Origin of the sequence: Bradyrhizobium manausense (assembly GCF_018130615.1) — a bacterium.
GTDB classification, from domain to species: Bacteria; Pseudomonadota; Alphaproteobacteria; order Rhizobiales; family Xanthobacteraceae; genus Bradyrhizobium; species Bradyrhizobium manausense_A.
The window spans coordinates 282639-337913 of the sequence record NZ_JAFCKB010000007.1; the positions used below are offsets into that span (position 1 = coordinate 282639).

Consider the following 55275-nt stretch of genomic DNA (forward strand, 5'->3'; position numbering starts at 1 on the left):
GTGAGTGCGCCGACCTTGCCGTTGAACACGACATGGGTGGGAGTGAGCTTCTTCATCACCTCTTCGGTGTCGGTGAAGGCTTCGCCCGGCGAGTCATAGGACTTGAAATTGCCCTTCTCGTCGCGCGGCACGTACATGTCCTGCTCGCCGATGTAATAGACCTTGTCGTATTTCAGCGCGTGGCCCTTGCCGTCGTTGAGGCCGTCACGCGGCAGCACCATCACAGCGCCGTTCATGCCGGAGACGACGTGCCAGGGGATCATCGGACCGCCGGGCGCGCAGTGATAGACGAACACGCCGGTCCGGGTCGCCTTCCAGCGCAGCACGACCTGCTCGCCGGGATTGACCAGGGTGAGCGCGCCGCCGCCGAGCGCACCGGTTGCGGAATGGAAGTCGATGTTGTGCGGCATGGTGTTGGTCGCGGGATTGACCAGCGTCAGCTCGACGTAGTCGCCCTCATGCGCGACCATCAGCGGACCCGGCATCGAGCCGTTGAACGTCATGGCCTGGAAGGTGGTGCCCTTCTCGTCGATGACGACCTTCTTCTCCTGAATCGTGAGCTTGAACTCGAGGATCTTGGGACCCTGCTTCGTCGCTTGCTCGTGCGCATGCACGAAGGGCGGAGCGACCAGCTCCACCTTCTGGCGCGGCAGCTTGAGATCTTCGGCAGCGAAGGCGGGTGTTGCCAGCATCAGGGCGGTCGCTGCTGCGCTGATCAATGCGGCTCTGCGGGTGAACATCGGAAGCATCCTTCATGTGAAAGGGTTTTGATGACGGATGCAGTGTGCGCCTATCCTGGCAAGCGTGTTTGCGCTGCGACAAGGTTTTGCCGGATTCGCCTCCGGTAAAATCCTTAAGAGGTTTGCCGAAGAGCCACCGCGTGAAGGGCGCAACGGCAGAGCACGCGACACAAGTCGCGCCAATAGCCGCGTCAGCGGCAAGTCATTCGCATGTTCAGTGATGTTCGATCGTGAATGATCTAAATGCGTCGATCAGAGAAGCTCGATCGCGATCCAGACCGTCGCCCAGACTGCGAGCGAGAGTGCAGCAAGCACGACGGCCGCAATGGCCAGCACGCGTACGAGCTGGCCCGCGCCGGTGGCCGGCGCGACGGGGACGGGACGAAAATCGTCGAAGCGGGGGATATGGCCGCGAATACCGACAAGCCAGAGAACGAGATCGAGCGCGAACGACGCCATGGCCTATCTCCCAAGGGACGATAAGGGACGATGGTTGACACCATGGGCCCAATCCGGCGCTCAGACATTGAGCAAGCGCAAGGTCGTCAGGCAGAAAACGGGTAATCCAATGCCATCCAGAGTCGGCCGCGACTGCCAGCGGCATAAATTTACGAATGGGTAAGACATGAGGATCGATCTCGCGGCCAATTACGGCGAGGAGCGTCTGCCGCGCTACACGAGCTATCCCACTGCGCCGCATTTTTCACCGGCGATCGGCGCCGATACCTACGCACGCTGGCTGTCCGAGCTTCCCGGCGATGCCAGTGCGTCACTCTATCTGCACGTGCCGTTCTGCCGCGAGATGTGCTGGTATTGCGGCTGCCACACCCAGATCGTCCGTCGCGACGGACTGATCGCGGCCTATCAGCAAACGCTTTGCAGCGAGATTGCAGAGGTCGCCGAGACCATCGGTCGCCGTATCAAGGTCGAGCACATCCATTTTGGCGGCGGCACGCCGACGATCATGGCGCCGGAAGCCTTTGCCGAGTTGATGGCGGCGATGCGTCACGCCTTCTTCGTGCTGCCCTCGGCCGAAATCGCCGTCGAGATCGACCCACGGACATTGACCGCAGAGATGGTCGAGGCCATGCGGCTCTCCGGCGTCAATCGCGCGAGCCTGGGGGTGCAGAGCTTCGATCCCGTCGTGCAGCGCGCGATCAACCGCGTGCAGAGTTACGAGCAGACCGCCTCCGTCGTCGACAGGCTCAGGCGTGCCGGGATCATGGGACTGAATTTCGATCTGATCTACGGCCTTCCGCACCAGACCATCGCGTCCTGTCTGGATACGGTGCGGCGTTCGCTCGAGCTCGCGCCGGCCCGTTTCTCGGTGTTCGGCTACGCGCATGTGCCGAGCTTCAAGAAGCACCAGCGCATGATCAATGAGGCGCACCTGCCGGACGGCCTTGCGCGCCACGACCAGGCTTGCGCCATCGCCAACGCGCTGAAGGAGGCCGGCTATGTGCAGATCGGCCTCGACCATTTTGCGCGTCCCGATGATGCCATGGCCGTGGCCTTCGATCAGGGGACGCTGCGGCGCAACTTTCAGGGCTACACCACCGATCAGGGCGAGGTGTTGCTCGGCTTCGGTGCCAGCGCGATCGGGCATCTGCCGCAAGGCTACGTCCAGAACGACGTGCAGATCGGCGCTTATCAGCACAGCATCACGAACGGCCGCCTCGCCACAGCGAAGGGCTATAGGCTCACCGACGACGACCGTCTGCGCGCCGATATCATCGAGCGGATCATGTGCGAGTTCGGCGCCGATCTCGGCGACATCTGCGCGCGACATGGCGCCGAACCGGAGGCGATGCTGGCGTCGGCATCGCGGCTGAAGTCCCTGATCTCGGATGGTGTAGTGAAGCTGGATGGCGACCGTCTCGCGGTTGCGAACGACTCGCGCTTCCTGGTCCGCAGCGTTGCTGCCGCGTTCGATGCGCATCTCGATCCGGGGAAGCAGTTGCATAGTCGGGCGGTGTAGCCTCTCTCCGTCATTCCGGGGCGTGCGAAGCACGAGCCCGGAATCCATTTTTCCACGTGATCTGCTGCATGATGGATTCCGGGCTCGCGCCAAAGCGGCGCGCCCCGGAATGACGAGTTGAGGAACTGGCGACAGCTTGCGCTTCAACAAAGAAACTCCGGCCACCTCCGCTATTTTCGTTTCGGAACGGAGTTGTCCATGCCTTTCCGATCTGACGATGTGGTCGATGACATCATGCGTACGGCGCCGCACACGATCCGCGTGTTCCTCGCCTTCAAGATGGCCTGTGTCGGCTGTCCGATCGCAACCTTCCATACTGTGGACGATGCCTGCCGCGAGCATGGTATCGACCGCGACAAATTCCTGGCTGCGCTGAGCGATTGCGTGCCGGCATGAGGCGGATCGGAGTCTGCGCGGGGGCGCGCGGATTTCCGGGTGAGGGAGAGCTTTCGCCGCAAGCGAAAGTGCCCTCACCCCTGATTTTTGTGTTCACCTCTCCGCGCTTGCGGGGAGAGGTCGGATTGCATCGCATCGCAAGATGCAATCCCGGTGAGGGGGTACAGGCCTCGCTACGATCTCATACGTGGAAGGAAGCCGTCACCCCAACCCTCTCAGCGCGAGCGAAGCTCGTCGCGGCCCCGTAAGAACGGGGAGAGGGAGAGGATAAGTTACGCCGCGCCGCTGTCCGGGTTTCGTTCCGCCAGCACGACGATCCGGTGCGGCTCGCGCAGGATGATGCGCTGTCGGCCGCTCTCGACGAGCCCTTGGCTCTCCCAGCCGCTGAGGATGCGGCTCACCGTGTGCAGCGTGGTGCCGGTCATCTGCGCAATGTCCTGGCGGCTGATCGGGAAGTCGATCTCGATACCCTTTTCGAGCTTCTTGCCGGATTGGTTGGCGAGCCGCAGCAATGCATGCGCGACGCGTTGCTCGACCTGTTGGGTCGACATTTCCAGGATGCGGGTGTGACTCTCCTGCAGCCGCTTGCCGACGGTCTGCATCGTGTTGGCGGCGAGGGAGGGAAACCGCTCGATCAGCCGCGGCCAGGCCGAGGTCGGCCAGATCAGCACCACGCTGTCGTCGACGGCCATCGCGGTCGCCGGATATTGCGCCGTGCCGATCGCCATCGCGAGCCCGAAGGTCTCTCCGGGCGCGACGTAGCGCACCACGATCTGCTCGCCGGTCGGCGTGGTCTTGGCCGCACGGACGTGGCCGTGCAGCAGCAGGAAGAAGGACTTCGCGTCCGCGCCCTGCTCGAAAATGGCGGTGCTCTTGGGATAGCGCGCCGAACGGGCCTCGCGCAGGATCTCGTCGAGGTCGTCCGGCTTGACGCCGGCAAACAGCGGCAAATGCGCAACCAGCGATGTGTCGACCTTGGCCATTCTGCCTCCTTGACGCTCGGGAGTGTGATGGCACCTGCAATCGTCGGACAGTTTGCGATAGCGCAAAACGGGTCGGCCGGGCGGCAGTATTTTTCCAAGCAACAGTTGCGAATTCACAGGAGTTGCCCCGATGGCTGGTCCCCGATCCCGTAATTTTGCGGGCTGGCCGCTGTTTGCGAACAGTTTCCGGCCTTTCTTTCTGCTCGGCGCGATCCAGGCCGGCCTGTCGATCCTGGTCTGGCTGCCGATGTTCTATGGCGAGCTGTCGGTGACATCGGCCTTCGCGCCGCGGGACTGGCATGTTCACGAGATGCTCTACGGCTTTCTGCCCGCTGTCATCACCGGGTTCCTGTTCACGGCGATCCCGAACTGGACCGGTCGGCTGCCGATCCAGGGCACGTCGCTGGGGGCGCTGCTGATGGTCTGGCTCGCCGGACGCGCCGCGGTGGCACTGTCCGCCGAGATCGGCTGGGCGGTCGCGCTCGCCCTCGACGCCGCCTTCCTGGCGCTGGTCGTCGCGGCCGCAACCCGCGAGATCATCGCGGGCGGCAATTGGCGCAATTTGCCGGTGGTGGTGCTCGTGCTGATGCTGCTCGCCGGCAATGTCGCCTTCCATCTTGAAGCACATTACGAGGGCGCGGCCGATGTCGGCATTCGCGTCGGGATCGGCGTGGTCGTGCTGCTGATCTCGCTCATCGGCGGCCGCATCATCCCGAGCTTCACCCGCAACTGGCTGGTCAAGTTCAACGCCGGCCGCCTGCCGGTACCGTTCGGACGCTTCGACGGCGTGGTGATCGGATTGAGCGCGCTCGCGCTGATCGGCTGGATCGTGGCGCCGCTGAACCTGATCACCGGCGTCGTCATGGCGCTCGTCGGCCTGTTGCACCTGGTGCGGTTTGCGCGCTGGGCCGGTGACCGCACCACGCGCGAGCGGCTCTTGTTGATCCTTCACGTCGGTTACGCCTTCGTGCCATCAGGTTTCCTGCTGAATGCCCTGGCCGGCTTCGGCGTGCTGCCGCCAAGCGCCGGCATTCACGCCTGGATGACGGGCGCGGCTGGAATCATGACGCTCGCGGTCATGACGCGCGCGAGCCTCGGCCACACCGGACAGGCGCTGATGGCCTCACCCGCCACGCAAGGGATCTACGCTGCGATCATCGTCGCGGCGCTGGCGCGGGTCGCTGCCGTGGTGTTTCCGGCGCACAGCGATGTGCTGCTGCACATTGCGGCCTGCGGTTGGATCGTCGCGTTCCTCGGGTTTGCAGCCGCGTTCGGGCCATTGCTCGCCGGCAACCCGCGGCGCGCGCTCGCCATCATGGGCATGCCGGCTCCGGCACGCTGAAATTTCGTCCCGGCGTAACAAACGTCGTCGTCGATCCGAAACTATCTTTCGAGGTGCGCCGGCTGCTAGCCTGGCGTGGAAACGCGATCGAGGAATGGATCGAAAATGATCGGCGAAGTCGTTGTGATTGGCGGCCTGAATCTGCGTGATGATGTCCGGATCGAGGAATATGATCGGCTGGGCGAGCGCATGTACAACATTGTCAGCGGCCTTCCGGGCTTTCTGTCGGTCAAATCGTTCAAGGCCGACGACGGCGAGGAGCTGACCGTGTTTCGCTTTGCTTCGGAGGAGGCACTCGAAGCCTGGCGCACGCATCCGGAACATATCGAGGCGATGAAACGAGGGCATGCCGAATTCTATGCCAGCGGCCGCTTGCAGATCTGCAAGGTCATCCGCGAAGTCGGCCCGTTCGAGCACGCCTGATTTGAGTGTGAGCTAGGCTGCTGAGGCCGAGGGAGCGTCGACCGCCGTGGCCGGCGGACGAACGCCCCTGCGCCAGTCGGTGAGAGTGCAGCCGAAGCGGCCGCGGAACCAGCGGGCCATGGCGCTTTGGGCCGAGAAGCCGAGCTGTGCGGCAATATCCGCCAACGGCCGGCCGGGGTCCTCGATCAGCTGGATCACGAGATCGGCGCGCTGCGCATCAAGGATGGCCGAGAAGCTGGTGCCTGATGCGGCAAGGTGCCGGTGAATGGTGCGGCGGGTACAGGCGAGATGCTCGGCGACGCGTTCGACCGTGCAGTCTCCGGTCGCGAGCAGGCTTCGCACGATCTCGTCGACCTTTCCCTCCCAGCTCGCCGGCCGGGTCTCGATCGCCTCGATCCGCTTGCGCAGATAGCTCGCGATCAAGGGATGCGCGCTCGGAATCCGCCGCTCCATGTCATGCGCCGACAATAGAATCGCGTCCTCCGCCGCATTGAAGGCCACGCGGCAACCGAAGAAGTCGCGGTAGCGCTTGCGGTCGCGCGGCGGCGGGTAGTGCAGGTGCACCTCCTGCGGCCGCCAGTCGCTGCCGAACAGTGACTGGATGATGCGGTGGACGCTGCCCAGCGCCATGTCGATCGACTGGCGCGGCGCGGTCGGCCGTCGTCCCCGCAAATGCAATCGGACGGTCACGGTCTGCTTGTCCCTGACTACGTCGAGCTTCATGCCGTCATGGTGGACATGGATGAAGCGGGAGAATGCTTCGATCGCCTCGCCGACGGTTGCCTGTTCGCGCACGATCAGGCCGACCGCGCCGAAATTGGTCAGCCCTCCGCGCTCGGCCAGCCGCAAGCCGAAATCTTCGGCACCGGAGGCTTCTGCCGACAATTCGAGCAAGCGACGCACGCTTGCAACGGCGATGGGGGTATCGGGCTTGTCGAGCACGGCCGGCGGCAGCCTGGCCTTGCGCATCATCTGCTTGGGGTCGAGCCCGACCGTCCGGGCGACTTCCGGGTAACAGCTCAGGCCTGCGCTGCGAACGAGGTCGGTCATGCGACCAATTCCTGCCAGCCATTCCTGCAGATGTCTCGAAATGTAAAGTTTCTGTCCCGATCCGTCAAATCCGGGACCAGCGCGGAACATACATAGGGAAAAGCGACGCACCGGCGGGAATGCCGTGCTCATGACGGCGCAGCAGGGCGGTTGGCCCCGCGGCCGTCTCGTATCATTTGACCAAGACATTGCTGGATCGGGATTATGCCGGGGAACGTGTTTTCCAAGGGCGAGGTATTCGTCATCGACACCGACGCTGCCTCCCGCGAACAATTGTCCAAAGCGCTTCAACAGAGCGCCTATGACGTGATCTGCTTTGCCGACGGCGCATCGCTGCTGTCGGAAGCCAAGGCGCGGATGCCGGCTTGCGTGCTGCTGGAGATGCCGCCGGATCGCTCCGCCCTCGATGTGCTCAGGCGCCTGCGCGAGGAAAACTGCATGGCGCCGGTGCTGATGACATCGGCGAACGGCAGCATCGCCATGGCGGTCGATGCGATCAAGAGCGGCGCTGCCGACTTCATCGAAAAGCCGTTCCGCACCCAGGATCTCGTCGGCCGGATCGATGCTGCGATCGATGAGTCTGCCCAGCCCGATTCGGCCAGGCACCGCTGGCTGCCAGGCTGCGAGCCCCTGACCGCGCGCGAAAACGACGTGCTCGCGCATCTCGCCGCCGGCCGGACCAACAAGGAGATCGCCCGGCGCTTGCATCTGAGCGCCCGCACGGTCGAGGGCTATCGCGCCAGCATTTTGAAGAAGGCGGGCGCCCGCAACGTGACGGATCTGCTCCGCCGCATCTTCGGCCAGGCGTCGCCCAGCCAGGTCTGAACGCTCCCAAGCTTGATTGTGCCGTGGCGTGGTGACGCGTTCCGCGGCCATGGTGCCGCCGCAGCGGCGCCCCATGGAAACCCCAATCGAACCAGTTCCTTCCCTGCCGCGTCTCACCACGATGGCGTGGCATGTTTTCGTAGCGTCCGGCTGGCGGCGCGGCGATATCGGCAGGGAGAAATTTGATGCGCACGATCGCAAGATGTCTGGCGACGACGAGCCTGGTCCTGGTGACCGCAGCACTCGGCTCGCCCTCATGGGCCACCGATGTGGATGCCACATCGGCCATCGACACCGTTACCGTCTATCCCGATGGCGCCACCGTCACCCGCGTGATCGCGATCGATCTCGCCTCCGGCGACTCGACGCTGGTCGCCAAGGATTTTCCGCTCTCGCTCGATCCATCCTCTCTCCGGGTCGAGGGCGAGGCGGGCGCAAAACTCACCATCGGCACCATCGATGCGCGGCCCCCGCGCGCGGCGCCGCCGGTCAATCTTCCCGAGCTCGACAGACGCATCGAGGCGCTCAAGGACGAGCGCGCCGATCTGCAAGGCACGATCGATGCAGCGACGGCCCGGCGTAAATTCGCGGAGCGCTTCGCCGAGGCCTCTCCCGCCGGCCTCGGTGACAAGGGCGAGGCACGCCCGATCACCGAATGGCGCGCGGCCTTTGCGGCGGTTTCCGAGGAGATCGCGGCCGCCGACAGCGCGATCCGCGATACGGTGCGAAAGCAGCGTGAGATCGATCGCCAGATTGCGCAGCTCGAAGCTGACAGAACCGACAAGCCGCCGCGCAAGCTCGAGGTTCGAATCGACGTCGCCGCCGCGGCTGCGACGAAAGCGACGCTGCGCGTCACTTACGCCGTCCGCAATGCGCGCTGGCTACCGCTCTATGACGCCCGGCTCGACACCGGCGCCAAGGATCGCAAGCCGCAGCTCGAGCTGGTCCGTCGCGCCGAGGTGACGCAATCCACCGGCGAGGACTGGTCGAACGTCGCGCTCGGCGTCTCCACCGTGCGTATCGCCCGTGGCGGCAGCGCACCGGAGCTCGGCTCGCTGGTGGCGCAATATCCGCAGGTGCCGAAGCCGATGGCGCTCGGCGCCGCTTCGGACCTGGCAAGGCCTGCTCCCGCCCAGCGTCAGATGTTGACGCCATCCTTCGCGGCCAAGGTTGCGGAGTCAGCCGAGCCGCGCGAGCGTGCAGACGAACAGCAAGCCGTTGCGGAGATCGGTGGTTTCCAGGCCACCTTCAAAATCCCCGGCCGCGTCAGCCTTGGTGCCGCCGAGGGTGCCAAGAGCCTGCGCATCGCTTCCATGAGCGTGCCCGCCGAGCTTGCGGCACGCGCCGCGCCGGTGCTGGACCCCACCGCTTTCCTCGAAGCCAGCTTCAAGCAGACCGACGACACGACCTTGCTGCCGGGCAAGGTCGCGATCTACCGTGATGGCGTTTTCGTCGGCCGCGGCAAGCTCTCGGCCTCGGCCAAGGACGATATCGTGCGGCTCGGCTTCGGCGCCGATGACAAGGTCAAGATCGAGCGCGCGGTGCTCAAGCGCAACGAGGGATCGGCCGGCCTGATCGTGACGACCTCGAAGACCGACGAGCGCGCCTTCAAGACGACAATCCGCAACGGCCACGACTTCCCGATTCACGTTGTGATCGAGGATCAGCTGCCGGTCAGCGAGAACGACGAGATCATCGTCGAGATGCTGCCCGCGACCACACCGCCCACCGCGAGCAATATTCGCGACAAGCGCGGCGTGCTGGAATGGTCGTTCGACGCCAAGCCCGGCGAGGTCAAGGACATCAACTTCGCCTGGCGCGTCCGCTGGCCGAAGGACAAGAGCATGGTGATCGTGCCGTCGGGCTAGGATCCGTCGCGCCACAAAGAAGGTGCGCTCCCTCTCCCGCTTGCGGGAGAGGGAGCGCAGAATTCGCCTCACTTCGCCTTCAGGAAGTCCGCGACCTCGAGCAGCATGAACTCGTCGTCGTCTGCCTTGTTGGGATCGCGGCTGGACGAGAACGGCAGATTGTTGTCGTTGCCGACGATGATGTGGCTGTCGTCGACGCGATCGACGTTCTCGATGGTGAAGAACGGGAAGGTGTAGACGCCGTCATTGAGGGCTTTCCGTGCCTTCTTGTCCGGGTCCTGGATCTTCAACAGGTCGATATAGCCGATCTTGCGCACGGGCTTACCGACATTGGAGTCCGAAAGCTCGATCTTGTAGATGCGCTTGAACTTGGCGATATCAGGGAAGCAGTTCTCGCCGCGGGTGCCAGACGGGCAGGCCTTGTCGGGCGTGCCTTCGCCGTTGTCGCGCTCGATCACGAGGCCGGCGTTCGGATCGATCATGTTGAAGTCGCCGATGGCATTGCCGTTCTGCTCGAACACATATTGCCAGTAGCGGCCGGTGAATTTTTCCGCGGCGACGTCGAATTCGAGGATGCGGGAGGCTTCCTTGCCGTCGACCTTTTCCCAATCCTTCTTGTCGGCATCCCACAGCGGACCTTCGAGCAGGCCATAGAGGAACTTGCCGTCCTTCGAAGAAGCAAAACCTTCAAAGCCCTTGGAGCGGCGCAGATTGACGTTGGTATAGGTCGCGCCCGGTGCGCCCGGCGTCGCCACCGCCCAATGATCGGGCGAACGCACCGGCTTGCCGTCGGCGATGGTCTCGAACACCGCGAGGATCTTGCCTGATTTGTCGGCCTTGAGGGTGTAGGGGCCGAACTCGTCGCCGATCCAGAAGGTGTCACCGATGATCTGGAAACCCTCGGTGTCGAAATCGGCGCCGGTGAGGTAGCGCTTCTCGGTGTCCTCGTGGACGATGCGGAACGGGACGCGTCTGTCGGGATCGTGCAGGAACACGGTCTCCTCGCGCTCGATCTTGCCGCCCGCCCAATCCATCTTGTAGTGGTTCAGGTACAGCATCGAGTCCATCGAATTGGCGCGCGCACCCATGCCGTTGTCGGTGATGACCCAGAAGCTGCCGTCGGGCATTGCCTTGATGCCGGAATGCCCCTGCAGCGGCTGGCCCTTGAACGGCAGCGAGACGCCGGTCGAACGCTCAAACGACTTGCCCATCACGGTGCCGAGCGCGTCGACGCGCTTGCCCGTGGTGTATTTGCCTGACGTCTTGAGATCGGCGGGCGCGTCGGCCGGCGCGTCGATGAAGGTCGCGGCCGGCATCACCACGTGGCCGGCGAGCTTGGCCGGGAATTCGCCCTCGCTCTGTGCGAGCGCGGTGCTCGCGGTGAGAATGATCGTTGCGACGGAAGAGAGAAAAGTCGCGCGCATATGCGTCTCCTGTTGGCGGACGACGCCTTATGCGGATCGCACATTGCAGTTTTGTGAAGCCGGGCCAAACGCCGCAGCGGGCGGTTACTCCTTTACCGCGCCGGTGAGCGAAGACACGTAGTAGTCCACGAACAGCGAATAGAAGATCGCAACCGGCAGCGAGCCGAGCAGCGAACCCGCCATCAGCGCGCCCCACTGGTAGACGTCGCCGGTGACGAGCTCGGTCAGGATCGCGACCGGCACGGTCTTGTTGGCGCCGCTCTGGATGAAGGCGAGCGCGTAGATGAATTCGTTCCAGGACAGCGTGAAGGAGAAGATACCGGCCGAGATCAGACCGGGTACGGCCAGCGGCAGCGTAATCCGTCGCAGGATCTGCAGCCGCGTCGCGCCATCGACCAGCGCGCATTCCTCGAGCTCGTAGGGGATCGACTTGAAATAGCCGATCAGCAGCCAGGTGCAGAACGGCACCAGGAAGGTCGGATAGACCAGGATCAGTGCCAGCGGCGAATCGAACAGTCCGAACTGCACCACGACGGTCGCGAGCGGAATGAACAGGATCGACGGCGGCACGAGATAAGCCAGGTAAATGCCGAGGCCGACATAGGGGCTGCCGCGAAAGCGCAGGCGCTCGATCGCGTAGGCCGCGAGCGTGCTCGCGACGAGCGACAGCGTGGTCGCCCCGATCGCGACCAGCATGGTCGTCCACAGCCAGCGCGGATAGGCGGTGTCGAACAGGAGGTGCTTGATATGCGCCAGCGTCGGCGAGGAGATCCAGAACGGGTTGTGCTCCCGGTAGTTCATCAGCTCGGCGTTCGGCTTGAACGAGGTAATCGCCATCCAGTAGAACGGAAACAGCAGGATCAGCACGAAGCAGCCGAGCGGCAGATAGATCATCATCAGCCGGCGCAGCCCCGAATCCCAGGCCATGGTGTCGGGCGCGGCTTTTGCGTTGGCAGCAGCGGAGGCTTGCGCGACGGTATCAGTCATTGGCCTCTCCCTGCTGCCATTTGCGGCGTGCCAGGCCGAAATAGGAAAACAGCGTCGCGAACACCAGGAACGGGATCATCGACACCGCGATCGCCGCACCTTCGCCGAGCTCGCCGCCGGCGATGCCGCGCTGAAACGCCAGCGTCGCCAGCAGATGCGTCGAGTTGCCCGGGCCGCCACGCGTGATGGCGTAGACCAGCTGGAAGTCAGTGAAGGTGAAGATGATCGAGAAGGTCATGACGATGGCGAGGATCGGCATCATCATCGGGAAGGTGATGTAGCGGAAGCGTTGCCAGGCGCTGGCGCCGTCGAGCATGGCGGCTTCGTAGAGCGAGGGCGAGATGGTCTGCAGGCCCGCGAGCAGGGAGATCGCGACGAAGGGAATGCCGCGCCAGATATTGGCGGCGATCAGCGAGAACCGCGCCGGCCAGGGCGAGCCGAGAAAGTCGATGTTGCTGTCGCGCCAGTGCAACACGTCGACCAGCAGATAGGAGATGATCGAGAACTGCGGATCGTAGATCCACCAGAAGGCCAGGGCCGAGAGCACCGTCGGCACGATCCAGGGCAACAGGATGATCGCCCGCAGCAGGCTCTTGAACGGAAAATGATTGTTGAGCAGCAGCGCCAGCCAAAAGCCGAGTGCGAACTTTCCGAAGGTCGCGATTCCCGTGTAGACCACGCTGTAGAACACCGCGTTCCACCACAGGGAATCGGTGAGCAGATACTGGAAGTTCTCCAGACCTATGAACTCGCCCTTTCGGCCGATCGTGGTGTCGGTGAAGGCGAGCCAGATGCCGAGCCCCAGCGGATAGGTCAGGAACACCGCGAGCAGCCCGAGTGCAGGCGCGAGGCACATCGCCACCAGGAATGGCTTGTAGTCGAACAGGCGCACCAGCCAGTTCGGCTGCCGTTGTGCCAGCACGGGAGAGGAGAGGGTGGTCACGGACATCAGGGCGTTGTCCTGTTCTTGAAGGTCACTCCACCGTCATTGCGAGCAACTTGTCCGCCGTAGCTCGGAGAGCGAAGGCGGAAGCGAAGCAATCCAGTCTGTCTCCGCAGTGAAAGTCTGGATTGCTTCGTCGCACCAGCGCAAAATTGCTCTGCAATTTTGTCGCGGGCTCCTCGCAATGACGATCGCTACTTCTGCCGCCGGAAGTACCGCTTGCAGCGCTGCTCGGCTTCCGCAGCTGCGGTCTCCGGCGTGGCTGCGCCGGTCGCAACCGATGCGCACATCTGGATCAGCACGTAGTCGGCGCTGACCGCACCCGTCGCCGTCGAGATCGGGCCCGCATAGCCGTCGTAATAGGTGCTGTTCATGGTGTCCTTGAAGATCTTCACCTTGGGATCCTGCGACCACACGGCGGCGTCGGCATAGGCGGCGAGTGGCTGCGCCCAGTAGCCGGAGTTGGCGTTGAGCCAAGGCTCGTACTGGTCCTTTTCCAGCATGAATTGCAGGAATGCCTTCGCGGCGTTGGGGTACTGGCTGTGCTTGAACACCATGGCGTTCAGCGTCAACCCCGCCATCGGCGAGACCTTGGCCACGCCCTTCGGCAGCAATTGATGCTCGCTGTCGTCGGCGATCGCCTTGGTCGCCGGATCGTTCTTCAGCGAAAAATACAGCGAGACGCCGTTGGCGGTCAGCGCGATCTCCTGCGCGGAATAGGCGCGGTTGTTGCTGACGTCGTTCCACGACGTCGTGCCGGGGATGAAGGTGGGATAGAGCTGCTTGACCCAGTTCAGCGCGGCGATCGTCTCCTTGCTGTTGATGGTGACGTTACCATCTTCATCGAGCAGCGCCGCGTTGTGCGACCACAGTGCCCAGCTCGCAAAGCCGTTACCGTCGCCCTTGGCGTTGCCGAGCGCGAAGCCTGCCGGCTTGCCGGCCTTTTGCAGCTTCTGGCACAGGTCGAGGATGCCGGCATGGTCTTCCGGCACCTTGTCGAAGCCGACCGATTGCAGGATCGACTTGCGGTAGATCAGCGGACCTGCAGTCGCGCCGAACGGCAGGCCGATCCAGGTGCTGCTCTTGTTCTTCTTGCCGTAGCGCTGCGCCAGCGGCAGCCAGCCGCCATAACGCTTGCCGACATAGTCGGCGACGTCGGTGAGCTCGATCAGCTTGTCGATATAGATGTGCGGCGCATCGGAGAAGCCGATGATGATGTCGGGGCCGGCGCCGGAATTGGCGGTCACCGCGGTCTGCTGGTTGATGTCCTCCCAGCCGACGAAATCGACCTTGACCTCGACGCCGGTCTCCTTGGTGAACTTGGCCGCATTGGCGCGGAACACGTCCTCGTCGGCCTGGACGAAGCGGACCGGCCGCAGCATGCGAAGCGTTGCGCCCTTCTCGATTGGCAGTTTCGGGGCGGGGACGTCGGCGGCCTTGATCGCGGATTGAGCGTGCGCTGCAACACCAGTGGCAGCGACCGTTGCAGCGGACAGGCCCAGCGCCAAGGCATCACGACGTGTGATGTCGTTCCTCATCAGTACCTCCCTATGATGTCTCCCTTCCCGGCGTTGATCGCCGGTGAAGGGCCGTTTCGGTCTTTCGGCGCGTTTTGCGCCGGCCGCCTTAGCTGTTCGGGCCGCGGTCCATGCTGACGGGCTGCCAGCGGCGGAGCGCGGTGTCTTGCAGCACCGACGGGTTGACGCAGCTTACCGGCCACATGCCCTGAAGCACCAGTGACAATTCGTAGCCCACCCGGCGCTTGCGCGCCTCGTCGAACCGTGCCGAGGCCGAGGCGACATGGGCGGTCAGGGTGACATTCTCCATGCTGAGGATCGGGTTATTGTGCGACGGCGGTTCCTTCTCCAGCACGTCGAGGGCGGCATGCGCGATCCAGCCCTCCTGCAGCGCCTTGATCAGGCTTTCCTCGTCCACCGTGGCGCCGCGCCCGGTATTGATGAAGATCGAGCCCTTCTTCATCTGCCGAAAGTGCTTCTCGGTCAGCATGTGATGCACTTCGGGCCGGGCGGGCGCATGCATCGACACGAAGTCGGATTGCGACAGCACCTCGTTCAGCGTTGCCGGGATCACGCCGTGGTCGTACATCAGCGTTTCCTGGATGAAGGGATCATAGGCCATCATGCGCAGGCCGAAGGGAGCTGCGCGCTTCGCAACCGCACGCGCGACGCGGCCGAACGAGATGAAGCCGAGCGTCTGGCCCATCAGCCGCGGAATCTTGAGCAGCGCCGGCCGGCCCTCGGCCCAGCGCCCGCTGCGCACCATCTTGTCCTGCTCGACCAGGCGACGGAAGCCGGCAAGCAGCAGCATCATGGCGTGGTCGGCGACTTCCTCGATGAAGGTGTCGGGGATGTTGGTGACGGGAATGCCGCGCGCGGTCGCGGCCTTGACATCGACGCTGTCGACGCCGACCGAGCCGAGCGTGATGACTTTGCAGCTCTCCAGCGCGTCGATGATGGTCTTGGTGATCGGGATGCCCTTGGCGTAGATCGCGTCGGCATGCTTCGCGGCGGCGATGAACTCCGCCTCGTTGGCCGGCGCCTCGACGATCTCGGCATCGATCGGATCGAGCGCCTCGCGCTCGTAGGAATAATCGCTGCCCGCGACCGTGAAGCTCGCGCCCTTCGGCGTCACCACCCTGTATTTCGGCATTTCCTGCTCCCGATTTGGTTTGTCGGTTCTTGTTGTGACCCGGCCTTCTCGCGCGGGCCTTTGCGTCTTTTACGCGAAATCGGCGGAGCCGCGTACAATTCCCGGTTGCCGGAGTGGAGATATTTTGCCGTTTTTTCCGGCAGCGTCCGGGCTTCTACGGAGGCGCGTAAGTAACTTGCTAAGGGCTCTCCCACTAAAAATTGATTCAAATCAGAAATAACCAGCGCCAGATCTGCGCGTTCGAGGAGCCCATCGTGAAGTTGAGCAATCTGAAGATCGCCCCCAAGCTTGGCATCCTTGTCGGCGTCACTTTGTTTGGCCTCTGCGTGGCCGGGCTTCTCGCCGGATATCTGATGAAGCGCGAGATGGTGAACGCGCGCATCGATCAGACCAAGGCGATCGTCGAACTGGCCCGCAACTACGCGGCCACCCTGGTCAAGCGCGTCAATGCCGGTGAAATGACCAACGACGCCGCGCTCGCCGAACTGCGTCGCTACGGCAATGCGATGACCTACGACAAGGGAGCCGGCTATCTGTTCGGCACCACCTATGACGGCATCACGCAGCTCGCGCCCGATCCGAAACAGATCGGGATGAACCGCATGGACGTGGAGACCAATGGACGGAAGCTGTCTCGCGAGATCATGGACGGCGTCAAGGCCAACGGCGAGCTCCTGCTGTTCTACGAATACGTCAAGCCCGGCCAGGAGAAGCCGATCCGCAAGCTCGGCTATTCCGTCGCGGTCCCCGGCTTCGACATGTATCTCGGCACCGGCGCGTATCTCGACGACATCGACGAGAAGATGGGCCCGGTCTACTGGCTGCTCGGTCTTGCCATGCTCGCGATCGTCATCATTGCCGGCAGCGTCGCCTGGCTGATCGGCCGCAGCATCAGCCGTCCGTTGGCGCTGCTCGGCACCCGCATGAAAGACCTTGCCGACGGCAAGCTCGAGGGCGAGATTCCCGGCGTCGGCCGCGGCGACGAGGTCGGCGCGATGGCTGCGACCGTCCAGATTTTCAAGGACAACGCGGTCCGTATCCGCGACCTCGAGAAGACCGACGCCGCGGCGAAGGATCGTGCCGCGGCGGAACGCCGCAGCGCGATGGAAGATATCGCCAACGACTTCGAGCGCAGCGTCAACGGCATCGTCCGCTCGGTTTCCTCGGCGGCGACCGGCATGCAATCGACGGCGCAGTCGATGAGCGCGACCGCGAGCGACGCTTCTTCACGCGCGGCAACGGTCGGCGCGGCCTCGCAAAAGGCCTCCGGCAATGTCGGCACGGTCGCGGCCGCTGCCGAAGAGCTGTCGAGCTCGGTTGCGGAAATCTCCCGCCAGGTGACGCGCTCGACCGAAGTCGCGAGCCGCGCCGTCAGCGATGCCGAGCGTACCAACGCCACGGTGCAGGAGCTCTCGACCGGCGCCGAGAAGATCGGCGAAGTGGTCAAGCTCATTCATTCGATCGCGGCGCAGACCAATCTGCTCGCGCTCAACGCCACCATCGAGGCGGCGCGTGCCGGTGAGTCCGGCCGCGGATTCGCCGTCGTCGCCTCCGAGGTCAAGGCGCTGGCCAACCAGACCGCGAAGGCGACCGAGGAAATCTCCGCGCAGGTGGCGGCGATGCAGACCTCGACCAGCGATGCGGTCGCGGCGATCGGCGGCATCACCCAGACCATCGCCGAGATGAGCGAGATCACCGCCGGCATCTCGGCCTCGATCGAGCAGCAGGGCGAGGCGACCCGCGAGATCGCCCGCAACATCCAGTCGGTCGCGGCCGGCTCGAGCGAGATCAACGCCCATATCGGCAGCGTCACCTCGGCCGCGGAAGCGACCGGCACCGCCGCCGGCGACGTGCTGACCAATGCCCGCGAGCTGGACCACCAGTCCGGCGCGCTGCGCAGCGCGGTGGACGGCTTCCTCGCCAAGGTGCGTGCCGCGTAAGGCTTGCGCTGAATTCGTAGCGTGGGCAAAGACGCGAAAGCGTCGTGCCCACCTTTTCTTCTTGATCTTGCTCGCAGTCATCCCCCGCCTTCGCGGGGGATGACTGCATTCGAGAGGCGCAGCGTCACTGCTTCTCGATTCCCGCGTCCCTGATCAGCCGCTCCCACAGCATCAGCTGCTCGTTCACGAACGTGCCGAGCTCTTCCGGAGTGCCTGAAAACGCGTCCATGCCCAGTGTCGCGAGCGGGGTCCTGATCTCAGGCTTTTCGACGATCTTGCGGATCTCGGCATTGAGCCGGATCACGATCTCCTTCGGCATGCCGGCGGGGCCGAAATAACCCTGCCATGACGAGATGTCGAAATCAGGCACGCCGGCCTCCTGCATCGAGGGGAGGCTGGGGATCAGCGGCGTGCGGTCCTTGGTGGTGACGGCAAGTGCGCGCAGCGCGTTGCCCTGGACATGCGGCAGGCCGGTCAGGACGTCCACGAACATCATCGAGACACGGCCGCCCATGACATCGTTGAGCGCCGGCGGCGAGCTCTTGTAGGGCACGTGCAACAGATCGAGCCCGGCATTGTGCGCGAAGGTGGCGCCAGACACGATCGCCGAGGACGAGCCCGAGGCGTAACTCAGCTTGCCCGGATTGGCTTTGCCATAGGCGACGAGCTCGGCGACGGTTTTCGCTGGCACGTCCGGATGAACGACCAGCATGAAGGGCAGATCGCCGGTGCGTGCGATCGGCGTAAAATCCTTCATCGGGTCGTAGGTCAGGCTCTTGAGCAGATAGGGATTGGCCGAATGCGTGGTGTTGGTGGTGACCAGCAGCGTGTAGCCATCGGGTGCGGCGCGCGCGACATAGGTCGCGGCGATCATGCCGTTGGCGCCGGCCTTGTTCTCGATGACGATGCCGACGCCGAGCGCCTGCGACAAATGCTGCGAGATCAGCCGCGTCGTGGTGTCGGTGCCGCTGCCGGCCGCGAACGGCAGCACCAGCGTGATGTTGCGGCTCGGCCAAGTACTGGCCTGCGTATCGGCCTGCGCGGTGGATGCGGCGGCAAGACACAGCGCGGCGGCGCTGAGGTTGCGCAGGGCACGCAGCAGCGGTGACAGCATGTTCGGACGTTCCCTCTTTTTTCGTTGCGGGGAATCTAGCCGGTCCACATCAAAACCGGAAGACGGCACGGACGCGCACCGCGTCCGCAGCGCGGAATTACTTCACCGCCGAGCCCTGGCGCGAGGCGATGATGACGCCGGCGAGCACCAGCGCGTAGCCGATCAAATGAAACGGCTGCAGCTTTTCGCCGAGCAGCAGGATCGCCATCGCCGAGCCGAACACCGGCACCAGATGAAAGGACGGCGCGGCACGGTTCGGCCCGATCAGCGCGACGCCGCGATTGAAGAAGAGATAGGCGAGCGTCGAGGGGAAAATCAGGATGTAGCCGAGCGTCGCCAGCGTCACGGTGTCGAAATGCAGCACGCGGCCGCTCCAGGCTTCCCAGACAGCCATCGGCAGCAGCATCGTGGCGCCGCAGCAGGTGGTGAAGGACAGAAACGACAACTGGTGAACCCTGGGCCGGCGCGGAATGAAGGCGGAGTAGAGTCCGAACGCCACCAGCGAGGAGCCGAACATGATGTCACCGCGATTGAACGAGATGCTCGCCAGCGCCGCCAGATCGCCGCGCAGGATGATGATCAGCACGCCGATCAGCGAGATCGCGATCCCGGCGAGTTGTCCGCCGGTCAGCCGCACGCCGAACAGCACCAGCGACCACAGCGCCACGAACAGAGGACCTGCCGACTGGATCAGCAGCGCGTTGAGCGCCTCCGTGTATTGCATCGCCCAGTAGGAGATCGCGTTGTTGAAGGCGAAGCCGACCAGCGACAGGAACAGCATCAGCGGCAGGCTCTTGCGCAGGGCCGGCCAGTCGCGCTTCAGATGCGGCCAGGAAAACGGCAGCAGGATCAGGAACACGCCGAACCAGCGGATCGTGGTCATCGTCAACGGCGGCACATGCGCGCCGACATGGCGCGCGAGCACGATGTTGCCGGCCCAGAACAGCGAGCTCAGGCTGAGCAGCAGATAAGGCTGGTTGTTGAGCCAGCTGGCCGTATTCGAGGCAGCTGGCGCGGGCGAAGCGATCGTCATTGGCGTCGGATACCAGCTTGCGCCGGACTGCCGTCGTGACACAAGTCACGCCGCCGCAACGCTACAATGCAGGCATGAGCTGAGAAGGTGCCCTTGGCGGTTAATATGTTGGACATCGCGTGCGCAATTTGCCGTCTCCGTTTTGCGGGATGGCTGAGGCGAGGGGGCTAATTCGTCTGCTTCCTCGACGCCACGAACACGCCGGACAGCACCAGCGCAAACCCGATGAAATGGAAGGCTTGCGGGTGCTCGCCCAGGAAGGCCATCGCCATGATCGAGCCGAACACCGGCACGACGTGGAAGAACGGTGCGGCGCGGTTGGCGCCGATCAGCCTGACACCGCGGTTGAAGCAGAGATAGGCGAGCGTCGAGGGAAACACCGCGACATAGAACAGCGTGAGCAGGTTCGGCCCGTCGAGCTTCATGACCGGGCGCGCCGACAATTCCCAGATCTCGAGCGGGATGAGGCAGGCCGCGCCGGCGCCGAAGGTGAAGGCGAGGAACGACAGGCCATGGATCGGCGGCCGCTTCAGGGTCAGCACCGAATAGAGCGCGAAGATGATCAGCGCGACGATGAAGATCAGGTCGCCCTTGTTGAAGGCGATGTTCGACAGCGTCGTGATATCGCCGTGCAGCAGGATGATCAGCACGCCGCACATCGAGAGCAGCACGCCGAAGGCCTGCGCCGCGGTGAGGCGGATGCCGAGGATGACCAGCGACCACAGCGCCACGACCAAAGGCGCGGCCGACTGCAGCAGCAGGGTGTTGAGCGCCTGGGTATGCTCCAGCGCCCAATATTGCAGGGTGTTGAAGGCGCCGATGCCGGTGATCGACAGCACGATCATCAGGCCGAGTTTTTCGCGGATCGCGGGCCAGTCCTGGGCGAGATGCTTCCGGGCGAACGGCAGCACCAGCAGGAAGGCGAAGCTCCAGCGCAGGAAGGACAGCGTCACCGGCGGGATGTGGCCGGCGGCGAGCCGTCCGACAACCGCATTGCCGGCCCAGCACAGCGCGGTGATGCTGAGCAGCAGATAAGGCTGGTTGGCAATCCAGTGCGGGCCGGATGTTTCGCCGCTCGTGGTCTGGCCGGTGGCGGACATTGTGATTGTTGTGGCCCCGCGTGAAGTGCAGCAAGGCCGCCAGCCCGGCTGTGTCCGGGCCGGTCGAGGCCCGGCACCGTTCAAAGACACGGAAATGCGCCCGATATCAATGGCGCGAGGCGCATCGCCATCATGCATCGCGCGATGCGGCGGAACCGTCAGCGCCTGCGCCCCGCACGGATGGCGAACGGCTTCAGGATTTCGGCGCAGGCGAGATAGACGACGACGAGCAGCGCGATGCCGGCCATCATGACCGGTGGCGGCGCGACGAAGCCGAACCAGGCTCCGAGTGGCGTGAACGGCAGCACCATCGCGACGAGCAGCGCGGCCAGCGATGAGGCCGCGAGCACGGGATCGGGCCGGTTGCGCCACGGCCGCCCGTTGGTGCGAATGACGAAGATGACCAGAATCTGCGTTGCCATGGATTCGACGAACCAGGCGGTGCGGAATTCGTCCGGCGACGCCTGGAACAAATACAGCAACGCGCCGAAAGTCAGGAAATCGAACACCGACGACAGCGGCCCCATGATCGCGGCAAAGCGCGCCAGCCGCGACATGCTCCACACCTGCGGCTGCGCCGTCGCCTGGGCCGAGACGCGGTCGAAGGGAATGCCGAGCTCGGAGAGATCGTAGAGCAGGTTGTTGAGCAGGATTTGTGTCGGCAGCATCGGCAGGAACGGCAGCGCGATCGAGGCCGCCGCCATCGACAGCATGTTGCCGAAGTTCGAGCTTGCACCCATGCGGACATATTTCAGGATGTTGGCGAAGGTGCGCCGGCCCTCCTCGACGCCGTCGGCAACGACTTCGAGATCCGAGGCCAGCAGGATCATGTCGGCCGCGGCCTGCGCTACGCCTGTGGCGCCGTCAACCGACAGCCCGACATCGGCGACTTTCAGCGCCGGCGCATCGTTGATGCCGTCGCCGAGAAAGCCAACCACCTCGCCGCCGGCCTGAAGCGCCTTCACGATCCGCGATTTCTGATCCGGCGCGAGCCGGCCGAACGCGTCGATCGAGCGCACCTGCACGGCGAGTGCCTCGTCGCTGAGCTCGGCAATTTCGGCCCCCGACAGGACGCGCTCGGGATTCAGCCCGACCAGGCCCGCGAGCCGCTTCACCACGACGGGATCGTCGCCGGACAGGATCTTCAGGCTCACGCCGCTCGCGGCGAGCCGGGCGATTGCGGCCGCAGCCGTCGGCTTCGGCGGATCGGCGAAGGCGCAGAAACCTTCGAGGACGAGGTCGGTTTCGTCGTCCGTCTCCACGTCGCGCAGGGCACCGGTCCATGTCCGCGAGGCAATGGCCACGGTACGCAGGCCGTCGGTCGCGAGCGTGTGCACGCGGCCCATCGCCGCTTCGCGCGCGGTCTCGTCCATCGCACACAATGCGAGCACCGCTTCCGGCGCGCCCTTGACGATCAACCGCGCGCCGTCCGGACCGGTCGCGAGCACGGATCCCAGCCGGCGTGAAAAATCGAACGCCTGGCGTCCGGCGAGCGTCCAGCCCCGGGCGGCGTCCGGCCGGCCGGCGACGAGCGCGGCATCGAGCGCGCCGCGGTCGCCGCCGAGCGTTGCCGCGATGGCCCCGAGATGCGCGGCGCGGACGTCGTCCTTGCCCGCTGCATCGAGGCTTCTCGCAAGCGTGATCTCGGCCGAGGTCAGCGTGCCCGTCTTGTCCGTGCACAGGACGGTCATGGCGCCGAGGTCGTGGATCGCGGCAAGCCGCTTCACGATCACCTTGCGCCCGGCCATGCGCAACGCGCCGCGCGACAGCGTCACCGTGGTGATCATCGGCAGCAGCTCCGGCGTCAGACCGACCGCGAGCGCGACGGCGAACAGCAGCGAGTCGAGCACGGGGCGGCCGAACACGACGCGGATGCTGAGCACCACCAGCACCAGCGCCAGCGTGGCGCGCGCGATCACGAGGCCGAATTCGCGCAAATCGCGCTCGAAGGGCGAGGGAGCCTGCGTTTCCGCAAGCGCGGAGGCCGCGGCCCCGAATACGGTGTCGCGGCCGGTCCTGACGACCAGCGCGATCGCCTCGCCCGTCTGCGCCACCGCGCCGCGGAACAGTGCGTTCGAGGTGTCGTCGGCACCGGTGGTGCCGCCGGCGCGCTTCGGTACCGGGTAGGGCTCGCCGGTGAGCGCGGCCTCGCCCGAGGTGAACGCCGTGCTTTCGAGCACCAGCGCATCGGCCGGGATGATGTCGCCGGAGCGGACGCGCATGAGATCGCCCGGCACCACCTGGTCGACGTCGATCTCGCGAAAGGCGCCGTCGCGCCGGACCTCGGCCTTCAAGGCCACCGAGCGGCGCAGAATCTCGGCGGCGCGAACCGCCTGTCCTTCCTGGACGGTGTCCAGCCCGATCGAGAGCGCGAGGATCAGGACGATGATGAGCCCGCCGATATCGTCTCCCGTCAGCATCGAGACGATGCCGGCCACCAGCAGGATCAGCGACAATGGCTCGAGCAGCCGGCGCAGGATCGCGCGCATCGCGCCCTCGATACGCGGTGGTGCGTCGCTGTTCGGCCCGAAACGGCCGAGCCGTTCGGCGGCTTCCGCCGCGGACAGGCCCGTGAGCCCGCAGCCCAGGCGGCTGCAGAGTTCGTGAGGAGGCAGATGCCAGAACTGGATGTCAGGACGGTTTGGATTTTCCAGCAAACGCAGCTCCCAGGTCAGGGCGTCTCGTAGCGGCAGATGCCTCCAAATTCGACGTAACCTCTTGACCTAGAACAATCTCGATTCCCGACGGCAGGGGACAGTTTCGACACCAAATCGGCCGATGCCGTGTTCGAGCTGACGCGGCAGGTCAATCGCGCCGGCGGAACGAGCTTCCTGCTCGTGACCCATAATATGGACCTGGCGCGGCGCTGCGACCGCATCATCGAAGTGATCGACGGCCGCATCCGCGCCTAACGTCGTAGAGCCGGCCCGGCAAGGCGGATTTTTAGGGGATATCAAAGGCTTGGATCGTGCATTGAGCCCGAAAAAAGCCCCGTTCTTGCTTGCCTAGAGAGGCCGCTTCCTTTATCCGGTGGGGCTGCCTCGCGTGCGAACGGCCTTGGGCCGGGAATTGGGCTGGGCGCATCTAAAATTCTCGAAGGATTACCCGCGAATGGCCAATGTTGTCGTCGTCGGCGCCCAGTGGGGCGACGAAGGAAAGGGCAAGATCGTCGACTGGTTGTCGGAGCAGGCGGACATCGTCGTCCGCTTCCAGGGCGGTCATAACGCCGGCCACACGCTGGTGATCAACGGCAAGACCTACAAGCTCGCGCTGCTGCCCTCGGGCGTGCTGCGCGACCAGAAGCTGTCGGTGATCGGCAACGGCGTGGTGTTCGATCCCGCCGCTTTCCTCGACGAGGTCACCAAGCTCAGGGCGCAGGGCGTCGCGGTTTCGCCGGACAATCTGCGCGTCGCCGAGAACGTCACCCTGATCCTGCCGCTGCACCGCGAGCTCGATGCGCTGCGCGAATCCTCCAATGCGGCGACCGCGATCGGCACCACGCGCCGCGGCATCGGACCCGCCTATGAGGACAAGGTCGGCCGCCGCGCGATCCGTCTGATGGACCTCGCCGACCTCGACACGCTTCCGCACAAGATCGACCGGCTCCTCGCCCACCACAACGCCCTGCGTCGCGGTCTCAACCTGCCGGAGTTCGACGGCAAGGAGATCCTGAAGGAACTGAGCGCGCTGGCGCCGCAGCTGCTGCCCTATGCCGAGACGGTGTGGCGGTTGCTCGACATCAAGCGGCGCGAAGGCAAGCGCATGCTGTTCGAGGGCGCGCAGGGCGCGCTGCTCGACGTCGATCACGGCACCTATCCCTATGTCACCTCGTCCAACACGGTGGCGGCGCAGGCCGCGACCGGCGCCGGCCTCGGACCGGGCGCGGTCGGCTATGTGCTCGGCCTGTGCAAGGCTTACACGACCCGCGTCGGCCAGGGTCCGTTCCCGACGGAGCAGGACAACGAGATCGGCCGCAAGATCGGCGAGCGCGGCCGCGAGTTCGGCACCAACACCGGTCGCCCCCGCCGCTGCGGCTGGTTCGACGCCGTGCTGGTTCGCCAGGCGGTCCGGACCTGCGGCATCAACGGGCTGGCGCTGACCAAGCTCGACATTCTCGACGGCTTCGACACGATCGACGTTTGCACCGGCTACAAGCTCGACGGCAAGGAGATCGACCATTTCCCGGCCGGCGAGGGCGCCCAGGCCAGGGTCGAGGCGATTTACGAGACCATCGAAGGCTGGAAGGAGCCGACCGCCAACGCGCGGTCCTGGGCCGACCTGCCGGCCCAGGCCATCAAATATGTCCGCCGGATCGAGGAATTGGTGGGGTGCCCGGTGGCGCTGCTTTCCACCAGCCCCGAACGCGAGGATACTATCCTGGTGCAAAATCCGTTTGAGGCTTAACGATCTCTTACCAGGACGCGGGTATAGTTGAGTAGAAATGGCTGATTACTATCCGCTGATCGCCCGCGCTATTGCCGCCCTGGACCCCAACGCTCCCGGCGAAAGCCGGCGCGCGCTCTATGAGCGGGCGCGCACGGCCCTGATCGCACAGCTCCGCAGCGTGCAGCCGCCGCTCTCCGAATCCGAGATCACCCGCGAACGGCTGTCGCTGGAAGAGGCCGTCCGCAAGGTCGAATCGGAGGCCGCCCAGCGTGCCCGCGAGGCCTCGCGCCCCGGTGGCGGCGCCAAGACTGGCGGCGGCAGCGGCGATGCGTTCCGCCGGGCCAGCGCCCGTGCGGCCGAAGCCAACGCGCCGGCATCTCCTCAAGCGGCCGCTCCGCCGCGGGCTCGTCCCGCCGCGCCGCCGCCGCGCAACGATCGCCCGCCCGGCAGCGACGACCAGGGCGATGCCGCCCGTCCGCCGCGCGCCCCGCGTTTCGATGCGCCGCGCCCACCGGAGCCGCCGGCCGGGCGCGATCGCTCGCCGCCGCGTCGCCCGCCGGATGGCGGACCGCCGCCGCCATTGCCGCCGGCACCGGGCGTGCGCGGATTTCGCGACATCACCGCCGACGTCAACGATCTCGGCGGCGCTGCCGCGCAGGCCAATCGCGCCGCGCGCCGCACCTACGCCAACGTGCCTTCGCCCTCGCCGGAATTCGACCGGCTCGAGCCGAGCCTGGAAAACCGCACCGCCGAAGGCGATGCGCCCTATTCCTATGACGAGTCGGTCGAGGAGGCCGAGCGCTACACGCCACAGCCGCCGTCGCCGCGTCCGCGCATCGCGCCCAATCGCGACGACAAGAAGCGCACGCGTACCGGCTCGATCTTTCCGTTCAAGAGCGCGATCGCCATCGGCATCGTGCTGATCCTGGTCGGCGCCGGCCTGCTCTGGGGCAAACAGCTGGTCCAGACCGCGACCAATCTGTTCAAGCCCTCGCCCACCCAGGTGGTGGAGGCGCCGAAGGATACGTCGCAGCCGCAGAGCAAGCCCAAGATTCCGGATCGCGTCGGCCAGCCCTCGGCGAGCGATCAGCCGGCCGCGCCGGTGGCGCAGAAGGTCGTGCTCTATGACGAGGATCCGTCCGATCCGAAGGGCAAGCAATATGTCGGCTCGGTGGTGTGGCGGCTCGAGCCGATCAAGGCGTCGGGCAATCAGAAGGCCGACGTCGCCGTGCGCGCCGACATCGAGATCCCCGACCGCAAGTTCAAGATGACGATGTCGTTCCGCCGCAATACCGACTCGTCGCTGCCGGCGAGTCACACGGCCGAGCTGACCTTCGTCCTGCCGCCGGATTTTCCGGGCGGCAGCGTCTCCAACGTGCCGGGCATTTTGATGAAGTCGAACGAGCAGGCGCGCGGCACGCCGCTCGCCGGCCTCGCCGTCAAGGTCACCGACGGCTTCTTCCTGGTCGGCCTCTCCAACGTCGACGCCGACCGCAGCCGCAACGTCCAGCTCCTGAAGGAGCGCTCGTGGTTCGACGTGCCGCTGGTCTACGCCAACCAGCGCCGCGCCATCATCGCCATCGAGAAAGGCGCTCCCGGCGAGCGCGCCTTCAACGACGCCTTCGCGCAGTGGGGCGACTGAGCTTGCTCACCTCTCCCCAGCGGGGAGAGGTCGGATTGCGCCTGGCGATGCGATGCATCGTCCAGTGCAATCCGGGTGAGGGGCCGCAACGTTGAGTGAGAGTGTAACCTCTCACCCGGATCGCATCTTCGATGCGCTCCGACCTCTCCCTACGGGAGAGGTGAAACGCGCCACCAACCGCCAGCTCTCTACTTGAAACTTGCCGGACTACTGCGCGGCCGCTTCCCGCTTGCGCGATGAAGCTGCGGCGGCCGCTTCGCGATCCATCACGGCGCGGCAGCCGGGGCTGACCTGCGCCTTTTTGTGGACCATGCAGGCCCTGATGCGCGGGATGTCGGGAATTTCACTGGAGCACAGCCGCATCGCATCGCCCGTGCACATCTGCTGCGCTTCGGACGAAAAGGCGAGGCCAGGCGATGTCTGGAGGGTGATAGCGGTGGTGGCGAAGGCCAGCAGCGAAGCGGTGGTCTTTAGCAGCGAAGCGAGCGTCTGGTAGCGTGTCATCAAGGATGCGTCCCCGAGTTCCGTGGTTTGAACCACTTGGTTTTGGGGCGCCGCACGCGGCTTGATCTGCCGCATGTCACAGCCTTCACGCCGGGAGCCTAGTCCCGCATGTGGTCGCTCGATTTCGTGATGTTCGAATCGAAAAGTGCTGCGCCGCCCGATTCGAGTATGCGCGATTGTCGCGAAGCTTCAATGGGAGATGCGAAGGAATTCGCAGCTGTTGCGCGACCGTCACGCAAAAAAGCCGGAACGCGTTTACATCCCGTGGCTCGCGAACACCTTGCTGCATGACTTCGACAGCTTGGCGCGATTGGCCTGCAGGCAGCCCTGCACCGCACCGTCATTGCCGAGATCCTTGCGGCATAGCCGCGAGGCGTCACGCGAGCAGGCGTTCTGTTCCTGCGGCGTGCCCATATGGCCTTGCGCGAAGGCGGGTGTGCTGGACAGGCCGCCGAGGGCCGAGAGCGTGATTGTCGCCAGCAAGAACAGTTTACGAGACATCGGCGGCTCCAAGTCTGACGGATGATTTTCAGGTCCTGTCTGAACTCGTCGCCTTGCCACTTGTTCCCCCAAGGCGCGTAACCGCTATCCAAGGTTCCCGGCGCGCTGCTATAAATGCCCTTGGGTATGAGGAGTTCTCGATGAAACGCTATCTGGTATTTGCGCTCGTTGGCCCATTCGTGGGCGGCTTCCTGCTGCTGCTGACGACGACCTACCAGTCCGGCTACTGGGCGCAGACCGGCCTCAGCGAGGTCGGCAAGCTATTCGTGGTGTTCTTCAAGACCCTGCAATACAGCTATCTGTTCGGCTTCCTGCCGTCGCTGATGATCGGCGCGGTCGACGACATCCTGATCCACGTCCGGCGGGTCCGGCCCATGCTGCGGATGCTGCTGGTTGGTCTGTTCGCCTTCATCCTCGCCGCGTTCACCTACGGTTCGCGCGGGTCGGATTCGGGCGCGGTGCAGTTCATCCTGTACGGCCTGGTCGGCTTCGTGCCGGCGGTGCTTTCATCCTGGTTCGTGCATCACTATGTCGAGGAGCCGCGGCCGGTGGCGGCGGCGGGCTGAGCGCGCGACCTTCGGACGCGGCGCAGCAACCTCTGTTGCGCTGGTGCGTTCCCTGATGGCATGACCATGACCGACGACGACATTCTCGCGCCACGCAAGTCCCGCTCGGGGACGCATTCGCGCGCCGATTTTTCAGGCCGCGAGGCCCGCGGGCCGATCATCGACCAGGACGGCCACGAGATCCGCCCCGAAACCCTGGAACAGGGGTTTCAGGAGTTTCGCTTCGCGTTCGGGCAAGGCAACGGCAGCCCGTTCGGCAATCTGACGCGCGAGCAGCGGATTGCGCGGCTCGAGGCGATTGCAAAGCTGCTCGACGTCGCCTTCATCCTGCCGGGCACCAATATCCGCTACGGTATCGACGGGCTGATCGGCCTGATTCCCGTTATCGGAGACATCATCACCACCGCGATCTCGCTGTGGCTGGTGCGCGAGGCCCGCGCGCTCGGCGCGCCCTGGTACATCACCGCGCGGATGCTGGGCAATGTCGCCGTCGACGGCGTCGTTGGCATGGTGCCGTTCGCGGGCGATGCCTTCGACGTCATGTTCCGCGCCAACATGCGCAACGTGCGCCTCTTGCGCCGCTGGCTCGACAAGCAGCCGCGGATTTGAGAGCGAGCGTCAAATCTCGGTGCACCTCTCCCGCTTGCGGGAGAGGTCGACGCGCCTCGGGCGATGCGGAGCATCGTCCCGTGCGCGGCGGGTGAGGGCTTTCACCTCTGGGGGGCCTCGATTGCGGAGACACCCTCACGCCAGCCCTCTCCCGCAAGCGGGAGAGGGAGAACTTAAAACGCAAAAAGCGCGATAGCCTTTCGGCCATCGCGCTGTCTGCGCACATTGGAGGTTTTAAGAAGACTTACGCCGCGTCGGCGTCGGTCTCGGCGACCGGTTCCGGCTTGCGGTGGCGCGGCAGCGGGAAGGCCTCGCTCTCATAGAGCGAGCGGATGCCGTTCTGGTCGAAACGGGCTTCCTCGACCTGGAGATATGCGCCATTCAGCGAATCCGTCGGCAACTGCTCCATCGCGAACTGCACGGCCTCGGCCGCGGTGCCGAACCGGCGATAGGTGAAGCCCGCGCGCTTCTTCTTGCGGATGGCGGCGGGGAAGAGCTCGGCAGAGGTGTTGAAGTTGAACGGACGCAGTGGACGCATGGTCAAAGACCTCGTGATCTTGTCTGGGGCTTTAAGCGCGTGGGGTTTGGGAGGGCGGAGGCCGCAATCAAGCGGGCCCGCCACATGTCATTTTCGTCCTCTAATATAGGCCGTTTTGACAGAAATGCGACCCCTGCGATGGGAGATGATGAATCCGCGCATGGCAGCCCCGCAAACGAAATAAACCAAGTAATTTCAAATAGTTATTTGGTTTATAGTTTACCAAGAAGCAGCAGGACGACCAGCACCACGAGAACGACGCCGCCGATCCCCATGCCGGAATGGCCCATGCCGTAGCCATAGCCGCCGATCCGGCCGGACCAGCCGCCCAAGAGATAGATGAGCACCAGGATGATCAGGATGGTCCCGAGTGACATGATGTCCTCCCTGGCGGCCGCCGGACAAACCTCAACAGCTGCACCGCTGGAAGAGAAAAGCATATCGCGCCGGCGGGTTCCATGGCGGAACCCGTCGGCGCGCGATCTTATTTCGGCTCGAGCTTCAGCGCCGCCGAATTGATGCAGTAGCGCAGGCCGGTCGGCCCCGGTCCGTCGGGGAAGACATGGCCGAGATGGCCGCTGCATTTGGAGCAGAGCACCTCGGTGCGGATCATGCCGTGTGTCGCGTCCCGCTCCTCATCGATATGGCTCTCGACGGCGGGCGCGGTGAAGCTCGGCCAGCCGCAGCCGGAATCGAACTTGGCGTCAGAAGAGAACAGCACGTTGCCGCAGCCGGCGCAGACATAGGTGCCGGCACGGTGGTCGTGCTCGTACTCGCCGGTGAAGGGACGCTCGGTCGCCTTCTCGCGCAGCACCGCATACTGCATCGGCGACAATTCGCGCCGCCACTGCTCTTCGCTCTTGATGACCTTGTCGTCGGTGGTTTTCGTTTCTGTGGTTTTCGTTTCTGTGGTTTTCGTCTTGGCGTCGGGCATGGGTCTCCCGTTTCTTTGGATGATCTTGCGATCAGTTGGTGGCCTTGCTGGCGCTCACCAGCGTCGGCTTCTCGATGTAGTTATCGGCGAACAGCTTTTTCAGGTTCTCGACCTTCGGGATGTCGTTATAGGCGATGTAGGGCTGGGTCGGGTGCAGCGTCAGATAGTCCTGGTGATAGGCCTCGGCCGGGTAGAACGCCTCCAGCGCACTGACCTTGGTCACGATCGGCCTGCCGAACACCTTGGTGCCGTCGAGCTGGGCGATATAGGCCTCCGCGACCTTCTTCTGCTCGTCGGAGGTGGTGAAGATCGCCGAGCGATATTGCGTGCCGCTGTCCGGTCCCTGGCGGTTGAGCTGGGTCGGGTCGTGCGCCACCGAGAAGTAGATCTGCAGGATCTTGCCGTAGGAGATCTTCTTCGGGTCGAACTTGATCTCGACCGACTCGGCGTGGCCGGTCCGGCCGGTCGAGACGGTCTGGTAGTCGGCGGTGGCCTTGGTGCCGCCGGCATAGCCGGAAACGGCGTTGACGACACCGGCCGTGTGCTGGAACACACCCTGCACACCCCAGAAGCATCCGCCCGCGACCACCGCGGTCTGGATGCCGTTCGCGGGGCTTGCGTCCATTGCGGGGGCGGGGATCACGACGGCGTCTTCCGCAGCGCGGGTCGGTGCGGCAAAGGCCAGCGTCAAGGCGGTGGTGGCGGCGAGCAGGGACAGGACGGAGCGGCGCATGGCGGATCCTCTTTCGGAAGGCCTGACAGTCTAGGGCGGTTGAGGGCGGGCGAACAGCCTGCCCGGCATTTTCAGACATCGGAGATACGGACGGGCCGGGCGATTGTTACGGGGCGAGAGACACGAGTCCGTGAAAAAGGCCGCGTCCGACGGCCCGGCTTGGCGCGATGGGGAACTCCGGCTAGATGAACCGGCGCCATCGCTGATCGACTTAAAAATGTGGTGGCTGGAGCTGATCGGACAACATGCTGCGCGTCGTCTCCCTGACATTCGTCGTACTTCTCTCCGGCGTCGCGATCGCTGTGGCCGAGCCGCAGGCGGGCGACGACCTCGCCACCTGCCGTGATCGCCAGAGCGACGGCCAGGCGCGGGCGACGGCCTGCAACAATCTGCTCAACGCCAACCGCGTGACCGGCAAGGACAAGTCGCTCGCGCTCGTCGTGCGCGGCAACGCGCTGATCGCCAAGCGCGACTATGACGGTGCGATCGAGGCATTGAATTCTGCCGTCGAGGCCGATCCGGACAACGTCGGCGCCCTCAACGTGCGCGGTGTCGCCCGTGAGCACAAGGGCGAGGACGATCTCGCGATGGCCGACTACAATCTTGCCATCCAGAAGCGGGCGAATTTCGGCTTCGCCTACAACAATCGCGGGACCATTCAGCTGCGCCGGGGCGCGCTGCAAAGTGCGCTCGACGATTTCAACCTGTCGATCAAGTACACGCCCAAATTCCTGCTCGGCTGGACCAATCGCGCCCGCGTGCGCACGCTGATGAAGGATTACGACGGCGCGATCGCCGATTTCGCGGAGGCCGAGAAGATCGATCCGACCGCGCAGCAGATCGCCGGCAATCGTTGCACCACCTACGGCCTGATGGGCAAATACGACCAGGCCTTTGCCGATTGCAACGGGCTGATCGAGCGGCAGCCGAGGAATGTCTACGCGATCAACAATCGCGCCGAGGTCTATGTCATGAAGGGCGATTTCGACGCCGCGCTGAAGGATTATAACGCGGCGCTCCAGCTCAATCCGAACAGTGTCCGCGCGCTTTCCGGCCGCGGCCAGATCTACGAGCGCAAGCACGACGTCGCCCAGGCCCGCGCCGACTATCGCTCCGCGGCCTATTCGCTGACGAAATTCGACGAGCTCGACGTCGCTCGCGCCCGCGCCATCGCGCAGGAGCGGCTCGCTGCGCTGACGCCGCAAACGCCGGGGGGCGCGCCAACGGGTCGGCGCGTTGCGCTGGTGATCGGCAACGGCGCCTACAAGAACGTCCACGCTCTGCCCAATCCGCCGCGCGATTCGAAGATGATCGCGAGCGTGCTGAAGGATGTCGGCTTCCAGACTGTGATCTCCGTCAGCGACCTGACCCGCGACAAGTTCTTCGAGGCGCTGAAGACCTTCGCTGACGAGGCGGAGAAAGCCGATTGGGCGGTGGTCTACTACGCCGGCCACGGCTTCGAGATCGGCGGGGTGAACTACCTCGTTCCCATCGACGCCAAGCTCGCCGTCGACCGGGACGCGGAGACCCAGGCGGTTGCGCTGGAGCAGGTGATCGCAGCGGTGGGCGCGGCAAGAAAAGTGCGTCTGGTGATTCTGGATGCCTGCCGCGACAATCCGTTCGCGCCGACCATGCAGCACACGCTGTCGCTGAAGCTGGTCGACAAGGGCTTTTCCAACATCGAACCCGGTGCCGGCTTCATGGTGGTCTACGCCGCCAAGCACGGCGAGACCGCGATCGACGGCGACAACGGCGCCGACAGCCCGTTCTCCACCGCACTCGCCCGCGAGATCAAGGTGCCGAAGATCGAGCTTCGAAAGCTGTTCGATATCGTCCGCGACGACGTCTGGTCCGCCACCAAGCACGAGCAGCAGCCGTTCACGTATGGCTCGCCGCCGGGCCGCGAGGATTTTTATTTTGTGGCGGGGAAATGACGGATTGGGTTGCGGAGCAACTCAATCCGTCATTCCGGGGCGATGCGAAGCCCCGAACCCGAAATCTCGAGATTCCAGGTTCGGCTCTTCGGGCCGCCCCGGAATGACGGAGAAAATAACGAGCCATACAGGTGGACAAAAGGTGGGCACGGCGCTTCGCGCCTTTGCCCACCCTCGGGCAGCGTCATACCACTATGCTCAACCGCTTCGCCGCGCGCGTGATGCCGGTGTACAGCCACCGCGCCCGGCTGTCCTGAAACGCAAAGCTCTCGTCAAACAGCACGACGTCGTCCCATTGCGAGCCCTGCGATTTGTGCACGGTCAGGACGTAGCCGTAGTCGAACTCGTCATAGGGCTTGCGCTGCTCCCAGGCGATCTGCTCGACACCGCCCTCGAAGCAATCGGCGCGCACCGAGACTTTCGTCACCTTGTGACCGAAATCCTCGTCCGGCGAGAGCCGCATCGAGAGGATGCGCGATTTCGAGCGCGAGGTGTTGCGTGACTTCACGCGCCACAGGCCGCCGTTGAACAGGCCCTTCTTGCGGTTGTTGCGCAGGCACACCAGCTTGTCGCCGGCGACCGGAAAGACGTCCTCGATGTTCTGGCGCTGGCGCACCCGCATGTTGTAGGCGCGGCGGGTGTTGTTGCGGCCGACCAGCACCTGGTCGGCGCCCATGACGCGATCGGGGTCGAGCTCCTTGCGCGACACCACCTCGCTCTCGCCGTAGCGGCCGATGTCGAGCTCGCGGCCCTCGCGCACGTCCATGGACATCCGCACGATCGGATCATCCTGGGCCTGGCGGTGCACCTCGGTCAGCATCGCGTCCGGTTCGGTGTTGGTGAAGAAGCCGCCGCCCTGGATCGGCGGCAGCTGTGCAGGATCTCCCAGCACCAAGAGCGGGCAGTCGAACGACATCAGGTCGCGCCCCAATTCGGCGTCGACCATCGAGCATTCGTCGATCACGATCAGTTTTGCTTTTGACGCCGGCGCGTCGTCCCACAATTCGAAGCTTGGCTGCTCCTCGCCGGATTCGCGGGCGCGGTAAATCAGCGAATGGATGGTGGAGGCCTCGTCGCAACCCTTGTTGCGCATGACGAGAGCCGCCTTGCCGGTGAAGGCGGCGAACTTCACCTCGCCGTCGACGCCTTCGGCGATGTGCCGCGCCAGCGTCGTCTTGCCGGTGCCGGCAAAGCCGAACAGGCGGAAAATCGGCGGCGTGCCATTGCGGCCGGGCTTGGCCTTCAGCCAATCGCCAACGGCCTTGAGGGCGGCATCCTGATGCGGGGTGAAAGTGGCCATATCTGTCTTGAGGAGGGGCGAAACGAGGCGATTCGCCGTCCCCCAAAACTAACCATTCGCCCCGCTGGTTCAAGCGGGGCGAATCCCGTCGCTTCCGGTCCTATTGCCAGCCGGGAACGCCGCGCATGTCGGGCAGATGGTGGGCGATGCCCTTGTGGCAGTCGATACAGGTCTTTTCGCCGGTGAACAGGAAGCGCTGGTGCGCCACCGAGGCCCGCGGCGATTGCTTGGTGATGTCCATGGAGTCGGCGCTGTGGCAGTTGCGGCATTCCAGGGAATCGTTGGCCTTGAAGCGCGCCCATTCATGCGCGGCGAGCTCGAGGCGATGATCCTGGAATTTCTCGCGGGTGTCGATCGTGCCAAAAATCTTGCCCCAGACCTCCTTTGAAGCCTGCATCTTGCGCGCGATCTTGTCGGTCCAGTTGTGGGGGACGTGGCAGTCCGGACAGGTCGCGCGCACGCCGGAGCGGTTGCTGAAGTGGATGGTCGACTTCAGCTCGGCGTAGACGTTGTCCTTCATTTCGTGGCAGCCGGTGCAGAACTTCTCGGTGTTGGTCAGTTCCAGTGCGGTGTTGAAGCCGCCCCAGAAGATCACGCCGGCCATGAAGCCGGCGAGCACCAGCACTCCGAGGCCGAACACCGAGCTTGGCCGGATCAGCACCTGCCAGAGCTCGCGCAGAAAGTCCCAGCTTCGCGCGATGAAGCCGCGCTTGGCCTTCAGCTCGTCAGCGGTCGTGGTCATCTGCGGCCACCCGGGCTTGCGCGCGACAGCAGCGTATCGATGTCGGTGAAGTCGTTGCTGACAGGCGGCGTCGCGGTGTTCTGCGGCACGTGGCATTCCGTGCAGAAGAAGCGCCGCGGCGACATCGAGGCGAGGAACTGACCGTCACGGTCCATGAAATGCGTGATCGAAAGCATCGGCGCCTGCGATTCCGCCGTGCGCGCGCGCGCGTGGCAGGACAAGCATTTGTTGCCGTTGAGGTCGATCTGGTAGCCGTCGATGTTGTGGGGGATCACCGGCGGCTGCTCCGGATAGTTGCGCGTCTCCTTCTCGGAGGTGTTGCGGTTCGGCAGCATCGGCGGCGCCGGACCTTCCTCGTTGAGAGGGGCCGGGCCGCGGAGGCCCGAACTGACGGTTTGCGCGGTCAGTGAACTCGCGCCAGCCGCGATTGCGCAGGCAAGCAGGGCGATTCCAAATCGTTTCATCATGATACGTTCACCCGCTCGATGCGCACGGCGCATTTCTTGAAGTCGGTCTGCAAGGAGATCGGATCGGTGGCGTCGAGCGTCACCTTGTTGATCAGCTTGGATTCGTCGAACCACGGCACGAACACGAGGCCCCGCGGCGGCCGGTCGCGGCCGCGCGTCTCGACGCGGGCGCGGATGAAGCCGCGGCGCGAGACGACCTTGACTTCATCCCCGCGCCGGAGCTTGGCTTCCTGCGCGTCGTCGGGATGCATGAAGCATACGGCCTCCGGGAACGCCTTGTAGAGCTCGGGCACGCGGCGCGTCATGGTGCCGGAATGCCAGTGCTCCAGCACGCGGCCGGTCGAGAGCCAGAACGGGTATTCATTGTCGGGCGATTCCGCCGGCGGCTCGTAAGGCAGGGCGAAGATGCGCGCCTTGCCGTCGGGGTAGCCGTAGAACTGCACGTCGGTGCCCTGCTTGACGTAGGGGTCGCTGCCCTCGCGGAAGCGCCATTTGGTTTCCTGGCCGTTGACGACGGGCCAGCGCAGGCCGCGCTCGCGGTGATAGGTCTCGAACGGCGCGAGGTCATGGCCATGGCCGCGGCCGAACGAGGCGTATTCCTCGAACAGGCCCTTATGGACGTAGAAACCAAACGCCTTGGACTCGTCGTTGAGGTAGCCCGCCTCGATGTCGGAGACCGGGAATTTGTCGACCTGGCCGTTCTTGTAGAGCACGTCGAACAGCGTCTTGCCGCGCACCTCCGGCTTCTTGGCAATCAGCTCCTCCGGCCAGACTTCCTCGATCTTGAAGCGCTTGGAGAACTCCATGACCTGCCAGAGATCGGATTTGGATTCGCCGGGGGCGGCGACGAGCTGATGCCAGAACTGCGTGCGGCGTTCGGCATTGCCGTAGGCGCCTTCCTTCTCCACCCACATCGCGGTCGGCAGGATCAGATCGGCGGCGAGCGCCGTGACCGACGGATAGGCGTCCGAGACCACAATGAAATTGTCGGGGTTGCGGAAGCCCGGATAAGTCTCCTCGTTGGCGTTGGGGCCGGCCTGGATGTTGTTGTTGACCTGCACCCAATAGGCGTTGATCAGGCCGTCTTTCAGCATCCGGCTTTGCAGCACGGCGTGCGCGCCGGGCTTGTCGGGAATGGTGCCTTCGGGCAACTGCCAGATGTGCTCGGCCTTGGCGCGGTGCTCCTTGTTGGTCACCACCATGTCGGCGGGCAGGCGGTGCGAGAAGGTGCCGACCTCGCGCGCGGTACCGCAGGCCGAAGGTTGTCCGGTCAGCGAGAACGGGCTGTTGCCGGGCGAGGAGATCTTTCCGGTCAGAAGGTGGATGTTGTAGACGAGATTGTTGCACCAGACGCCGCGGGTGTGCTGGTTGAAGCCCATGGTCCAGAACGAGACCACCTTGGTCTTGGGATCGGCATAGAGCTCGGCGAGCGCCTCGAGCCGGTTCAGCGGCACGCCGGACATCTGCGCCGCCTTCTCCAGCGTGTAGTCCGAGACGAACTTGACGTACTCGTCATAGGTCATGTCGGTGGAGTCGTTGGCCTTCGCCGCACCGGTCGCCTTCTTCTGCAGCGGATGCTCGGGCCGCAGGCCGTAACCGATGTCGGTCTGGCCGCGCCGGAACGTGGTGTGCGCGGCGACGAAATCCTTGTTGACCCTGTTGGTCTTGATGATGTGGTTGGCGATGGCGTTGAGGATGTAGAGATCGGTCTGCGGCTTGAACACCATGCCGATGTCGGCGAGATCGAACGAGCGGTGCTCGAAGGTGGAGAGCACGGCGACGCGGACATGCGGAGCGGAAAGCCGGCGGTCGGCGAGGCGCGTCCACAGGATGGGATGCATCTCCGCCATGTTGGAGCCCCACAGCACGAAGGCGTCGGTGGCCTCGATGTCGTCATAGCAGCCGGGAGGCTCGTCGATGCCGAAGGTGCGCATCATGCCGGCAACGGCCGAGGCCATGCAGTGGCGGGCATTGGGATCGATGTTGTTGGTGCGGAAGCCGGCCTTGAACAGCTTCGAGGCGGCATAGCCTTCCCAGATCGTCCACTGGCCGGAGCCGAACATGGCGACGCCGTTCGGCCCGCGCTTCTTCATCGCCTCCTTCCACTTCACCTCCATGATGTCGAAGGCTTCATTCCAGGACACCGGCGTGAAGTCGCCGTTCTTGTCGTACTTTCCGCCCGTCTTGCGCAGCATCGGCTGCGTCAGGCGATCATGGCCGTACATGATCTTGGAGAGGAAATAGCCCTTGACGCAGTTCAGGCCGCGATTGACCTCGGCCTTGATGTCGCCGTGGGTGGCGACGACGCGGTTGTCCTTGGTCGCGACCATCACGGAGCAGCCGGTGCCGCAGAAGCGGCAGGCGGCCTTGTCCCATTTCAGTTCGTTGTTGTCGCGTTCGGTGACGAGATTGGCGGCGAGCGCCGGTGCCGGGAGCCCAGCGGCAGCCGCTGCGATCGCGGCGGCCTCCAGCTTCAGCATCTGGCGGCGGTCGAGCTTTGGCGATGTCATGATGGCTCTTCCTGACTCAGGCGGTTTCGATGGCGTGGAAGACCAGCGCTGCGGAATAGACGTCTCCCAGCGACTGGATGGTGTTGAGCATGGTGCCGAGGCTGCCGGCGTCCGGCGCTTCGGTCACGACGACGAGTTTCCCGCGCGCATCGCGGGCATGAATCTCGCAGCCGGGAAGCGCGGCGATCTCGGCTTCCAGCTCGACGAGGCGCTCGGGGCGCGCCTGCACGACGATGCTGGCGATCTCGCAGCCGGGCGGAGCGATGACGCGCTCGGCGCTGAGCACCCGGCCGGTGATCAATGCACGGCGGTTGAGTGTGGGGTGGGCCATGATGCCTGTCTTTCGCTGTGAGGAGATCAATGCGGGGAAGCGGGTGGGCCGGGAGGCCCTGCGAACATCTGGTAGATCCAGACGCCGAGCCCGTAAGAGCCGACCGTTCCGACGGCGAGGACGGGCATCACGACCGCGGTCAGGAACAGGAAAGCAAAAATCTCCATGCGCTTACGGCGCACGCGCGACATCGTGTCGTCAGGGGCCGACATATTCGGACTCTCTGAAAAAGTATGGGGAATCGGGACGGCATCCGGGCCGTTGCCTTGTCGTACTTTTGATACGTTCGAGCCGCTAACGCGTTGATCTGGATCAACCTGTCGAGTTCGCCGCAGGCTGTAGCGCGCGCCGGAATCGGGCTGTCATGGCCACGTGCGGGCGAAGCATCCATCTGCCGGGCGGCGGAATTGCGACTGCGTAGACAGCGTCGCCTCACGCATTAAGATGACGCTAACAACAATAATGCGGGAGAGCGAAGTCATGAAGTTCGGCATCTTCTACGAGCTGCAACTGCCGCGGCCCTGGGTGGCCGGCGACGAGCTCACCCTCTACCAGAACGCACTCTCGCAGATGGAACTTGCCGACAAGCTCGGCTACGACCATGCCTGGGTCGTCGAGCATCACTTCCTCGAGGAATATTCGCACTCGCCTTCGCCGGAATCCTTCCTCGCCGCCGCCAGCCAGCGCACCAAGAACATCCGCCTCGGCCACGGCATCCTCCAGCTCACCACCAACCATCCGGCTCGAATTGCCGAGCGCGTCGCGGTGCTCGATCTCTTGTCCAACGGCCGCTGCGAATTCGGCATGGGCGAGAGCGCGTCGATCACCGAGCTCACGCCGTTCGGCCGCGACATGGAGACCAAGAAGGAAGTGTTCGAGGAGGCCGTCGCGGCAATCTTCCCGATGTTCAGGGATGCCGGCAGCGAGCATCACGGCAAGTATTTCGACATCCCCTTGCGCAACGTCGTGCCGAAGCCGGTGCAGAAGCCGCATCCGCCGCTTTGGATGGCATGCTCGCAGCTGCCGACCATCGAGCGCGCCGGCCGCCATGGGTTTGGCGCGCTCGGCTTCCAGTTCGTCAGCGCCGACGCCGCGCATGCCTGGGTGCATGCTTATTACAACGCGATGACCAAAAGGCTGCACAAGCTCGCCGATTACGAGATCAATCCGAATATGGCGCTGGTGTCGTTCTTCATGTGCGCCAGGACCGACGAGGAGGCACGTGCGCGCGCCGACGGTGCCACCTTCTTCCAGTTCGCGCTACGCTTCTACGGCGCCTCGCAGAACCGCCAGCGGCCTGCGCCCTACACCGTCAATATGTGGGACGAATACAACAAGTGGAAGCGCGACAATCCGGAGGCGCAGGAGGCCGCGCTGCGCGGCGGCTTGATCGGCTCGCCCGAGACGATCCGCAAGAAGCTGAAGCGATTCCAGAGCTCGCACATCGACCAGGTGATCCTGCTGAATCAAGCGGGCAAGAACAGCCATGAGCACATCTGCGAATCGCTCGAGCTGTTCGGCCGCGAGGTGATGCCGGCGTTTCAGAACGATCCGGCGCAGGCCGCCTGGAAGCAGGGTGTGATGAGCGGTGAGATCATGCTGGAAGAGATCGACACCGAAGCCTTTACGGATCGCTACGGCAAGCTCGCGATCAATGTCGCGCCGGCGAAAGCGGCGGCGGGGTAGAGCATCACGCGGTTTTGCATGTAGACGCACACGGCTTCAACATCGTCGTCCTGGCGAAAGCCAGGACCCATACCGCGGAATCTATCGGTGGTGCGAGCTAGCCGTGCCGAACGAAGAATCGTCGCTAAACTGCTCCCTGGGGTCATCGCGACCAGCGCTGGGGTCCGGACTTTCGCCAGGACGACCCAGTGGGGATGCAGGGCCGCGAGGCGCCTTCCGGCCTGCGGCCCGTGCTGATATTCTCTCGCAAACGATGTCTTGCGGAGGCAACCAATGCGGTCCCACGGGATGGCCCCAAACCCAGCGACGGCCGACGTCACGCCCGCGGTGCTTGCCATCGGCCGGGCGGACTTCCCAAACATCCTCATCGACACGCTGCGCCGGCAGGCCGGCGTCGGCCATTGCATGGTGTTCGCGCTGACGCGCGCCGGCGCGGCGCGCTGCCTGCTCGATGCCGGCAACATCCCGACCGGCAGCGATCTCGGCGCCGCCTATGCCGGCCAGTTCCACGAATTCGATCCCAACCGGGATATGCTGTTCGAGGCTGAGGCCGGCGCGCCGATCATGCTGCCATCGTTCTCGCCGCACATGTATGGCGCGCGCTACCGAAAAATCTTCTTCAACGACTCCGACATCGTCGACAAATGCGCCACCGCGATCTGGACCGGCGACACCTGCTTCTATGTCAATTTCTACCGCATCACGTCCCAGGGCCGCTTCGGCGATGCCGAGCGTGCCCGGCTTCAAACAATTGCGCCGGCGATTGGCGCCTGCGTCGCACGTCATTTCCAAGAGGCCGCGGCTGCTGCGCCCGACCAGAACCTCGCTGCGCTGTTTGCGACGCGCACACCCCTCTCCGCGCTGACGCCGCGCGAGCAGGAGGTCTGCCGCCGGTCCGCGTGCCCTGAACTGAGGGGGCGGGGGATTGACGCCGGGCGACCTGCGGCCCTGCCGGATGCCGAGAGCAGCCTTTTGACCCAAAGCGGGAGCCACCGATGATCGGCGATGCAGAAAATCGGCTCCCGTTCACCACATCTAAACCTTAAGATTTTACAAAGGGGAGTTCACCACAGGCCGCAGGAACATGCGAACAGCCTTCGTACAGAAGCCATCCATGGACTTCGGGCAATGAAGGTTTTGCAGACCAGCTGCATCGTGGCTGTTATCGCAGCCGTGGGACTTTATCTGGCCAACGGAAACATACCGGCCGCGACGGTGCCGGATGTCATGCCGGAAGCGGCGGCGAACGTGGCAGCTCCCTCGAACATGGCGGCTCCTGCGAACATGGTGGCGCCCGCGCTTTACGCTGAGGCATCCGCCAGACTTGCGGCAGCGCTGCGGGCAGGAAGAGCAGAGCTTGGCTCGGTGACGTCAGCAGGTTCCGGGCCGTTGAGCACGGGAGCCGAAATCGCTGATGATCCCGCCGCGCCGAAATTGGCTTCGTTGGGACAGGATGTCGTCCAGCCGCTGCCGGCAGCACGCGATGCGTCCGACGATGCCCCCAAAGCGGCGCTGACGCAGGATTTCCGTTATCTGATCTACTACATCTGGTCCGAACTGCCGCCCGCCGAGAAACCGGCGGAGATCGTCTTGCGTTCGTTCAAGGACATCCCGGTTGGAACGCCGGCCGAAGAGATCAAGCGCGCTTCCGACGCGTTTGGTCTCGATTTCAATTTCATGATGGCGGTTGCCAAGATCGAATCCGGATTCAACCCCAATCAACGCACCGGGTCGTATATCGGCCTGTTTCAGCTGAGCAAGTATGAGTTCGGCAAGTTCGGCTCCGGGCAGATTCTCAGTCCGCGCGACAACGCCGTTGCGGCCGCCTACAAGGTCATTACCGAAGGCGTCCTGTTCGAGTGGATCACGCACCGGAAGCCGGACATGAGCGATCTTTACCTGATCCATCAGCAGGGCTGGGAAGGCGCCGCTGAGCACATCAGCCGGCCTGCTCGCACGGCCTGGAAATCCATGTGCGCCACCGGCGAAGGCAAGGAGAAGGGCGAGAGGTGGTGCAAACGCGCGATCTGGGGCAATGCACTCCCGGCGTTCAAGCGTACCTGGAAATCGGTGGACAACGTGACTTCAGAGGCGTTCGTCGGCATGTGGCGCGGCCGGGTCGCCGAATTCTACACGAAATACGTGGCGACCGCCGCTGCGGCGGCAAATCAGTAGTTTCGTTGTCGGCAGAGTCGTCGCATTTTCCGGCAAAACGCGCGGCGACCTGCAAGTCGCGAAGTCGTTAGAGGAACGGTGCGGCTCGACGGCCGCAGGTCCTCCACCGCGGCACGATCAAGCATTGGAGAGGAGCCGAATTTTGGTGGCTTGCTCAACCGTCTGGTTGATGACCGATCGTCGTCCCGGAGTCAGGCTGTGGCTGGGCATCTCCGAGGCAGGCCCAGCGGAAGCATTCATGCCGACGTCCATTCCAGCACGAACCATTTACACAAGCCAAGCTGTCCGCTCACAAGTTGAACGCGATAGAATGGAAGCTGTCGTTCTTTTCCTGACGGTCAGCCTGCTGACGGCACTAGTCGCTGTCATCTCCAATACGCAGGGAGTGTGGCTCTAACGCGCTCCTGCGCCGCTGGTCGTTGTCCCACCCCATGTCTCAGTGTTTGCTGTTGTGAGACGCGCAGACAACCCTCCGCGCTGATGCCGCTTCTGCCCTTAAGCCGACTTTGGCTTTCCAGCAGCCCGGGTCGCCCAGCTATCTCGGAAAGCGATCAATGCGGCCGCAATGAAGCCGCTCACGAGAAGCAGCCAATCCTGCGGCACCCTGAGAAGAATGGCAGCGCTGCCACCGACCAACGACCAGGCGAAAGGAATGACCAGGAGCCAGCGCGGCACGGGGCTCGTGGTCAACAGAAGGAGCCCGAATGTAAAAATGGTCACCGGGCAAGGCGTGACGCCAAACATCGGCATGTGCGGATAAGAGTGGCCCGTGGCCGTGCCAATAAGGGGGTAGACAATTGCAGCATAGGCTATGAACGTCATCCCGACCCAGGTCGCTGTACCCGGTCGTACACCGAAATGGATTTGGCGTGAAAAGCCCGAATAGAAAAGATAACAGCCTTGGATGATGAACGAGGCGGCGAAGAGATAAGCAGCCTTGTTAATCGCAGCGAACCAAAGGCCGTGATAGCCAATCCCAGTCCATAGCCACATCGAAGCTAGGATTCCCGAAATGGCAGGGTCTGCTGCTTCTCGCCTCTTGAAGAAGAGCAATATGACCGCGAAAGCTCCGAGCAGATACGCTGCTACCTGCACTGGCCAGATCGCCTGGTTGTAATCTGAAAAAACAGCGAGAAATTGCTCGGGCGTAAAGGGCAGCATGCGGTTTCCCGGTCCTGTGACCTCGCGTACATTGTTCCCGCCGACGAGCGGCCGAATTGATTTCACGCAAGCAATCGCGGACCGCGTGCTTCCCTCAGGAGCGCGGGACATGAGACTACGCGCGTTCATTGCGGTACTCTGCGTCGCCGACAAGCGCTTCGCAGGGATCAAGGAGGGTTTCGACCGCATACGCGGACGAACGCCGCGACGCCAGCGCCTTGATGCCGCCCGTCCCTATCGCTAGGGACAGACGCCCGCTGAGAAGCCCGCTAGACTGGTCCCGAGGAAAACGAAAATCCCCGGGGAGGCCGCCTTGAGCACCGCGCCGCGCGTCGACATCGACCCCACAGCGTTCTGGGCCGATCCCTATCCGATGCTCGCAAAATTGCGCAAGGAAGCGCCCATTGCCTTCGTGCCGCAGCTCGGCTCGACGCTATTGACGAGCCGCGACGACATCTCGATCTCCGAGAAGCAGATCGACGTGTTCTCCTCGCACCAGCCCGCCGGCCTGATGAACCGGCTGATGGGCCACAACATGATGCGCAAGGATGGCGAGGCGCATCAAATCGAGCGGCGCGCGATGTTTCCGACGGTGTCGCCGAAGACGGTGAAGGCGCACTGGACCGCGCTGTTCCAGGCCCATGCCGACCGCATTCTCGATGCGATCGCGCCCGGGCGGATCGACTTCATGCGCGACTTCGCGCTGCCGTTCTCCGGCGAGTGCCTGAAGTCGATCACCGGCCTCACCAATATCGGCTTCCAGGACATGGATGCGTGGTCGCAAGGCATGATCGAGGGCATCGCCAATTACGGCGGCGATCCTGCGGTCGAGGCGCGCTGCCATGCCGCCACGTCAGGGATCGATGCTGCGATCGACGACATCCTGCCGGTGATGCGCAAGAATCCCGACCAGAGCATTTTGGGCGTTCTCCTCGCCTCCGGCATGCCGATGGAGAGCGCGCGCGCCAATGTCAAACTCGCGATCTCGGGCGGCCAGAACGAGCCGCGCAAGGCGATCGCCGGCACGGTGTGGGCGCTGCTGACGCATCCCGAGCAGCTCGAGTTCGTGCGCAAGGGCGAGGTCACGTGGCTCGAGGCGTTCGAGGAATATGCCCGCTGGATCTCGCCGATCGGCATGTCGCCGCGACGCATCGCAAAGCCGTGGTCGATCCGGGACGTCGCGTTCGAGCTGGATGAGCGTGTGTTCCTGATGTTCGGCTCGGCCAATCGCGACGAGAAGCACTTCGAGCGCGGCGATGAGTTCGACGTGCGGCGTGACACGTCGAAGAGCGTCGCCTTCGGCGCCGGTCCGCATTTTTGCGCCGGCGCCTGGGCCTCGCGCGCGATGATCGCCGACGTCGCGCTGCCGACGGTGTTTGGGCGGGCCCGGCATCTGGAGATCGCTGATGACGAGCCGGTGCGGATCGGCGGCTGGGCGTTCCGGGGCTTGCAGAATTTGCCGGTGACGTGGCTGCAATAGCAGGGCAGGGGACCCTGCACCCCTAGCGCGGTCATGGTGGCATCATGCTCCTGTTTTGCCCGACGCGTCAATAAAAATTCGCAAAAAGAGAATTACGTTTCGAGGGAATGCGCGGGGCTACTGTGCATGGGGTTGTTTTCGCGTTTTTTGATCAGTCCGCACGGCGCTCACAATCGCGTGCGGAAAAATTCCGCCTGCATCATCGCGGCAGCTTGAAAGATTAATCGCGCGCTCCACGACGCGCGCAGTGCTCGCATCGCTATTTTTCCGGATGTCTCGACACCTCCGCTGAGCCGCACCATCATTCTCGAACTGAATGAGAGACGGCCGCTTGCGGCCGGGAGCGTGGAATGCAGCGTCGAGACTTTCTCAAGCTATCCGTTGGAACTGCGGCGGCCGCTGCATTCGATCGCTTCTACAAGCTCGGCCTCAAGCCGATCGTTGTCCGTGACATCGTCTGACGCAGCACGGCGACCTGATCGTGCCGACCAGCCTTCCCATCCATAGAGGTCCGAACATGAAGCGCATCGTCCAACGCGTGATCGCCGCCATCGTCATGTCGATCGGCGTCGTCGCCGCCGCGGTCGGCACGACCTACGGCTAGGAGCACATCCATGAGCAAGAGCAACATCCTCTGGTTCCTGCCGACCCACGGTGATGGCCGCTATCTCGGCACCGGCATCGGCGGTCGAGAGGTCAACTTCAACTATCTGCGCCAAATCGCGCAGGCAGCCGACCAGCTCGGCTATTACGGCGTGCTGCTGCCGACCGGACGGTCCTGCGAGGATTCGTGGATCGTCGCCTCCTCAGTCGCGCCGCTCACCGAGCGGCTGCGCTATCTCGTCGCCGTCCGTCCCGGCCTGCAATCGCCGACGGTCGCCGCGCGCATGACGGCGACGCTCGATCGCATCACCAATGGCCGGTTGCTCATTAACGTCGTCACCGGCGGTGATCCCGTCGAGAACAAGGGCGACGGCATCTTTCTCGGCCATGACGAGCGCTACGAGGTCACGCGCGAGTTCCTCAATGTCTATGCCGACCTGCTCGCGGGCAAGACCGTCAATGTCGAGGGCAGGCACATCCGCATCGAGGACGGCAAGCTCTTGTTCCACCCGGTGCAGTCGCCGCGCCCGCCGCTCTATTTCGGCGGCTCCTCGGATGCCGGCATCGACGTCGCGGTCGACACCGTCGACAAATATCTCACCTGGGGCGAGCCGCTGGCGCTGGTCGCCGAAAAGGTCGCGAGGGTAAGGGACGTCGCCGCCGCGCGTGGCCGAAAACTCTCCTTCGGCATCCGCCTTCATGTGATCGTCCGCGAGACCAACGAAGAGGCCTGGCGCGCTGCGAACGAGCTGATCAAGCATGTCAGCGACGAGACCATCGCGGCCGCGCGGAAGAACTTTGCGCGGATGGATTCGGTCGGCCAGCAACGCATGGCGCAGCTTCATGGCGGCAAGCGCGACAAGCTCGAGATCGCACCGAATCTCTGGGCCGGCGTCGGCCTGGTGCGCGGCGGCGCCGGCACGGCGCTGGTCGGCGATCCCCAGACGGTCGCCGCGCGGATCAAGGAGTATCAGGACATCGGCATCGATACCTTCATCATGTCGGGTTACCCGCATCTGGAAGAAGCCTATCGCTTTGCCGAGCTGGTCTTCCCGCTGCTCTCGCTGGAGCAGCCGAGCAACGTGACCAGGCTGCACTTCAACGGCGGTCCGTTCGGCGAGACGGTCGGCAGCGATTACCGCCCGCAGCATCGGGTGTCGCAATCATGAGTCTCATCGACAGCATCTCTCTCCCGCGCAGCTTCCGCCTGCCGCGCCTCGACGGCCTGGTGCAGTGGATCGTGCCGATCGCCATCATCGCACTCTGGCAGGTCGCCAGCGTCACCGGGGTCGTGCCGGTGCGCGTGCTGCCGGCGCCGAGCGACGTCGCGCTTGCCGGCTGGAAGCTGCTGCTCTCCGGCGAGCTCGTCCGCAACATCTGGGTGTCGTTCTGGCGCGCCTCGATCGGCTTTCTGATCGGCGGCAGCATCGGCTTCGCCTTCGGGCTTGCCAACGGCCTGTCGCAGCTTTCGGCAAAGCTTACCGACACCACGCTGCAGATGGTGCGCAACGTGCCGCATCTGGCGCTGATCCCGCTGGTCATTCTGTGGTTCGGCATCGATGAGAGCGCCAAGCTGTTTCTCGTCGCACTCGGTGTATTCTTCCCGATCTATCTCAACACGCTGCACGGCATCCGTACCGTCGATCCGCAGCTGATCGAGATGGGCCGAATCTACGGCATGAGCGACGGCGAGCTGTTCCGCCGCGTGATCTTTCCGGGCGCGCTGCCCTCGATCTTCGTCGGCATCCGTTTCGCGCTCGGCATCATGTGGTTGACGTTGATCGTCGCCGAGACCATCGCGGCATCCTCGGGGCTCGGCTACATGGCGATGCAGGCGCGCGAGTTCATGCTGATCGACGTTGTCGTGCTCTCGATCCTGATTTACGCGCTGCTCGGCAAGCTCGCCGACAGCACCTCCCGTGTGCTGGAGCGCGCGACGCTCTCCTGGCACCCCGCCTTCCAGAAACGCTGAGAGTGACATGCAGACAGCCCTTCGGACTTCTCTTCCGGAAATCGAGCCCGCCGGCCGAGCCAACTTTGTCCCTCACGCCCGCGTCGCGCGCGAGGAGCGTCCGGTTCATGTCAGCGGTCTGCCGCTCGGCATCCGCGGCCTGCGAAAGTCCTTCGGCGACAACGAGGTGCTGCGCGGCATCGATCTGCACATTCCGGCCGGCCAGTTCGTCGCGATCGTCGGCAAGAGCGGCTGCGGCAAGAGCACGCTGCTGCGGCTCGTCGCCGGCCTGGAGAAGATCGACGCCGGTAGCATCAGTCTTGGCGACGAAGTTCAAGCGGAGGACATCCGCGTGATGTTCCAGGAGCCGCGGCTGTTGCCGTGGGCGCGGGTGCTCTCCAATGTCGAGGTCGGTCTCGGCCGCGATCGTGCCTCTGATGATGCGCATGCGCGCGCCGAGGAGGCGCTCACGGAAGTCGGTCTCGCCGACAAGCGCGACCAGTGGCCGTCAGTGCTGTCGGGTGGCCAGAAACAGCGCGTCGCGCTGGCGCGCGCGCTGGTCTCCCGGCCGCGGGTGCTTGCCTTCGACGAACCGCTCGGGGCGCTGGATGCGCTGACCCGAATCTCGATGCAGCGGCTGCTGGAGCGGGTCTGGCGCGACCAGGGCTTTACCGCAATCCTGGTGACACATGACGTTTCCGAGGCCGTCGCGCTGGCCGATCGGGTGCTGGTGATCGAGGAGGGGCGGATCGCCCATGACGTCTTGGTTAATGCGGCCCGGCCGCGCGCGCGTGGCTCGGTCGAGCTCACCGGCCTCGAAGGCTCGATCCTGAGCCATCTTTTGTCGGCGGATGATCGTACCTAAATAGAAGGGAACCCCGCTTCCGGGGAGCATGCCATGAATGTAGTCCCTCGCGAGCTCATGACCGAAACTGCCGTCTCGTCCGCCGATTTCCGCGGCGCCATGCGCCACCTCACCGGCGGCGTCAGCATCATCACCGCCGGACGGGGCAGGGACGTCACCGGCATGACCGTCACCTCGGTGACCTCGTTGTCGGTCGATCCGCCGACGCTGCTGGTCAGCATCAACCGCGATGCCTCGTCCTTCCCGCTGATCCGCCGCCACGGCGCGTTCGGCGTGAACATCCTCGCGGCCGATCAGCTCGACGTCGCCGAGCGTTTTGCCGGCAAGGGCGGGCTGAAAGGCGCCGATCGTTTTGCCGGCGCCCAATGGGTCACGGCCGTCTCCGGCGTTCCGCTGCTGGTCGGCGCCTTGTCCGCGGTCGATTGCGAGGTCGAGGAGATCGTCGAGCGCCATTCGCATGGCATCGTCATCGGCCGGGTCAGGAACATCAAGAATTCGGTGCGCAACGCGGCGCTCGCTTATTGGCACGGCCAGTATGTGGCGGTGGACCAGGACGAGGACGCCGCAAGACTCGCCGAGGTCAGTGTTCCCGCGCGCGGCTTGCGCGGCGCTTGATCGCAGCGGGCTTGAGGTCCGCTGGGCTGGCCTTTTCTCGCTCATCGCTCTAGAAGCCCCCGAGCCTCCCATGACGGGACGGCCATGGAGCGGAGCGATGAAGCGCGTCGGGACCTGGGCCTTCTACGCCGTCAGTGCGCTGGCGATTGCCTATCTCGCCCTCTACGCCTATGCGATGTTCCGCGGCGAGCCATTCGTGCCCGGCGATCCCATTCATATTTTCCGCAAGCCGGACACGCCGAGTTATTCGTAGGACTTGCTCGGTTTCGTAGGTGGGCAAAGGTGCTCTTGCGCCGTGCTCACCATCTCGCCATGATCGCGAAAAAGTTGGTGGGCACGCTTCCGCCTTCGCTCTTCGAGCTACGGCGGACAAGTCGCTTTGTCCACGGCACCTACATCAGCCCTTTATAATCGCGAGCGCCAGCGCCTGTGCGCGCGGCACGATGCTGTCGAGCTCGAGATATTCCTCCGGCGAATGGGCGAGACCACCGACCGGGCCGACACCGCAGATGGTCGGCGTCCCCACCGCGGCGGTGAAGCCGGAATCGGCGCAGCCGCCGGAGAACTCGCCCTGCAGCGTGGTGAGGCCGGCCTGCGCGGCCGCGGCCTGGTAGCTTTCGAACAATGCCTTCGAGCCCTCGCTCTGCACCACCGGTACGAACTCGCCCTTGATGGTCAGCGTCGCGCTGGTGCCGGGTACGTACGGCGTGGCGATGATCCGTTCGATCTCGGCCATCACGGTCGCACGATCCTTCGGATCGACATAGCGCATGTCGATCTGGCCCTCGGCGTAGGGCGCGGTCGTGTTGACCGACTGGCCACCCGAGATGAGGCCGACATTGAGCGTGATGCCCTTGGTGAGGTCGGTCAGCGCGTGGATCTGGATGATCTTGTGCGCGAGCTCGCCGATTGCGCTAATACCGGCGGCAAAATTGGCACCGGAATGCGCGGCCTTGCCGGTGATGGCCATGTGCATGAAGATGCCGCCCTTGCGGCTGGTGACGACATTGCCGGTCGGGCGGCCAGGCTCGGAGTTGAACACCGCGCGCGCGGCACGACCTTCGCGCTCGATCACCGGCCGCGACGAGGGCGAGCCGATCTCTTCGTCCGAAGTGATCAGCACTTTGATCGGATGCGGCGCGCCGCCGAATTTGTGGAAGGCGGTGGCCACGAACACGTTCATGACGAGGCCGGCCTTCATGTCGGCGACGCCGGGCCCATAGGCGCGGTTGTCCTTGATCGTGAACGGGCGACGTCCGGCCTCGCCCTTGCCGAACACGGTGTCGCGATGCCCCATCAACAGCACCGGCTTTTCGTTGCTGCCGGGTTTTGCCACGTCCGCGTGGAGCGCATCGCCGAACGTGCCGTGGCTCTCCCTGCGCGAGGGAATGCCGTGTTCGGCAAAGTGCCGCTCGAACCGCGCACCGACCGCATCGACGCCTTCCTTGTCGTAGGATCCGGAATCGATGTTCACGACGTCGCGCAGCAGATCGATCATCGCCTGCCGCTGCGACGCCAGCCAATCCGTGATTTGAGTTTCCAGCATCATCACCTCGTGCATCAATACTGACCTACCTATAAGTCCTGTCTGATCGACGACCTAGCCGCCGAATGCAGCCCTCCCCCGAGCCGGGCTCCATGCTCGTGCATGGCTGCATTGTGTCGGAGCGAAAAGCCGCTATAGTTCGCGCCCAGCTGCCAGCTGGACGTGCCGAAGTCCATTGTCTCTGATTTCAAGGCAGCACTCGCATGCTGTCGGCAGGCCATGCCTCGCTCTCAATCAGAGCGCTTTTTCAGAACCTGAATGCTGTTGTCGTAACCCTCGACGGAGAGAAACATGCCGCTGTTCATCTCGTACGTCTCATACTCAAACGCGGGTATCAAGGGAATGGTCGACAAGCCGATCGATCGCACCTCGGCCATCGGTGCGCTGGTCGAAAGGGCCGGCGGAAAGCTCCAGGGAGCTTTCATGACGACCGGTCAGCACGATGCAGTGCTCGTCACGGAGTTTCCCGACGGCTCCGATGCGATCGCGATTGGAATGGTTGCCGCCGCCGCCGGCGCCGTTTCCAAGATCGAAACCGTGCGCGCCTGGAAGATGGGTGAATTCAAGAGCATTGCGGAAAAGGCTGCGAAGCTCGCAAGCTCCTACGTCCCGCCGGGCAAGTAGTTCGGGCAGATCTTGACATCAAAAGGCCCGGAGCGGTTCCCGCTCCGGGCCTTTTTCTGCAGACAGGGAGTCTGAAGCTCGGCGCTCATCCCAGCGCCGGCATGCGCGGATATTCGCCGGGCGTGCCGGCGGGGGTGATCGGAATGCCGCCGTCGGCGTATTCGTTGAGCTTGTTGCGCAGCGTGCGGATCGAGATGCCCAGGATGTTGGCGGCGTGGGTCCGGTTGCCGAGGCAGTGCTTCAGCGTCTCCAGGATCAAGTCGCGCTCGACGTCGGCGACGGTGCGTCCCACAAGAGCGCGCGTGACCTGCTCGGCGGCCATGGTGGCATGAGCCACGGCCGGTGCCGTCTTGGCGAGGTCGAGGCGGTCGCCATCGGGCGTCAGGATCGCATCGGGACCAATCTCGTCGCCCTGGGCCATCAGCACTGCGCGGTGCATCGTGTTCTCGAGCTCGCGGACGTTACCCTGCCAACGGTTGGTGGAGAGCACACGTTTGGCTTCGGCCGAAATGGGGCGCATCGGCACGCCGTTGGCCTCGGCATATTTCTTCACGAAATGCTGGGCGAGCTCCATGATGTCGGCGGGACGCTCGCGCAGCGGCGGGATTTTCAGGTTCACGACATTGAGACGGAACAGAAGGTCCTCGCGGAACGTGCCTTCACGGACGGCATCCGCCAGGTTGCGGTTCGAGGTCGCGATGATGCGGATGTCGACCGTGACCGGCTTGGTGCCGCCGACGCGGTCGATCACCCGCTCCTGGATGGCGCGGAGGAGCTTGGATTGCAGACGAACGTCCATCTCGGAGATTTCGTCCAGCAACAGCGTGCCGCCGGTCGCCTCCTCGAACTTGCCGATGCGGCGGGCGATCGCGCCGGTGAAGGCGCCCTTCTCGTGACCGAACAGCTCGGACTCCAGGAGATGCTCGGGGATCGCGGCGCAGTTGATCGAGATGAACGGGCGCTTGGCACGGGCCGAGCGGGTGTGGACGTAGCGGGCCAGCACTTCCTTGCCCGTGCCGGATTCGCCGGTGATCATCACCGAGGCATCGGAGCCCGCGATCTGCTGGGCGAGCTTGATGACGCGCGCCATGGCTTCGTCGCGATAGACCAGCTCGCGGGAATCGTTGGCGACGGCGGCCAGCACCGCGGCGATCAGCTCCGGATCCGGCGGCAGCGGGATATATTCCTTGGCGCCGGCATGGATCGCGGCGACCGCGGCGCGGGCGTCGTTGGTGATGCCGCAGGCGACGATAGGAGCGTGGATGTGCTCGGCCTCGAGCCGCATCACGAGGTCGCGGATGTCGAGGGCGACGTCGACCAGCAACAGGTCGGCGCCCTTGCCGCCGCGCAGAACGCGCATCGCCTGCTCGTGATCCTCGGCATGGGTCACGGTCGCGCCGTTGTCCATCGCGATCTTGGTGGCGGTGGTGAGCTGGCCCTTCAATGTGCCAACGATGAGAAGCCGCATGTCAGTCTCCTGTCCGTCTGTTCGCGCTGCCGCGCGTCATTCTTTCTGCGTGCGTTAGCCGCGTTCCGTCCTGATGATTTCCGTCATGGTCACGCCGAGCTTGTCCTCGACCAGCACCACCTCGCCGCGGGCGACGAGCTTGTTGTTGACGTAGATGTCGATCGCTTCGCCGACGCGGCGGTCGAGCTCGAGCACGGTGCCGGGCCCGAGCTTCAACAGCTCGCCGACGTCCATCTTGGAGCGGCCGAGCACCGCCGAAACCTGCACCGGCACGTCGAAGACGGCTTCGAGGTCGGCGGCGACGCGCGCTGCATATTCGTCCTCGTTGTAGCCGACATCGGTGCCGCCAGGCGGCAGCGGGCCGTTGAGGTCGGGCAGCGGGACCTGTCCATCGGTGTCGCTCATGGCTTAATTCCCCTTGCGGGACGCGATATAGCGTCCGACCATGTCGTCGATCTTGGCCGCGATGGCGCTACGCTCCAGCACGACGCCGCCATCGGCCCATTCGATCCGGCAGTCGCCGGTGGCAATTTCGGGCTCGGCCAGGATCACCAGCCGACCTTCGAAACCGCTCTGCTTGGCGAGCCGCTCGATCTTCTCGCGTGCGCTGTCATAGAGGGCGTCGTTGATGCGGACCACGAGGTGCGGCGTCGCGACCAGATGCGAGAAGCAGTCCTTGACCAGCGCCATGATCTCGCCGAGCGGCTCGGCGGCGATCAGGTCGGCGCATAGCTTACGGGCCACGGCAACCGCGACGTCGACCGCCTCGGTCTCCATCTTGCTCTCGATGTTGCCGATCCCTGCGGCAATGCCCCGGATTGCGATGTTGATCTCTTCCATGGCGAGAGCCACCCGGCGGTCGCTCTCGGCCTTGGCTTCACGCTGGCCCGCGGCAAAGCCGTCCTGATAGGCGCGCGCCTCAGCTTCCGCGACCTTCTGCGCGATCTCGGCTGCAGTCGCGGCCTTCTCGCGCGTCCGGTCGGGGGCGGCGAAGTCGGTATCGAACAGGAATTTGGCGGGAGCGCCCATCAGTACACCAGCTCGTCGTCAGCGCGGTTCTTGGTCAGCATGATCTCGCCCTTGGCCGCGAGGTCCTTGGCGAGGTTGACCAGCAGGGCCTGGGCCTCGTCGACGTCGCGCAGGCGCACCGGGCCCATTGCCGCCATGTCGTCCTGCAGCATCTTGGCCGCGCGCGAGGACATGTTGCCGAAGAAGAAGTTGCGGACGTCCTCGTTGGCGCTCTTCAGGGCGACGCCGAGCTTGTCCTTGTCGACGTTGCGCATCAGGGTCTGGGCCGAGCCGGAATCGAGCTTCACGAGGTCGTCGAAGGTGAACATCAGCGCCTTGATGCGTTCGGCCGATTCCCGGTTTTCCTCTTCGAGAGAGGTGATGAAGCGGGTTTCGGTCTGGCGGTCGAAATTGTTGAAGATTTCCGCCATCACCTCGTGGGCGTCGCGGCGGCGGGTCTGCGATAGGTTCGACATGAATTCGGTGCGCAGCGTCTTCTCCACGCTCTCGATCACCTCCTTCTGCACCGCTTCCATTTTCAGCATGCGGTTGACGACGTCGAGCGCGAGGTCCTCGGGGAAGATGCCGAGCACGCGTGCGGCATGCTCCGGCTTCAGCTTCGACAGCACCACCGCGATGGTCTGCGGGTATTCGTTCTTGAGGTAGTTGGCGAGCACCTCTTCCTGCACGTTGGAGAGCTTTTCCCACATGTTGCGGCCTGCCGGGCCGCGGATCTCGTCCATGATGCCGTTGACGCGCTCGGGCGCCAGATATTGCTGGAGCAGCCGCTCGGTGGCGTCGAAATTGCCCATCAGCGCGCCGGAGGCCGACATGCGGGAGACGAATTCGAGCAGCATGTCCTCGACCGTGTCGACCTCGACGGTGCCGAGCGTCGACATTTCCAGCGAGAGCTGGCGCACCTCGTCGTCATCGAGCAGCGACCAGATCTTGCCGCCATATTGCTCGCCGAGCGCCAGCATCAGGATTGCGGCGCGCTTCGGGCCGGCCACCGCTTCGATCTTGGCGCCCGTCCGGTTGCCGGCGCGCTGGCCGAGCGTAGAGATCACGCTGGTGATGTCGTTCGAGTTGGCGTTTTGCAGGGAAGCGGCCATGTCAGTTCACTCGATCATTTCGCGGGTTCGGTCAGCCATTGACGAATGATGGCAACGGTTTCGTTGGGATTGCGTTCGGCGAGCTCGCCGACGCGATGAACGGACTGGGCGTGGACCTGGCCCTGGATGGTGGCGACATCGATCGCGCTCGCGGTGCCGCTCGGCAGGAGCGGCTGGCCGCTGGCCGGTGCGGCCTCGTCCGAGGCCGCGGGGCCGGCGAGCACGCCGGAGATGGCGGCGGCGACTTCGTCGGAGGCGAGGATGCGCTTGACCAGCGGGCGGATCACCATGAACAGCACGACCAGGCCGAGCAGCATCATCACGCCGAGCTCGACGAAGTACATGACGTCGTCCTTGGTGAACTGCAGCATGCCGAGGAAGCCGGAGGGCTCGGTGATCGGGGCGGTGGAGGGGGCGTCGGCGAAGCGCAGATTGACGACCTCGACCTGGTCGCCGCGCTTCTGGTCG

At 64.4% G+C, this 55275-nt stretch carries 57 protein-coding genes and 1 pseudogene (2 of these 58 running past the window's edge); 26 read left to right on the top strand and 32 right to left on the bottom strand.

Annotated features, from left to right (window positions below; all coding sequences use genetic code 11):
- Both nirK and JQ587_RS16490 read right to left on the bottom strand, forming a co-directional pair.
- Window positions 1-740, bottom strand: the 5' portion of a protein-coding gene (gene nirK / locus JQ587_RS16485; RefSeq protein WP_212298189.1) for a copper-containing nitrite reductase. Its footprint begins 358 nt before the window's first position; only the first 740 of its 1098 coding nucleotides appear in the window; its start codon is at window positions 738-740; its stop codon lies beyond the left edge, outside the window.
- A gap of 252 nt (window positions 741-992) precedes the next feature.
- A complete protein-coding gene (locus tag JQ587_RS16490; protein WP_212425962.1) occupies window positions 993-1199 on the bottom strand; it encodes a hypothetical protein in 207 nt (68 codons plus the stop codon).
- A 166-nt stretch (window positions 1200-1365) separates the two neighbouring features.
- Between JQ587_RS16490 and hemN the strand changes: the two genes are divergently transcribed.
- Window positions 1366-2718: an oxygen-independent coproporphyrinogen III oxidase gene (gene hemN, locus JQ587_RS16495; RefSeq protein WP_212425963.1), complete on the top strand. Its 1353-nt coding sequence runs from the start codon at window positions 1366-1368 to the stop codon at window positions 2716-2718.
- Window positions 2719-2916: 198 nt separating this feature from the next.
- On the top strand, window positions 2917-3114 hold the full coding sequence (locus tag JQ587_RS16500) for a DUF1858 domain-containing protein (RefSeq protein ID WP_212298186.1): 198 nt from the start codon (window positions 2917-2919) through the stop codon (window positions 3112-3114).
- 272 nt (window positions 3115-3386) lie between these two features.
- Here the strand turns inward: JQ587_RS16500 and JQ587_RS16505 are convergent, their stop codons facing one another.
- The gene (locus JQ587_RS16505; protein WP_212425964.1) at window positions 3387-4097 is read right to left on the bottom strand and encodes a Crp/Fnr family transcriptional regulator; all 711 of its coding nucleotides are present in this window, start codon (window positions 4095-4097) and stop codon (window positions 3387-3389) included.
- A 130-nt stretch (window positions 4098-4227) separates the two neighbouring features.
- Here JQ587_RS16505 and JQ587_RS16510 point away from each other — a divergent pair, with 130 nt between their 5' ends.
- Together JQ587_RS16510 and JQ587_RS16515 are read left to right on the top strand one after the other, a co-directional pair.
- Entirely contained in the window at window positions 4228-5439 is a 1212-nt protein-coding gene (locus tag JQ587_RS16510) for an NnrS family protein (protein WP_212425965.1), read from the top strand.
- Window positions 5440-5544: 105 nt separating this feature from the next.
- On the top strand, window positions 5545-5862 hold the full coding sequence (locus JQ587_RS16515) for an antibiotic biosynthesis monooxygenase family protein (protein ID WP_212425966.1): 318 nt from the start codon (window positions 5545-5547) through the stop codon (window positions 5860-5862).
- Window positions 5863-5874: 12 nt separating this feature from the next.
- Here JQ587_RS16515 and JQ587_RS16520 read toward each other — a convergent pair whose 3' ends face one another.
- Window positions 5875-6912 carry an AraC family transcriptional regulator gene (locus JQ587_RS16520; RefSeq protein WP_212298182.1) on the bottom strand — a complete coding sequence of 346 codons (1038 nt, stop codon included), beginning with the start codon at window positions 6910-6912 and terminating at the stop codon, window positions 5875-5877.
- 204 nt (window positions 6913-7116) lie between these two features.
- Between JQ587_RS16520 and JQ587_RS16525 the strand changes: the two genes are divergently transcribed.
- A complete protein-coding gene (locus JQ587_RS16525) occupies window positions 7117-7737 on the top strand; it encodes a response regulator transcription factor (RefSeq protein ID WP_212298181.1) in 621 nt (206 codons plus the stop codon).
- A 185-nt stretch (window positions 7738-7922) separates the two neighbouring features.
- Complete coding sequence (locus tag JQ587_RS16530; RefSeq protein WP_212425967.1) at window positions 7923-9605, top strand: mucoidy inhibitor MuiA family protein; 1683 nt, start codon at window positions 7923-7925, stop codon at window positions 9603-9605.
- Window positions 9606-9673: 68 nt separating this feature from the next.
- On the opposite strand, the gene JQ587_RS16535 is transcribed toward JQ587_RS16530, so the two are convergent.
- The 5 genes from JQ587_RS16535 to JQ587_RS16555 all read right to left on the bottom strand — a co-directional run bounded on the left by JQ587_RS16535 (window position 9674) and on the right by JQ587_RS16555 (window position 15629).
- Window positions 9674-11029: an esterase-like activity of phytase family protein gene (locus JQ587_RS16535; RefSeq protein ID WP_212425968.1), complete on the bottom strand. Its 1356-nt coding sequence runs from the start codon at window positions 11027-11029 to the stop codon at window positions 9674-9676.
- 84 nt (window positions 11030-11113) lie between these two features.
- Window positions 11114-12016 (bottom strand): carbohydrate ABC transporter permease, encoded by a 903-nt coding sequence (locus tag JQ587_RS16540; protein ID WP_212425969.1) that lies wholly within the window; start codon window positions 12014-12016, stop codon window positions 11114-11116.
- Window positions 12009-12965, bottom strand: a complete 957-nt coding sequence (locus JQ587_RS16545) for a carbohydrate ABC transporter permease (RefSeq protein WP_212298177.1) — start codon at window positions 12963-12965, stop codon at window positions 12009-12011. The genes JQ587_RS16540 and JQ587_RS16545 overlap by 8 nt, the downstream gene beginning before the upstream one ends.
- Before the next feature lie 188 nt (window positions 12966-13153).
- Window positions 13154-14497 (bottom strand): ABC transporter substrate-binding protein, encoded by a 1344-nt coding sequence (locus tag JQ587_RS16550; RefSeq protein WP_212425970.1) that lies wholly within the window; start codon window positions 14495-14497, stop codon window positions 13154-13156.
- Window positions 14498-14585: 88 nt separating this feature from the next.
- Window positions 14586-15629 (bottom strand): C-terminal binding protein, encoded by a 1044-nt coding sequence (locus JQ587_RS16555; RefSeq protein WP_212425971.1) that lies wholly within the window; start codon window positions 15627-15629, stop codon window positions 14586-14588.
- 254 nt (window positions 15630-15883) lie between these two features.
- Here JQ587_RS16555 and JQ587_RS16560 point away from each other — a divergent pair, with 254 nt between their 5' ends.
- Window positions 15884-17569: a methyl-accepting chemotaxis protein gene (locus JQ587_RS16560; RefSeq protein WP_212425972.1), complete on the top strand. Its 1686-nt coding sequence runs from the start codon at window positions 15884-15886 to the stop codon at window positions 17567-17569.
- Window positions 17570-17693: 124 nt separating this feature from the next.
- Here the strand turns inward: JQ587_RS16560 and JQ587_RS16565 are convergent, their stop codons facing one another.
- The 4 genes from JQ587_RS16565 to mgtA form a co-directional block, all read right to left on the bottom strand.
- Window positions 17694-18683: a Bug family tripartite tricarboxylate transporter substrate binding protein gene (locus JQ587_RS16565; protein ID WP_212425973.1), complete on the bottom strand. Its 990-nt coding sequence runs from the start codon at window positions 18681-18683 to the stop codon at window positions 17694-17696.
- A 97-nt stretch (window positions 18684-18780) separates the two neighbouring features.
- The gene (locus tag JQ587_RS16570) at window positions 18781-19716 is read right to left on the bottom strand and encodes a DMT family transporter (RefSeq protein ID WP_212425974.1); all 936 of its coding nucleotides are present in this window, start codon (window positions 19714-19716) and stop codon (window positions 18781-18783) included.
- A gap of 167 nt (window positions 19717-19883) precedes the next feature.
- Window positions 19884-20816: a DMT family transporter gene (locus tag JQ587_RS16575; protein WP_212298171.1), complete on the bottom strand. Its 933-nt coding sequence runs from the start codon at window positions 20814-20816 to the stop codon at window positions 19884-19886.
- A 158-nt stretch (window positions 20817-20974) separates the two neighbouring features.
- Window positions 20975-23470, bottom strand: coding sequence for a magnesium-translocating P-type ATPase (mgtA, locus tag JQ587_RS16580; protein ID WP_433995297.1), 2496 nt, complete (start codon window positions 23468-23470; stop codon window positions 20975-20977).
- A gap of 105 nt (window positions 23471-23575) precedes the next feature.
- On the opposite strand from mgtA, the pseudogene JQ587_RS16585 reads away from it, so the two are divergent.
- The 3 genes and pseudogenes from JQ587_RS16585 to JQ587_RS16595 all read left to right on the top strand — a co-directional run.
- Window positions 23576-23728, top strand: a pseudogene (locus tag JQ587_RS16585) (ABC transporter ATP-binding protein); the annotation flags it as partial.
- A 199-nt stretch (window positions 23729-23927) separates the two neighbouring features.
- Entirely contained in the window at window positions 23928-25220 is a 1293-nt protein-coding gene (locus tag JQ587_RS16590; RefSeq protein ID WP_212425976.1) for an adenylosuccinate synthase, read from the top strand.
- A gap of 37 nt (window positions 25221-25257) precedes the next feature.
- The gene (locus tag JQ587_RS16595) at window positions 25258-26844 is read left to right on the top strand and encodes a hypothetical protein (protein WP_212425977.1); all 1587 of its coding nucleotides are present in this window, start codon (window positions 25258-25260) and stop codon (window positions 26842-26844) included.
- Between the two features lie 207 nt (window positions 26845-27051).
- Here the strand turns inward: JQ587_RS16595 and JQ587_RS16600 are convergent, their stop codons facing one another.
- Together JQ587_RS16600 and JQ587_RS16605 are read right to left on the bottom strand one after the other, a co-directional pair.
- Window positions 27052-27423 carry a hypothetical protein gene (locus JQ587_RS16600; protein WP_349629509.1) on the bottom strand — a complete coding sequence of 124 codons (372 nt, stop codon included), beginning with the start codon at window positions 27421-27423 and terminating at the stop codon, window positions 27052-27054.
- A 180-nt stretch (window positions 27424-27603) separates the two neighbouring features.
- Window positions 27604-27849, bottom strand: coding sequence for a hypothetical protein (locus JQ587_RS16605; protein WP_212425978.1), 246 nt, complete (start codon window positions 27847-27849; stop codon window positions 27604-27606).
- Window positions 27850-27989: 140 nt separating this feature from the next.
- On the opposite strand from JQ587_RS16605, the gene JQ587_RS16610 reads away from it, so the two are divergent.
- Both JQ587_RS16610 and JQ587_RS16615 read left to right on the top strand, forming a co-directional pair.
- Complete coding sequence (locus tag JQ587_RS16610) at window positions 27990-28415, top strand: DUF5413 family protein (protein WP_212298166.1); 426 nt, start codon at window positions 27990-27992, stop codon at window positions 28413-28415.
- A 60-nt stretch (window positions 28416-28475) separates the two neighbouring features.
- Window positions 28476-29024: a DUF4112 domain-containing protein gene (locus JQ587_RS16615; RefSeq protein WP_212298165.1), complete on the top strand. Its 549-nt coding sequence runs from the start codon at window positions 28476-28478 to the stop codon at window positions 29022-29024.
- 244 nt (window positions 29025-29268) lie between these two features.
- On the opposite strand, the gene JQ587_RS16620 is transcribed toward JQ587_RS16615, so the two are convergent.
- The 4 genes from JQ587_RS16620 to msrA form a co-directional block, all read right to left on the bottom strand.
- Window positions 29269-29562, bottom strand: a complete 294-nt coding sequence (locus JQ587_RS16620) for a hypothetical protein (RefSeq protein WP_027532521.1) — start codon at window positions 29560-29562, stop codon at window positions 29269-29271.
- A gap of 212 nt (window positions 29563-29774) precedes the next feature.
- The gene (locus JQ587_RS16625; protein WP_212298164.1) at window positions 29775-29939 is read right to left on the bottom strand and encodes a DUF3309 family protein; all 165 of its coding nucleotides are present in this window, start codon (window positions 29937-29939) and stop codon (window positions 29775-29777) included.
- A gap of 107 nt (window positions 29940-30046) precedes the next feature.
- Complete coding sequence (gene msrB, locus JQ587_RS16630; RefSeq protein ID WP_212425979.1) at window positions 30047-30496, bottom strand: peptide-methionine (R)-S-oxide reductase MsrB; 450 nt, start codon at window positions 30494-30496, stop codon at window positions 30047-30049.
- Between the two features lie 31 nt (window positions 30497-30527).
- Window positions 30528-31229 carry a peptide-methionine (S)-S-oxide reductase MsrA gene (gene msrA, locus JQ587_RS16635; RefSeq protein ID WP_212425980.1) on the bottom strand — a complete coding sequence of 234 codons (702 nt, stop codon included), beginning with the start codon at window positions 31227-31229 and terminating at the stop codon, window positions 30528-30530.
- 245 nt (window positions 31230-31474) lie between these two features.
- Here msrA and JQ587_RS16640 point away from each other — a divergent pair, with 245 nt between their 5' ends.
- Entirely contained in the window at window positions 31475-33163 is a 1689-nt protein-coding gene (locus JQ587_RS16640) for a caspase family protein (RefSeq protein WP_212425981.1), read from the top strand.
- 184 nt (window positions 33164-33347) lie between these two features.
- Here JQ587_RS16640 and JQ587_RS16645 read toward each other — a convergent pair whose 3' ends face one another.
- From JQ587_RS16645 to napE, 6 genes are all read right to left on the bottom strand, one after another.
- Window positions 33348-34463: an ATP-dependent DNA helicase gene (locus tag JQ587_RS16645; protein ID WP_028160993.1), complete on the bottom strand. Its 1116-nt coding sequence runs from the start codon at window positions 34461-34463 to the stop codon at window positions 33348-33350.
- A 100-nt stretch (window positions 34464-34563) separates the two neighbouring features.
- Complete coding sequence (locus JQ587_RS16650) at window positions 34564-35205, bottom strand: NapC/NirT family cytochrome c (RefSeq protein ID WP_212298159.1); 642 nt, start codon at window positions 35203-35205, stop codon at window positions 34564-34566.
- Window positions 35202-35672: a nitrate reductase cytochrome c-type subunit gene (locus tag JQ587_RS16655; RefSeq protein WP_212298158.1), complete on the bottom strand. Its 471-nt coding sequence runs from the start codon at window positions 35670-35672 to the stop codon at window positions 35202-35204. The genes JQ587_RS16650 and JQ587_RS16655 overlap by 4 nt, the downstream gene beginning before the upstream one ends.
- On the bottom strand, window positions 35669-38182 hold the full coding sequence (gene napA, locus JQ587_RS16660) for a nitrate reductase catalytic subunit NapA (RefSeq protein WP_212425982.1): 2514 nt from the start codon (window positions 38180-38182) through the stop codon (window positions 35669-35671). The genes JQ587_RS16655 and napA overlap by 4 nt, the downstream gene beginning before the upstream one ends.
- 16 nt (window positions 38183-38198) lie before the next feature.
- Complete coding sequence (locus JQ587_RS16665) at window positions 38199-38513, bottom strand: chaperone NapD (protein WP_212298156.1); 315 nt, start codon at window positions 38511-38513, stop codon at window positions 38199-38201.
- A 26-nt stretch (window positions 38514-38539) separates the two neighbouring features.
- On the bottom strand, window positions 38540-38725 hold the full coding sequence (napE, locus tag JQ587_RS16670) for a periplasmic nitrate reductase, NapE protein (protein WP_212298155.1): 186 nt from the start codon (window positions 38723-38725) through the stop codon (window positions 38540-38542).
- 268 nt (window positions 38726-38993) lie between these two features.
- Between napE and JQ587_RS16675 the strand changes: the two genes are divergently transcribed.
- The 3 genes from JQ587_RS16675 (at window position 38994) to JQ587_RS16685 (ending at window position 42374) form a co-directional block, all read left to right on the top strand.
- On the top strand, window positions 38994-40199 hold the full coding sequence (locus JQ587_RS16675; RefSeq protein WP_212425983.1) for an LLM class flavin-dependent oxidoreductase: 1206 nt from the start codon (window positions 38994-38996) through the stop codon (window positions 40197-40199).
- A gap of 273 nt (window positions 40200-40472) precedes the next feature.
- Entirely contained in the window at window positions 40473-41198 is a 726-nt protein-coding gene (locus tag JQ587_RS16680; RefSeq protein WP_249154346.1) for a LuxR family transcriptional regulator, read from the top strand.
- 129 nt (window positions 41199-41327) lie between these two features.
- Complete coding sequence (locus JQ587_RS16685) at window positions 41328-42374, top strand: transglycosylase SLT domain-containing protein (RefSeq protein ID WP_212425984.1); 1047 nt, start codon at window positions 41328-41330, stop codon at window positions 42372-42374.
- 495 nt (window positions 42375-42869) lie between these two features.
- On the opposite strand, the gene JQ587_RS16690 is transcribed toward JQ587_RS16685, so the two are convergent.
- The gene (locus tag JQ587_RS16690; protein ID WP_212425985.1) at window positions 42870-43535 is read right to left on the bottom strand and encodes a DUF6064 family protein; all 666 of its coding nucleotides are present in this window, start codon (window positions 43533-43535) and stop codon (window positions 42870-42872) included.
- Window positions 43536-43644: 109 nt separating this feature from the next.
- Between JQ587_RS16690 and JQ587_RS36900 the strand changes: the two genes are divergently transcribed.
- From JQ587_RS36900 to JQ587_RS16725, 9 genes are all read left to right on the top strand, one after another.
- Window positions 43645-43779: a hypothetical protein gene (locus tag JQ587_RS36900; RefSeq protein WP_283815633.1), complete on the top strand. Its 135-nt coding sequence runs from the start codon at window positions 43645-43647 to the stop codon at window positions 43777-43779.
- Between the two features lie 69 nt (window positions 43780-43848).
- Entirely contained in the window at window positions 43849-45015 is a 1167-nt protein-coding gene (locus tag JQ587_RS16695; RefSeq protein ID WP_212425986.1) for a cytochrome P450, read from the top strand.
- Between the two features lie 350 nt (window positions 45016-45365).
- The gene (locus tag JQ587_RS16700) at window positions 45366-45476 is read left to right on the top strand and encodes a twin-arginine translocation signal domain-containing protein (RefSeq protein ID WP_212298148.1); all 111 of its coding nucleotides are present in this window, start codon (window positions 45366-45368) and stop codon (window positions 45474-45476) included.
- 20 nt (window positions 45477-45496) lie between these two features.
- A complete protein-coding gene (locus JQ587_RS36905; RefSeq protein WP_283815634.1) occupies window positions 45497-45619 on the top strand; it encodes a hypothetical protein in 123 nt (40 codons plus the stop codon).
- 10 nt (window positions 45620-45629) lie between these two features.
- Window positions 45630-46787 carry an FMNH2-dependent alkanesulfonate monooxygenase gene (gene ssuD, locus JQ587_RS16705; RefSeq protein WP_212425987.1) on the top strand — a complete coding sequence of 386 codons (1158 nt, stop codon included), beginning with the start codon at window positions 45630-45632 and terminating at the stop codon, window positions 46785-46787.
- Window positions 46784-47590 carry an ABC transporter permease subunit gene (locus JQ587_RS16710; RefSeq protein WP_212425988.1) on the top strand — a complete coding sequence of 269 codons (807 nt, stop codon included), beginning with the start codon at window positions 46784-46786 and terminating at the stop codon, window positions 47588-47590. Before ssuD ends, JQ587_RS16710 begins: the two co-directional genes overlap by 4 nt.
- Before the next feature lie 7 nt (window positions 47591-47597).
- Entirely contained in the window at window positions 47598-48434 is an 837-nt protein-coding gene (locus JQ587_RS16715; protein ID WP_212425989.1) for an ATP-binding cassette domain-containing protein, read from the top strand.
- Between the two features lie 33 nt (window positions 48435-48467).
- A complete protein-coding gene (locus JQ587_RS16720) occupies window positions 48468-49049 on the top strand; it encodes a flavin reductase family protein (protein WP_212298144.1) in 582 nt (193 codons plus the stop codon).
- 97 nt (window positions 49050-49146) lie between these two features.
- Complete coding sequence (locus JQ587_RS16725; RefSeq protein ID WP_212425990.1) at window positions 49147-49302, top strand: hypothetical protein; 156 nt, start codon at window positions 49147-49149, stop codon at window positions 49300-49302.
- 144 nt (window positions 49303-49446) lie between these two features.
- Here JQ587_RS16725 and JQ587_RS16730 read toward each other — a convergent pair whose 3' ends face one another.
- Complete coding sequence (locus tag JQ587_RS16730) at window positions 49447-50595, bottom strand: M20 family metallopeptidase (RefSeq protein WP_212425997.1); 1149 nt, start codon at window positions 50593-50595, stop codon at window positions 49447-49449.
- Window positions 50596-50886: 291 nt separating this feature from the next.
- On the opposite strand from JQ587_RS16730, the gene JQ587_RS16735 reads away from it, so the two are divergent.
- A complete protein-coding gene (locus JQ587_RS16735) occupies window positions 50887-51219 on the top strand; it encodes a GYD domain-containing protein (protein WP_212298142.1) in 333 nt (110 codons plus the stop codon).
- An 85-nt stretch (window positions 51220-51304) separates the two neighbouring features.
- Here the strand turns inward: JQ587_RS16735 and flbD are convergent, their stop codons facing one another.
- The 5 genes in view from flbD to fliF are tightly spaced (at most 54 nt apart) and all read right to left on the bottom strand, a layout consistent with a single transcriptional unit that may run on beyond the window.
- Complete coding sequence (flbD, locus tag JQ587_RS16740; RefSeq protein WP_212425991.1) at window positions 51305-52687, bottom strand: sigma-54-dependent transcriptional regulator FlbD; 1383 nt, start codon at window positions 52685-52687, stop codon at window positions 51305-51307.
- 54 nt (window positions 52688-52741) lie between these two features.
- Complete coding sequence (gene fliN, locus JQ587_RS16745; protein ID WP_212298140.1) at window positions 52742-53092, bottom strand: flagellar motor switch protein FliN; 351 nt, start codon at window positions 53090-53092, stop codon at window positions 52742-52744.
- 3 nt (window positions 53093-53095) lie between these two features.
- Complete coding sequence (locus tag JQ587_RS16750) at window positions 53096-53716, bottom strand: FliH/SctL family protein (protein ID WP_212298139.1); 621 nt, start codon at window positions 53714-53716, stop codon at window positions 53096-53098.
- The gene (fliG, locus tag JQ587_RS16755; RefSeq protein ID WP_212298138.1) at window positions 53716-54807 is read right to left on the bottom strand and encodes a flagellar motor switch protein FliG; all 1092 of its coding nucleotides are present in this window, start codon (window positions 54805-54807) and stop codon (window positions 53716-53718) included. Before fliG ends, JQ587_RS16750 begins: the two co-directional genes overlap by 1 nt.
- Before the next feature lie 14 nt (window positions 54808-54821).
- Window positions 54822-55275, bottom strand: partial view of a flagellar basal-body MS-ring/collar protein FliF gene (gene fliF, locus JQ587_RS16760; RefSeq protein ID WP_212425992.1) — the final stretch only. The gene runs 1160 nt beyond the window's last position; only the last 454 of its 1614 coding nucleotides appear in the window; its start codon lies beyond the right edge, outside the window; its stop codon occupies window positions 54822-54824.

Coding starts and splice junctions, on each gene's coding strand:
- JQ587_RS16725 (WP_212425990.1), top strand. CDS start 49,147: ATGAAGCGCGTCGGGACCTGGGCCTTCTACGCCGTCAGTGCGCTGGCG.
- JQ587_RS16730 (WP_212425997.1), bottom strand. CDS start 50,595: ATGCTGGAAACTCAAATCACGGATTGGCTGGCGTCGCAGCGGCAGGCG.
- JQ587_RS16515 (WP_212425966.1), top strand. CDS start 5,545: ATGATCGGCGAAGTCGTTGTGATTGGCGGCCTGAATCTGCGTGATGAT.
- JQ587_RS16610 (WP_212298166.1), top strand. CDS start 27,990: ATGAAACGCTATCTGGTATTTGCGCTCGTTGGCCCATTCGTGGGCGGC.
- JQ587_RS16640 (WP_212425981.1), top strand. CDS start 31,475: ATGCTGCGCGTCGTCTCCCTGACATTCGTCGTACTTCTCTCCGGCGTC.
- JQ587_RS16505 (WP_212425964.1), bottom strand. CDS start 4,097: ATGGCCAAGGTCGACACATCGCTGGTTGCGCATTTGCCGCTGTTTGCC.
- JQ587_RS16540 (WP_212425969.1), bottom strand. CDS start 12,016: ATGACTGATACCGTCGCGCAAGCCTCCGCTGCTGCCAACGCAAAAGCC.
- JQ587_RS16735 (WP_212298142.1), top strand. CDS start 50,887: ATGCCGCTGTTCATCTCGTACGTCTCATACTCAAACGCGGGTATCAAG.
- JQ587_RS16665 (WP_212298156.1), bottom strand. CDS start 38,513: ATGGCCCACCCCACACTCAACCGCCGTGCATTGATCACCGGCCGGGTG.
- JQ587_RS16490 (WP_212425962.1), bottom strand. CDS start 1,199: ATGGCGTCGTTCGCGCTCGATCTCGTTCTCTGGCTTGTCGGTATTCGC.
- JQ587_RS16570 (WP_212425974.1), bottom strand. CDS start 19,716: ATGACGATCGCTTCGCCCGCGCCAGCTGCCTCGAATACGGCCAGCTGG.
- napE (WP_212298155.1), bottom strand. CDS start 38,725: ATGTCGGCCCCTGACGACACGATGTCGCGCGTGCGCCGTAAGCGCATG.
- fliG (WP_212298138.1), bottom strand. CDS start 54,807: ATGGCCGCTTCCCTGCAAAACGCCAACTCGAACGACATCACCAGCGTG.
- hemN (WP_212425963.1), top strand. CDS start 1,366: ATGAGGATCGATCTCGCGGCCAATTACGGCGAGGAGCGTCTGCCGCGC.
- JQ587_RS16700 (WP_212298148.1), top strand. CDS start 45,366: ATGCAGCGTCGAGACTTTCTCAAGCTATCCGTTGGAACTGCGGCGGCC.
- JQ587_RS16550 (WP_212425970.1), bottom strand. CDS start 14,497: ATGAGGAACGACATCACACGTCGTGATGCCTTGGCGCTGGGCCTGTCC.
- JQ587_RS16650 (WP_212298159.1), bottom strand. CDS start 35,205: ATGACCACGACCGCTGACGAGCTGAAGGCCAAGCGCGGCTTCATCGCG.
- napA (WP_212425982.1), bottom strand. CDS start 38,182: ATGACATCGCCAAAGCTCGACCGCCGCCAGATGCTGAAGCTGGAGGCC.
- JQ587_RS16750 (WP_212298139.1), bottom strand. CDS start 53,716: ATGGGCGCTCCCGCCAAATTCCTGTTCGATACCGACTTCGCCGCCCCC.
- msrB (WP_212425979.1), bottom strand. CDS start 30,496: ATGCCCGACGCCAAGACGAAAACCACAGAAACGAAAACCACAGAAACG.
- JQ587_RS16680 (WP_249154346.1), top strand. CDS start 40,473: ATGCGGTCCCACGGGATGGCCCCAAACCCAGCGACGGCCGACGTCACG.
- JQ587_RS16720 (WP_212298144.1), top strand. CDS start 48,468: ATGAATGTAGTCCCTCGCGAGCTCATGACCGAAACTGCCGTCTCGTCC.
- fliN (WP_212298140.1), bottom strand. CDS start 53,092: ATGAGCGACACCGATGGACAGGTCCCGCTGCCCGACCTCAACGGCCCG.
- JQ587_RS16715 (WP_212425989.1), top strand. CDS start 47,598: ATGCAGACAGCCCTTCGGACTTCTCTTCCGGAAATCGAGCCCGCCGGC.
- JQ587_RS16685 (WP_212425984.1), top strand. CDS start 41,328: ATGAAGGTTTTGCAGACCAGCTGCATCGTGGCTGTTATCGCAGCCGTG.
- JQ587_RS16530 (WP_212425967.1), top strand. CDS start 7,923: ATGCGCACGATCGCAAGATGTCTGGCGACGACGAGCCTGGTCCTGGTG.
- JQ587_RS16690 (WP_212425985.1), bottom strand. CDS start 43,535: ATGCTGCCCTTTACGCCCGAGCAATTTCTCGCTGTTTTTTCAGATTAC.
- JQ587_RS16535 (WP_212425968.1), bottom strand. CDS start 11,029: ATGCGCGCGACTTTTCTCTCTTCCGTCGCAACGATCATTCTCACCGCG.
- JQ587_RS16620 (WP_027532521.1), bottom strand. CDS start 29,562: ATGCGTCCACTGCGTCCGTTCAACTTCAACACCTCTGCCGAGCTCTTC.
- JQ587_RS16590 (WP_212425976.1), top strand. CDS start 23,928: ATGGCCAATGTTGTCGTCGTCGGCGCCCAGTGGGGCGACGAAGGAAAG.
- JQ587_RS16655 (WP_212298158.1), bottom strand. CDS start 35,672: ATGATGAAACGATTTGGAATCGCCCTGCTTGCCTGCGCAATCGCGGCT.
- JQ587_RS16675 (WP_212425983.1), top strand. CDS start 38,994: ATGAAGTTCGGCATCTTCTACGAGCTGCAACTGCCGCGGCCCTGGGTG.
- JQ587_RS16545 (WP_212298177.1), bottom strand. CDS start 12,965: ATGTCCGTGACCACCCTCTCCTCTCCCGTGCTGGCACAACGGCAGCCG.
- JQ587_RS16565 (WP_212425973.1), bottom strand. CDS start 18,683: ATGCTGTCACCGCTGCTGCGTGCCCTGCGCAACCTCAGCGCCGCCGCG.
- JQ587_RS16525 (WP_212298181.1), top strand. CDS start 7,117: ATGCCGGGGAACGTGTTTTCCAAGGGCGAGGTATTCGTCATCGACACC.
- msrA (WP_212425980.1), bottom strand. CDS start 31,229: ATGCGCCGCTCCGTCCTGTCCCTGCTCGCCGCCACCACCGCCTTGACG.
- JQ587_RS16575 (WP_212298171.1), bottom strand. CDS start 20,816: ATGTCCGCCACCGGCCAGACCACGAGCGGCGAAACATCCGGCCCGCAC.
- JQ587_RS16500 (WP_212298186.1), top strand. CDS start 2,917: ATGCCTTTCCGATCTGACGATGTGGTCGATGACATCATGCGTACGGCG.
- JQ587_RS16645 (WP_028160993.1), bottom strand. CDS start 34,463: ATGGCCACTTTCACCCCGCATCAGGATGCCGCCCTCAAGGCCGTTGGC.
- JQ587_RS16520 (WP_212298182.1), bottom strand. CDS start 6,912: ATGACCGACCTCGTTCGCAGCGCAGGCCTGAGCTGTTACCCGGAAGTC.
- JQ587_RS16615 (WP_212298165.1), top strand. CDS start 28,476: ATGACCATGACCGACGACGACATTCTCGCGCCACGCAAGTCCCGCTCG.
- JQ587_RS16595 (WP_212425977.1), top strand. CDS start 25,258: ATGGCTGATTACTATCCGCTGATCGCCCGCGCTATTGCCGCCCTGGAC.
- JQ587_RS36900 (WP_283815633.1), top strand. CDS start 43,645: ATGAGACTACGCGCGTTCATTGCGGTACTCTGCGTCGCCGACAAGCGC.
- JQ587_RS16605 (WP_212425978.1), bottom strand. CDS start 27,849: ATGTCTCGTAAACTGTTCTTGCTGGCGACAATCACGCTCTCGGCCCTC.
- JQ587_RS16710 (WP_212425988.1), top strand. CDS start 46,784: ATGAGTCTCATCGACAGCATCTCTCTCCCGCGCAGCTTCCGCCTGCCG.
- flbD (WP_212425991.1), bottom strand. CDS start 52,687: ATGCGGCTTCTCATCGTTGGCACATTGAAGGGCCAGCTCACCACCGCC.
- JQ587_RS16625 (WP_212298164.1), bottom strand. CDS start 29,939: ATGTCACTCGGGACCATCCTGATCATCCTGGTGCTCATCTATCTCTTG.
- ssuD (WP_212425987.1), top strand. CDS start 45,630: ATGAGCAAGAGCAACATCCTCTGGTTCCTGCCGACCCACGGTGATGGC.
- JQ587_RS16600 (WP_349629509.1), bottom strand. CDS start 27,423: ATGCGGCAGATCAAGCCGCGTGCGGCGCCCCAAAACCAAGTGGTTCAA.
- JQ587_RS16510 (WP_212425965.1), top strand. CDS start 4,228: ATGGCTGGTCCCCGATCCCGTAATTTTGCGGGCTGGCCGCTGTTTGCG.
- JQ587_RS16555 (WP_212425971.1), bottom strand. CDS start 15,629: ATGCCGAAATACAGGGTGGTGACGCCGAAGGGCGCGAGCTTCACGGTC.